The following is a 55889-nucleotide window of genomic DNA, read 5'->3' as shown; positions in this document are numbered from 1 at the left end:
ACGACGGATCTAATTCCGCTCGCGGTCCTGTCCCCAGGGGGCCGAGGACTGACCGGACGACTCCACCTGCGCGGTGGTGATGGGACGGTCGGTGTCGGCCGACTTCCAGCCACTGCAGGCGAGGGCGCTGGACGAGGCGAACAGGGCGGCGACAAAGGCAACGGTGGCGGTGCGGGTCATGGCGAACTCTCCTGACGTCGATCGATGGGAGGAGGGAGCCGGGGACTCGGCGCGATGGTCACCGAGCATGCCGTGCCGTCTTGATCGCGCAGTATGGGGTCGTTGCGACACCGGAAACAACCCCGCGAATCTCAGGGATGAATCGCCGCCACGCGGGCACCGCCCGGCGCGGGTCCGCGCCCCGGCCCGGGAGGGTCCCCGGCCACCCCGCGCGACGCTCGACGGCGCGACCCGACTTGCGGCACACTGCGGAGTGAAGGGGGCGGCGACGGGCGCCGATGGTCCGGCCCGCTCCACGAGAGGCCGCGCGCCCCTCTGTTTTCCTTGCCCCCTGCCCTCGCAACCCCTGGGTGACCATCATGGACTGGTCCCGGTTCGACCGAGAACGGTTCCGCAAGATCATGGCCGTCGCGCTGCGCGCCGACGGCGCGGAAGCGCTGACGGCGCTTGATCGCGCCCGCGCCCACCTGGACGGCGCCGGCGGGTCCATCGACGATGTGCTGGGCGGCACCGTCAGCGTGCAGATGCACGGCGCCCGCGAGGGCGACAAGGGGCGCGGCCCCAACGGCCACGACCGGTCGTCGTCGCGCCGCGACCTCCACGGCGGACGCCAGGGCGGAGACAGACCGGCGGACGACGACGATCCCTTGCGCCATGCCCTCTACGCCAGCCATATCGTCACCCAGTTGCGCACCGAGAACCGGCGCCTTAATGACCTGCTGGACCAGGCCACCCGCTACATTGCCGAACTGGAATCCGAGATGACCCGCGTCCAGGCGACCCAGGCCCCGCCCCCGGATGGTCACGATGACGGCTGACGGCGGTCCCCGCGAGCCTGGCGGCATCGCCGCCGTGGTCCAGGCCCTGGACGCGGCGCTGGAGGACGAGGCCGGCGAGCCGCGTCCGCTCGGCGATCCACGCGCCAAGGACACCATCCGCCACTGGGACCGCCTGGCCGAAGGCGTGGACGACGACGCCCTGGATTCCGTGCTGGGCGAGGCGGTGAGCCGCCTGGCGGCCGATCCGCCGGGGCGGGCGCGCCTTCTGGCGGCCGGGCTGATTCCAGAGATCCGCGTGCAGACGGCGCTGATCGCCGGCTATGTGCGCCTGTTTCGGCGCATGCGCCAGATCGCCCGGGATGGCGGGCTGGACGATGCCGCGCTGATGGCCGAGACCCGCGCCGACCTGCGCCGGCTCAACACGCGGCTGGCGGACGCGCTGACGGTGATCCACCAGCAGCGCCGGGAGCGCCTGGCCCTGGAGGCCATCCTGGAGCGCCGCGAGCGCCGGCTGGCGCGCGCCAACGTGGCCACGGCCAACGCCCGGGACGACCTGCGCGCCGCCCAGGCGGCGCTGGCCGAGGTCGAGTCCGAGCGGGACCTGGCCCGCCGCGCCGCCGCCGACCTGACCGCCGAGCGGGACGACCTGCGCCGCGACCTCACCCGCGCGCGCGCTGGCGTCGAGGACCTCAAGGCCCGGTATCTGGAGAAGTTCGCGCTGTCCCTGCACGACCTGAACCGGGCGCGCGAGACGCTCTACAACGACCCGGGCTCCACCCTGCCCGCCAACAAGGCCAGCGTCGCCCAGGGCTACTACATGATCCTGGAGGACATGGACGCCGCCGCCGAGGCCCAGAAGCTGATGGCCTCTATTCTCAAGGAGGGAATGTGAGGCGGGCTCGGGGCGGAGGGGGCTCCGCCGGCGCGGCCTACCCCACGGTGGCCTTCAGGCGGTCGATGATGTCCGGCACCGTCACCCCATCGGCGCGGGCGGCGAAGGTGGTGGCCATGCGGTGCACCAGCACCGGGCGGGCCAGGGCCAGTACATCGTCGATGGAGGGCGCCAGGCGCCCGTCGAGGATGGCGCGCGCCCGGCAGGCCAGCGCCAGCGCCTGGCTGGCGCGCGGCCCCGGCCCCCAGGCCACGTGGGCCTTCACCTCGGCCAAATCGGTGCTTTCCGGGCGGCCGTTGCGCACCAGGGTCAGGATGGCCTCCACCACGCTGTCTCCGGTGGGCACGCGGCGCACCAGGCGCTGCGCGGCACGCAGATCGTCGGCGGTCAGCACCGACTCGGGCTCCACGGTGCGCGCGGCCGTGGTGGACTCCAGCATCGCGCGCTCGGCGGCGCGATCCGGATAGCCGATATCCACCTGCATCAGGAAGCGGTCGAGCTGCGCCTCGGGCAGGGGATAGGTGCCCTCCTGCTCGATGGGGTTCTGGGTGGCCAGCACGTGGAACGGCGCCGGGAGGTCGTGATAGTGCCCCGCCACCGACACCTTGTGTTCCTGCATGGCCTGCAACAGCGCCGACTGTGTGCGCGGGCTGGCGCGGTTGATCTCGTCGGCCATCAGCAACTGGCAGAACACCGGCCCCGGGATGAAGCGAAAGGCGCGCCGCCCGCGCTCGTCCTGCTCCAGCACCTCGGAGCCCAGGATATCGGCCGGCATCAGGTCCGGCGTGAACTGCACCCGCTTGGCGTCCAGCCCCAGAACCACGCCCAGGGTCTGCACCAGGCGCGTCTTGGCCAGTCCGGGAACACCGATCAGCAGGCAGTGGCCGCCGGCCAGAAGGGTGACCAGGGCACCGTCGATGACCGCCTCCTGACCGAAGATGACGCGGGCGATGCCGGCGCGCGCCTCCTTGATTCGTGCTCCCAGTCTGTCTACGTCTTCGAGCAGGACCCGATCCTCCAACGTCTCCGCGACCGGCCCGGGCGACGCGGACGGATGGGCGGAGGTGGGCATGGACGTGCTGATCACGATGGGTCCTCCCAGAACAAACAACGATGAGGAACAGGATGGGTCCGAACGCACGGGGATCGGCGACAGCACGGTCCGACGCGTCGGTTGGCGCGCCCGAGGGCGTGCCGAGGGGACGACACGATCCCGGCGCGGATCCGGCGGCGCGCCGGTCCACCGCCGACGGGCCGCCCAGGCTGGCCGTGCTGGACACCCCCGGCGCGGGGGGCCGCGCGCGTCACTTCTGCGGCGACCTCGGTCTTTCCATAGATCGGGACGGCACCTGGCATTACCAAGGGTCTCCCATCGGCCGCAAGGAGATGGTGTGCCTGTTCGCCTCGGTCCTGCATCGGGCGGAGGACGGCAGCTACTGGATGGTCACCCCCGTGGAGGTGGGCCGCGTCGAGGTCGCCGATGTGCCCTTCCTGGCCGTGGAAATGTTCGTGGACGGCGGCTGCGGCCGGTCTCAGAGCATCAGCTTCCGCACCAATTGCGACGAAGTGGTGACGGTGGACCGGGACCATCCCCTGCGCCTGGAGCACGACCCGGTGACCCGCGAGCCACGCCCCTATGTGCGCGTGCGTGACGGACTGGATGCCCGCCTGACCCGATCGGTGTACTATGATCTGGTGGCGCGTGGCGTCGAAACCAACGAGGCGGGACGGACACTGTTCGGAGTATGGAGCCGATCTCTCTTCTTTTGCCTGGGCACGCTGGACGAGGCCGACTGGACCGCCCGGCCCTGACGCGTCTTCTGGACGCCGGGCGCGGACGCGGCCAGGGCTCGGACATGGCGATCGCCCGCCTTCTGGGGGGCGATGCCGCGCGCCAGTTCCGCGCGGAGCGGGCCCACCCCCGCGCCCGTCAGCGGCCGGCGGCGGTGCTGTTGCCCATCCTGGACCATGGCGACATCGGCCCCGGAGTGCTGTTCACCCGCCGGGCCAGCCATCTTGCCCACCACCCGGGTCAGATCTCGTTTCCCGGCGGTCGCCAGGAGCCGGGCGAGGTGGACCCCGTCGACACCGCCCTGCGCGAGGCCCGCGAAGAAGTGGCCCTGGACGCCGAGACCGTGGAGGTGCTCGGCCTGCTGGACGACTACGTCACCGTCACGGGTTTCCGGGTCACGCCGGTGGTCGGGGTGATCACCCCGCCAGTGGCCCTGGTCCCCGACCCGAGCGAGGTGGACACGGTGTTCGAGGTTCCGCTGGCCTTTCTGATGGATCCCGCCAATCATCGCCACGCGGTGCGCGACGCGGGCGGCGCCCGCCGTCCCCACTTCGCGATCCCGTACGGAGAGCACTATATCTGGGGCGCCACGGCCGGCATCCTGATGAACCTTTACGAGGTGCTGCGCGCGCCCCCACAAACGGCGGCGACCGGCGCGGAACCGCCCGTGTCGGAAGCGGGCTAGTGCAGCGGCGCGGGATAAGGCGACCGTCCGTGACGACATCAGTCGCGGCACGCTTTGTCTGATTCAGTGCACCCCATGTGACGACGGGAGACTCCCCATGCGTGTGTTCCTGACGGTGGTGCTGCCGCTGCTCACACCCAGCCTTCTCTACGTGATCTGGCTGGTGGTGCGCGCCCGCCTGGTGGCCTCGGCGCGCGGCGGCGCGGTGCCCGACGATGGGCCGGGTGCCGACGGGTCGGCCCCGGCGCCGCGGTTCGTCGGCGACACCGTTCCGTGGATGACGCTCACCCTCAGCGGCGCCGCGCTGACGGTAGCGGTCACCCTGGCCCTGTACACGACGCAGTCCGTGGGGACGCCGGACAGCATCTACATCCCCCCACGTTATGAGGACGGCCGGATCATCCCCAGCCAGAACGTGCCACGCGTGGACCCGACCCAGGACCAAGACGAGGATGAAGATGAGGACACGGGCGCGGCCGACGTCGACCCGACCCGCTAGAGCAAATCCCGAGCGATCCGAACCGGATCGCGACGACGATTTGCTTCAATATCAGAGTCTTATACCAACGGTCATTGAGAATGACCGTTGCAGTCGGGCCGGATCGAACCGGCGCCGGCGGGTCGGCTCCAACGCCGGAGGGCGGTGCTGACATGACCCGGAACTGGAGCCACCTCGCGGACGAGCGACGACCGGTCGGACAACTGTCGCCCGACCCCTGGCTGACCGCGCCGGCCACCCGGCGCCTGCTGGCGGCGCTGGAGGCCGAGGGCACGCGCGTCCGCTTCGTGGGTGGCTGCGTGCGCGACGGCCTGCTGCGTCGGCCCGTCAAGGACGTCGACGTGGCCACGCCCGACGAGCCGGAGACGGTCGTGGCGCTGCTGGAGGCGGCCGGCATCCGCACCGTGCCGTGGTCGCGCGGCCTGGCGCATGGCACCGTGCTCGCGGTGGTGGACGAAACGCCGTTCGAGGTCACCACCCTGCGCCACGACGTGGCCTGTGACGGCCGCCACGCCCAGGTGGCCTTTACCCGGGACTGGTTGGCCGACGCCACCCGCCGCGACTTCACCATCAACGCGCTGTCGGCCACGGCGGACGGCGCCGTTTATGACTATGTCGAGGGCATCGCCGACCTGGCCGCGGGCCGGGTGCGTTTCGTCGGTCGCGCCACCGCCCGCATCCATGAGGACGCGTTGCGCATCCTGCGCTTCTTCCGCTTTCATGCGCACTATGCCAGCACCGGGCCGGATGCCGACGCCTACGCCGCCTGCCAGTCCCTGGCCCCCCTGGTGCAGGGCGTATCGGCCGAGCGGACACGCACCGAGCTGCTCAAGACCCTGCTGGCGCCCGATCCGGCCGGCGCGCTGTTGCTGATGCGCGGCGCCCGGGTGCTGCCGCTGGTGCTGCCCGAGGCCGAGCACGTCGGACGGCTGCGCATGCTGGCCTTCCTGGAGACTCGCGGCGTCGTCGCGCCGGGGGTGGCGCCGGACGCCCTGCGCCGGCTGGCCGCCGTGGTCGGCATGCTGGAGACGGAGGACCAGGCCCTCGCCCTGGCCGAGCGGCTTCGGTTGTCCCGGGCCGAGGCCCGCCGCCTCACGGCCATGGTGACCACGCCGCCGGAGGCCCGCCCCGTCCCCGACCTGTCGCCCGCCGACCGCTACCGCCGCCTGGACCGCCTCGGCCCGGCGCTGTTCATCGACCTGGCGTTGCTCGACTGGGCCCGCGAGCGCCAGGGGGAGGGCCACACCGATTCCCGCCGCACGCGCGGCTGGATCGCCCAGATCGAGGCCGCCGGTGGATTCGACCCGCCCCCCTTTCCGTTGACCGGACGCGACCTGCTGGCCGCCGGCCTGCCCCGGGGACCGGCGGTGGGTACGGCGCTGGCGGCGCTGCGGGACTGGTGGCTCGCCGAGGGATGCCGGCCGGGGCGCGCCGACCTGTTGCACCGCCTGCACGAGACGCGCGCCGCCCACGCCCTCGCGCACACCGAAACCGTCGACCGGTAAGCATGTCGCCGTCTTCGGTGGCATCCCGGTCCCGTCCGGGACCAAGGGGCATGGGCCCCGGGACCCCGGGCAATCGTCCCTGGCGGGGCGTCCCGGTCGCTTCTATACTCCCGCGCCATGCGCCTGATCACCCGCTACATCCTGAACCAGCTGGTCATCGCGCTCGTGCTGGGAACGGCCGGGCTGACGGCGTTGCTCTGGCTGTTGAACTCGCTGCGCTTCTTTGACGCGTTCATCAACAAGGGCCTGTCGGTCGGCGTCTTCCTGGAGCTGACGCTGTTGCTGATGCCCGGGTTCCTGACCTTCTTCCTGCCCATTGCCCTGTTCGGCGTGATCCTGTTCGTCTACCACAAGCTGACCCTGGACCGGGAGTTGATGGTGCTCCAGTCCGCCGGGCTGGGGCGCTGGCAGTTGGCGCGTCCGGCGCTCGGGCTGGCCACGGTGCTGTGCGCGACGACCTTCGTGCTCACGCTCTGGATCGTCCCGCACCTGGAGCGCGCCTTCAACGAATTGCAGTTCCGCATTCGCCACGAGGTCTCGCGGCTGGCGCTGACCGAGGGGGCCTTCACCGAGGTCACGGACACCCTGACCATCTACGTGCGCGAGACCACGGACCGTGGCGACCTTCGGGGCCTGATCATCCACGACCGCGGCGACCCGGATCTGGACGTGGTCATCACCGCCACGCGGGGCGCCCTGCTGTACGAGAACGACGAGGCGCGGGTGCTGATGGTCGGTGGCGTCCGCCAGGAACGCGATCGAACCACGGGCCTGGTGGACTTCCTGTTCTTCGACAGTCACTCGGTCGGCGTGGCCGGCGGCGAAAAGAACCCGCTGGCCCGGGTCCCCAAGTCCCGGGAACGGCCGACGCTGGAACTGTTCACCCTGACCACCGAGGATCGCATGCTCGCGGACCTGCCGCTAACCTTCTCCGAGGCCGGCATTCGCCGCATGCGCATGGAGGGCCACCAGCGGATCGCCAAGCCGCTCGCCAACATCGCGTTCGCGCTGCTGGCGCTGGGCGCCCTCCTCAGCGGCGACTTCAACCGTCAGGGTCGCAACCGCCGCATCATCATCGCCGTGGCCGGCGTCGTGACGGCCCAGGCCAGCATGCTCGGCGCCGGACAGTTGGCCCGGACCGATCTGCTGTACCTGCCGTTGCTGTACCTGGGACCGATCGCGACGGCCGGGCTCGGCTGTGTGTGGCTCGCGCGCTACCCTCGTCCGGCGCGTCCCCGCGCCCTCCAGGCGGGAGCCGAAGCGGCGTGACGGCGGAAACGGGACCAGACGGCGCCGGGACGCAGAGCGGACGGGACACGACGGGGGCGGCACCCTGGCCGCTCCTGCTGCTGGGGCTGTGCCCGGTGGTGTTCGCGGTCGGCCCTAAGCTGTTCACCGGGGCCATCGTGGTGGGCGTGCTGGGGCTGGCGGGCGCCGGCCTGCTGACGCGGGGACGCCCGGCCCTGGCCCCACCGCTGACCTGGCCCCCGCCCGCGACCGGGCTCATCCTGGCGATGCTGGCCTGGAGCGCGGCATCCCCCTTGTGGAGCCTGCGTCCCGACCGGTCGCTGGAGCACCTGCCGGCGACGGCGGCGGTGTGCGTCATGGCCGTCATCGGCCTGACCGCCGCCGCCCGTCTGCCGGCGCGCGTGGACCGCGACCGCCCGTTTCGGGTGTTCGCCGGCCTGTACGTGACCCTGGTGGGCCTGTTCCTGGTCCAGATACTGTTCGACCTGCCGCTGCTGCGCGCCCTGCATGCCCTCGGCCTGATGGGCGACACGCCCACCCCGACCATGCTCAACCGGGGCCTCACCTTCCTGGTGCTGAGCGGCTGGCCGCTGCTGGCGGCGGCCGTGGCGCGGGGGTACGGGTGGGCGGCCGCGCCCGTCGCCGTGGCGCTGGCCGTCGTTCTGGCGCTGGGCGATTCGCTGGCGGCCGCCGTGGCCCTGGTGGCCGGCCTGGGCGCAGCGGGGCTGGCGCTGCGGGTCTCGGCCCGCGCCCTGGCGCGCGGCCTCGCCGGTCTGGTGCTGCTGGTGATGTTTGTCTCGCCCTGGCTGCTCTGCTTCGGGCCGATGGTGATCAAGCCGGGCCTGGGGGTGCTGCCCTTCACCGCCGTGGCCCGCCTGGAGATCCTGGCGCTGTTCGCCGCCCCCCTGGCGAGCCGGCCGATCCTGGGCTGGGGCCTGAACACGGCCACCAAGGTCCCGCACACCCCCCTGGACGTCGCCTTCTTCGACATCATCGACCCGCAGGCCATGTCGGTGCACCCGCACAACAACGTGGTGGAGATCTGGGTCGAACTGGGGCTGGTGGGCGTGGCCCTGGTCGCCGGCCTGGCCCTGTTGGCCGTGCGCTGGATCGTCCGCCGCGCCGACCCGGCCGGGCGGGCCGCCGGCACCGCCGCCCTGGCCTCGGTGATGGTGGTCGGGCTGAGCGCCTACGGTGTCTGGCAGGAAGACTGGCTGGCCCAGGTGCTGTTCACCGCCCTTTTGTTCCTGCTGTGGGCGCCGGGGCACCGGTCGCCGGCCGCGGCCTCGACGGCGGCCGGGGCGCCCGCCCCCGCCCCGCCGGCCGACCACCCCGTGGCGGTGCGCGCGGGACCGCTGCTGTGGCGCTTCGTGCGGCGCATGGGCCGGCGCGCCTGGCCCTGGATGGCGTTGGGCGTGCTGGCCATGGGCCTGGTGGCGGCGGCCAGCGCCATGACCGCCTGGCTGATGCAGCCCGCCGTCGACAAGGTGCTAGCCGAGGGCGACCGCACCATGATGTGGGTGGTGGGCCTGGGCCTGCCGGCCGCCTTCGCCCTCAAGGGCGTGGCCAACTACGGGCAGCGGGCGGCCATGATCCGCGCCGGGCTGGGCATGGTGGCCGTGGCCCGCAAGACGCTGTTCGCCCATCTGCTGACCCTGGATGCCGCGTTCTACCGCCGACACCCGGCGGGCGACCTGACCTCGCGGCTGATCGTCGATCTGGACACCCTGCGCACCGTCATCAGCTCCACGGTCACGGCCCTGGGGCGCGACGTGGCGACGCTGGTGGGCCTGCTGGTCACGCTGCTGGCCATGGACTGGACGCTGACGGTGGTCGGCGCCCTGGTGTTCCCGCTCCTGGTGCTGCCGGTGATTCGCCTGGGGCGGGCGGTGCGGGGGCACACCACCGGCCTTCAGGAGACCATGGGGCGCTACGACGCGGCCCTGCACCAGACCTTCGAGGGCGTGCGGGTGGTCAAGGTGTTCGGCGACCCGGCCCACGAGAGCGCCCGCATGCGGGGCCTGACCCGGCGCCTGTTCGAGACCATGAGCCGCACCGAGGCGGCCCGCGCCCGCATCGAGTTCCTGGTGGAAGCCACCACCGGACTGGCGGTGGTCGCGGTGGTGCTGTTCGGCGGTTATCGCGTGATCGCCGGGGAGTCGACGGCGGGAACCTTCTTCGCCTTCGTCACCGCGCTGATCCTGGCCTACCGGCCCATCAAGAAGCTGGGCCACCTGAACGCCACGCTGCAGGAGGGCGTGGCCGCCCTGGTGCGGCTGTTCGACGTGCTCGATACGCCGCCCGGCCTGACCGACCGGCCGGATGCCCCCGCCCTGCCCCCGGTGCGCGGCGCGATCCGCCTGGAGAACGTGCGTCTGTGCCATGACGAGGCCGCCGCGCCCGCCCTGGACGGCGTCACCCTGGACATCCCCGCCGGCCGAACCGTGGCCCTGGTGGGGCCGTCGGGCGCCGGCAAGTCCACGCTGCTGAACCTGATCGCCCGCCAGCTGGATCCGGACGCCGGCCGCGTGCTCGTTGACGGTATCGACATCCGCACGGTGACACGGCCGTCGCTGTGGCGGCAGATGGCCCTGGTCACCCAGGACGTGACCCTGTTCGAGGGCACGGTGCGCGAGAACATCCTCTATGGCGCGCCCGACGTGGACCCCGGCGAGACCGCCCCGGTCTGGCAGGCCCGCGTCGAGGCCGCCGCCCGCGCCGCCGAGGCGCACGCCTTCATCACCGCCCTGCCCCAGGGCTACGACACACCCGTGGGAGAGGCCGGCGGCCGGCTGTCGGGGGGGCAGCGCCAGCGCATCGCCATCGCCCGGGCGATGCTCAAGGACGCACCCATCCTGTTGCTGGACGAGGCCACGGCGGCCCTGGATCGGGAGACGGAGCAGCGCGTGCAGACGGCCCTGGACCGGCTGGGCACGGGGCGCACCACGGTGGTCGTCGCCCACCGCCTGGCCACGGTGCGCACGGCCGACCTGATCCACGTGATGGACCAGGGACGGGTGGTCGAGAGTGGTCCGCACGAGACGTTGCTGGCGACCGGCGGTCTGTACGCCGCGCTCTGGTCGTCGCAGGGCGAGCCGTCAAGCGGGTAACGGCACGCGACCGGCGACCAGGACGACGCCCGAGGGCGCCGTCCGGCGTGACGGTTCGTCCGGTCCGGTGTCTCGGCGCCCCTTAGCGCTTTTTCTGACCGGCGTAGCAGCCGTCGCGGGCGCACACCTTCAACTGGCCCTGGCGATGAATCCAAAGCGCCGTCACGCTGTCCAGCTGATGGCCTTCCATCGGCAGGACGCGCGCCGCCTTGCGGTCATCGCTCCAGATCCAGGCGTTGCAGACATTCCGCACGGCGATGGAATCGCAGGCTTCCTGCCCGGCGGCGATAAAATCGGCATCCGTACGGGCCCCCGGACAGACCATCAGGGCGATGGTTCCGTACACCCCCACCACGTTACAGGACTCGTTCCCCTGCGCGGCCACGGCCGTCGAGGACACGCACAACCCCGCCAGCAGGGCCACCCACTTCAGATTCCGCATCACGTGTTCACCTGTCGTCTTCGCGATTCAGAGTCGGAGTCACGCCCGACGCAGCGCCTCCTCCGCCCGCTCTTGTCCCATACGTCGCCCCACGAGGGCATCGCGGCAGCGGTTTCCTCGGCCGGGGCAGGTGAGGGTCGGGAGGAAGAGGCGGCACCCTAACAAAAAAAAAGGCCGCCGGACACCCCGTTTCGGCTTCGTTCCGGGACACCGGGCACACCCGATCCGCCGGACGGTCCGGGCGTCGCCGATCGGACAAACGTCCGGGGCGCACCCTGCTTGGTTCCGGGCGCGTCGTCAACCATGCGAAAAGGCAGGGTTCGATTTCGGGAGGAACGGACGATCACGGGTGAGCCCCGTGGTCACGGCGCCAGATCAAGCCGGTAGAGCACGGTTCCCGAGCAGGGTGCCTTGTCGGCGTGAGCGTTCTTGAAGGCCACATGCGCCTCGGCCCCCTGCGCCAACCGCAGGACGACGGGATGGCCGGCGGTGGGCATCTCGGGCGCCACGGGCGTCAGGGCCTTCCCCTGCCAGTGCCACTGCCCGAAGGTCAGCACCAGCGTATCGCCGCCCTCGATCCGGCCCCGATAGACGCTCGACCCCGACAGAGAGTATCCCGTGCCGGTGTGATCGTAACGGCCTGTCCCCGACACCGAACCGTCACCGGCCGGCAGCATGAGCGGCACCGTATCGACGCTGCGCATGGTGTCCGGAAACGCCGCATGCAGGCAGGTTTCGTTGCGCTCGATGGTCAGGGTGGCGGGACGGCTGCCCTGGGCCTGGGCGACCGACGCGACCACGGCCGCCACCACGCCCACGACTATCGGAAGACAGGCCCCCAGCCTCGGGTGGGCGGCGCGCGGCACAAGCCCCCGAAGGGCGTCAGTCGGATCAGGCATGAGCGTCCGTATCTCCACAAGGGGGACACGACACAGCCTCGACCATCCCGGGCTCGCCGTCCGTGACCGTCGACACAGCCTCACATCGACAGGCCGACCGCTCTGGGACACCCCCCACGAGTCCGTTGGACGCCGGGATCGCCCGGTCCCACGGTCCAGGCGACGAGACCCGGGCGCCCGCGCGGCGCCCGGGGTCGGACGGACTCAAAGATGGAGCGGCCGGTCGTGCACCGCCAGCGCGGCTTCCTTGATGGCCTCGCCCAGTTGCGGGTGGGCGTGGCTGGAGCGGAAGATGTCCTCCGCCGAGGCGCCGAACTCCATGCCGATCACCACCTCCTGGATCAGGTCGCCGGCGGCCGATCCAACGATGTGGCACCCCAGCACGCGGTCGGTGTGGGCATCAGCCAGGACCTTGACCAGGCCGTCGGTCTCGCCGATGGCCCGGGCGCGGCCGTTGGCGGTGAAGGGGAAGCGGCCGACCTTGTACTCGGTGCCGGCGGCCTTGAGCTGTTCCTCCGTCTTGCCCACGGCGGCGATCTCCGGCGCCGTATAGACCACGGCGGGGATGGCGTCGTAGTTCACGTGCGGGCTCTGGCCGGCCAGCATCTCGGCGAGCGCGACGCCCTCTTCCTCGGCCTTGTGGGCCAGCATGGCGCCGCCGATCACGTCGCCGATCGCATAGATGCCCTTGGCGGTGGTCTCGTAGCGGTCGTTGACCTTGATGAAGCCGCGCTCGGTCCGCTCGATGCCGTTCTTGTCCAGGCCCAGGCCCAGGCTATGCGGCGCGCGGCCGATGGCCACCAGCACCACGTCGGAGACCACCTGCTGGGTGTCGCCGCCGGCGGCCGGCAGCACCGAGAGCGTTACCCCCTTGGCTGTCTTCTTGGCGCCGGTGACCCGCTGGCCCAGCATGAAGGACAGGCCCTGCTTGGCGAGGATGCGCTGGACCTGCTTGCGGATCTCGCCATCCATGGTGGGCAGGATGTGGTCCAGGTACTCGACCACCGTCACCTCGGCGCCCAGGCGCCGCCACACCGAACCCAGTTCCAGGCCGATCACGCCCGCGCCGATCACCGTCAGGCGCTTGGGCACCTTGGACAGCGCCAGCGCCCCGGTGGAGTCCACGATCATGCGACCGTCCAGCTCCACACCCGGCAGCGCCGCCGACTCGGAACCGGTCGCCAGCACGATGGCGTCGGCGACCAGCGTCTTGTCGCCGCCGTCATGGAGCGCCACGCCCACCTCGCCCGCGTGGTCCACGCGGCCCATGCCGCCGATCCAGTCCACCTTATGCTTCTTGAACAGATAGGCGATGCCGTCGGTGTTGGCCTTCACCACGCCATCCTTGCGGGCCATCATGGTCGCCAGGTCCGGGCGCACGGTACCGCTGATCTTGATGCCGTGCCCGGCGGCGTCATGCTTGGCCTGCGCGAACAGGTGCGAGGAGTGCAGCAGCGCCTTGGAGGGGATGCAGCCCACGTTCAGACAGGTTCCCCCCAGGGTCTTGCGCATGTCCACGCACGCCACGCGCATGCCCAACTGCGCCGCCCGGATGGCGCAGACATACCCGCCGGGTCCACCACCGATCACGACCAGATCGTACGGATTCTCGCTCATCGGTCCCTATCCTTCCGTCTTGCTTTCGAGGCGTGGCCGGAGGGATCCGTCCGCCACGCCGTTCTTCCCCCGCATGGATCAGGGGTTTCGACTCAGGGGTCCACGCCCCTTAAACGGGAAGAGGCGCTCCGATGCCCGGAACGCCTCGCCGTCGGTATGCCTCAGGTGTCCAGCAGCAACCTCTGCGGATCCTCGATCCCCTCCTTGATCCGCACCAGACTGCTCACCGCTTCCTTGCCATCGACAAGTCGATGATCGTAGCTGAGCGCCAGGTACATCATCGGCCGCGCCTGGATGGAACCATCGGGCATGACCATCGGCCGCGGCATGGTCTTGTGCATGCCGAGGATGCCCGACTGCGGCGGATTGAGGATGGGCGTGGACATCAGGGATCCGTAGACCCCCCCGTTGGAGATGGTGAAGGTGCCGCCGGTCATCTCCTCCATGGTCAGCTTGCCGTCGCGCGCCTTGCGGCCGAAGCCGGCGATTTCCACCTCGATCTCGGCGAAGCTCTTGGTGTCGCAGTCGCGCACCACCGGCACCACCAGGCCCTGCGGCCCGCCCACCGCGACGCCGATGTCGTAGTAGTTCTTGTAGACGATGTCGGTGCCGTCGATCTCGGCGTTGACGGTCGGGAACTCCCGCAGCGCGGCGACGGCCGCCTTGACGAAGAACGACATGAAGCCCAGGCGCACGCCGTGCCGCTTCTCGAAAGCGTCGCGATAGCGGGCGCGCACGTCCAGGATGGCCGTCATGTCCACCTCGTTGAAGGTGGTGAGCATGGCGGCGTCGTCCTGGGCCTGCTTGAGACGCTCGGCGATGCGCCGGCGCAGGCGGCTCATGGGCACCCGTTCCTCGCGCGGATCATCCGCGCGGGACGCGGCCGGCGCGGCGGCGGTCGCCGGGGCGGCGGACGCGGCGCCGGCCTTGGCCCGCTGAAGATGGCCAAGCACGTCGTCCTTGGTCAGGCGGCCATCCTTGCCCGAAGCCGGGATGGTCGCCGGGTCCAGGCTGTTCTCGGCCACCAGCTTGCGCACCGCCGGGGACAGCGGCAGGTCGGGGTTGGCGGTTCCGGTGCCGGCCGGCGCCGGGGCGGCGGCGGGTTCCGGCGCGGAGGCCACCTCGGCCTTGGGCGCCGCCTCGGCCTTGGGGACGGGCGTCGCGGCCGTGGTGCCGGAGGCGCCGGCCTCCAGGCGTCCCAGAAGGGCGCCCACCGCCACCTCGCTGCCCTCGGCGGCGACGATCTCGGTCAGGGCGCCGGCGGTCGGGGCGTTGACCTCCACCGTGACCTTGTCGGTTTCCAGTTCCACCAGGGGCTCGTCGGCGGCGATCGCCTCTCCGACCTTCTTAAGCCACTTGGCCACGGTGGCCTCGCTGACGGATTCACCCAGGGCGGGCACGGTGATGTCGGTGGCCATCGGCGTTCCTTCCATCCTTTCCTGCTTGGGACGTCCGAGGAGACAGCGCTCGGGCCCCTGTCGTAAGTCGCGGCGCGGGACCGTCCCCCTCAGGCGGTGGACTCGGCCACCGACGCGTGGAGATGATCGACCAGCGCGGGGTCGAGGCGAAGCTGGGCCGCGAGCATGGCCAGATAGCCCCGTTCGGCCGGACCGTCGGGGTCGATGGCCAGCAACGACGCGGCATAGACCTCGGCGGCCATCTCGGGACCCGTGACGCTCCCGGTGACGGCGCCGATATCCATGGGCCGGCCCAGTTCGTCCATGACGAACGCCTTGGCGTCGGCATCGAGCCCCATGCTGTTCAGCTGCTCGAAAATGCGGCTGTACTCGTCGCCGTCAATGTGGCCGTCGGCCTTGGCGGCGGTGATCATGGCCCGCAACAGGGTCTGACTGTGATCCTGGATGGCATCCGGCCGATCGGGGGGCGGCAGGAAGGGACTGTCGGCCGGCGGCATGGGTGGTGCCTGAGGCGTTGCCTGTCCATGCGCCTGTCCCTGGCCCGGGGGCGGGGCCGCCCGGCCGGCCTGCCAGTCGCGCCAGGCCTTCCAGGCCAGGCCGCCGACCACCGCCATGCCCCCATAGGTGGCGACCGTGCCGGCGACCTTGCGCCCCTTCTTGGAGCCCAGCAGCACGCCGGCCAGCCCTCCGGCCAGGGCGCCGCCCGCGACACCGGACAGGGGATTGGCGCCCGAGGATCCGGACGGGCGCCCCGCCCCGGCGGGCGGCGTCCCCGAGGCGGACCCGCTCCCCAGGAACTGATCCAGCAACTTCTGTGCGTCGAATTTCACCGTGGCACCTGGATTGCGTGGGGTTTCAGGACAAGCACACCGGGCTTCGCACACCGGTCAAGGCACCGGACTCCTCGACCGGCGGAGCGCCGGTCAGGTCACCGCCGACAGGCCGGTGGCCCGGCTGAACGGACGCGGCAGGTCGTCCACGTCCCAGGTCAGGGCCTGGTCGACCAGGGTGTTCTGTTCCTGCTGGTGAACCCGGGCCGTGCCCGTCGCCGGCGAGGCCGACGCGCTGCGCCCGGCGTAGTGCGCCTGTCGCTCGGCGTGTTGCAGGTCCTCCAGGGCATAGTGCAGCCGCCGGTCCACGAACGTCCAGGCGCCCATGTTGGCCGGTTCCTCCTGGCACCAGATCACGGTGGCCCGCGGATAGCGTTTCAGTTCGCGCTGCACGCCGTCCCGAGGCCAGGGGTAAAGCTGTTCCACCCGCACCAGGGCGACGTCGCGGATGTTCCGCTCGCGGCGGGCCTGCAACAGGTCATAGTAGACCTTGCCGGTGCACAGCACCACGCGGCGCACCTCGTCATCGGGCACCAGATCGTCGGTTTCCCCCAGCACCCGGCGGAACCGGCTGCCGTCCTGGAAGTCGGCCACCGCGCTGACGCACAGCTTGTGGCGCAGCAGCGACTTGGGCGAGAACAGAACCATGGGCTTGCGGAAGTTGCGGCGAAGCTGGCGGCGCAGGGCATGGAAGTAGTTGGCCGGCGTGGTCAGGTTGCAGACCACCAGATTGTCCTCGGCGCACAATTGCAGGAAGCGTTCGGGCCGCGCCGACGAATGCTCCGGTCCCTGACCCTCGTAGCCGTGCGGCAGCAGCACCACAAGCCCGGACATGCGCAGCCATTTGTACTCGGACGCCGAGATGAACTGATCGAAGATCACCTGGGCGCCGTTGGCGAAGTCGCCGAACTGCGCCTCCCACAGCACCAGCGCCATGGGATCCTGGGCCGCGTAACCGTACTCGAAGCCCAGCACCGCGAACTCCGACAACGGACTGTCCAGCGCCTCGAACGTCGCCTGGCCGTCACGAATGTTGTTGAGCGGGCGATAGCGCGCCTCGCTGGTCTGGTCCACCAGCACCGCGTGGCGCTGGGAGAAGGTGCCGCGCCCGCAATCCTGGCCCGACAGCCGCACCGCGTGCCCGTCCAGCAGCAGGGTCCCGAAGGCCAGCGCCTCGGCGGTGGCCCAGTCGATGCCCTCGCCGCTTTCGTGCATCGCGGCCTTGGCCTTGAGCTGGCGGGCGATCTTGGGGTTGACGTCGAAGGTCTCGGGCGTGGTGGAGATGGCCTTGAACACCTCGGCCAGGGCATGCGGCTTGGCGGCGGTGGCGTACTGCTTGTACTCCTCCTCGCCGAAGGCCGCCTCCAGGCCCTCCCAGGTGCCCAGCAGCCAGTCGGCGCGGTTGGGGCGATAGCCGCCGCTGGCGGCGAAGGCCGCCTCCATGCGCGCCACCGTCGCGGCGTGCAGGTCGTCCAGCACCCGCTGCTCCATCAACCCATTGTCCACCAGATAGCGGCCGTAGGTTTCGACCGTGCTGGGGTGGCGGGCGATGTGGGCATACATGCGCGGCTGGGTAAAGGCGGGCTCGTCGGCCTCGTTGTGGCCCTGGCGCCGGTAGCAGACGATGTCCAGCACCACGTCGGTGCCGAACTCCTGGCGGAACTCCACGGCCACGCGCGCGGCGTGCACCACGGCCTCCGGGTTATCGCCGTTGACGTGCAGGATCGGCGCCTGGATCACCTTGGCGATGTCGGTGCAGTACTGGCCGGAGCGGCTGTACTGCGGGCTGGTGGTGAAGCCGATCTGATTGTTGATGACCAGATGAATGGTGCCGCCGGTGCGGTAGCCGGTCAGATGGGCCAGGGCGAAGCACTCGGCGACCACGCCCTGTCCGGCCATGGCGGCGTCGCCATGGATCAGCACGCCCAGGACCCGCCTGCGCTCGGTATCGCCGATCTGGGCCTGCTTGGCCCGCACCTTGCCCAGCACCACGGGGTTGACCGCCTCCAGGTGCGAGGGATTGGCGTTCAACGTGACGTGCACCGTCTTGCCGTCGAACTGTCGATCGGCCGAGGTGCCCAGGTGATACTTGACATCGCCGGAGCCCTGCACGTCCTCGGGATTGCTGGACTGGCCCTGAAACTCGCTGAAGATGGCCTCCAGCGGCTTGTGCATCACGTTGGACAGGACGTTGAGCCGGCCCCGGTGGGCCATGCCGAACACCACGCTGTCCAGGTCGAGCTGGCTGCCGCGCTTCAGGATCTGTTCAATGGCCGGGATGATGGACTCACCCCCCTCCAGGCCGAAGCGCTTGGTGCCCGGGTACTTCTTGTGCAGGAAGCGCTCGAAGGTCTCGGCCTCGATGATGCGCTCCATGATGGTGCGCCGACCCAGGTCGGTGAAGGCGGTGCGGTTCAACTCGCTCTCGACGCGCTTCTGAACCCAGGCCTTCTGGTCGGGGTACTGGATGTGCATGAACTCGACGCCGATGTGACCACAGTAGGTCTCGCGCACCACCTTGTTGATGTCGCGCAGCGTCGCCGTCTCCAGGCCCAGCACGTTGTCGATGAAGATCTCGCGGTCCAGGTCGGCCTCGGTGAAGCCGTACGACCGGTAGTCCAGCTCGGGGTGCGGTTCCGGCTCGGTCAGGCCGAGGGGATCCAGGTTGGCCTCCAGATGGCCCCGCACGCGGTAGGCGCGGATCATCATCAGCGCCCGGATGGAATCCAGCGTGCGCGCGCGCGCCGCGTCGTCGGACAGGGCCGCCGCGTCGCCGGCCTTCCCCTTCCCCTTATCCGGCGGGGGCGCGTCGGGGTCGGCGGCGCCGATCACCTGGCTGGTGTGGCGGGTCCAGGACGGTCCCTGACGCTCGGCGCGGACGGCCTCGGGGGCGTCGCGCAACTCCTCGAAGAAGGTCCGCCAGCCGGCGTCCACGCTGTCCGGATCGTCCAGATAGCGTTCGTACAGTTCCGCCAGGAAGGTGGCGTTGGCGCCGTTGAGCAGGGAGGTGCGCAGGGTCGACTCGAACAGACTGTCCATCGTGACGCGACTGACGCGGCCATGCCGCCGCGTTCCCTTCTTGTGGCGGCCCCCGGACGCGGAGGAGCCGGGGGACCGGAGCGCGGCGCGTCGGTTCTTCCAAAAGGCGCGAAAACCGCCCGGGGACAGCGTTCGCTGGCAACCGATCCGCCGCCGGGGAGCGGGCCGGAGTGCGACCGGCGGGCACGCCGCGCCGGTCACCGGAAAACACCAGACTATCCCCCCACACCCCGTTGTGCCACCGTCCGATGAACACCGAACCCAATTTTCGGTGGTGGAGCCCGGCGCGGGGGGGAAGCCTGGTCGGGCGGGATTAGCCCTTCATGGCCGTCAACATGGTCTCGCCCAGCGCGGCCGGGCTGTCGGCGACATGGATGCCGGCGGCGCGCATGGCCTCGATCTTGGCGTCCGCCGTGCCCTTGCCGCCGCTGATGATGGCGCCGGCATGGCCCATGCGCTTGCCCGGAGGGGCGGTGCGCCCGGCGATGAAGCCGACCGTGGGCTTCTTGACCTTCGACTGGGCCAGGAACTCGGCGGCCTCTTCCTCGGCCGAACCGCCGATCTCGCCGATCATGATGATGCCCTGGGTCTCGTCATCGCCCAGGAACAGGTCCAGGCAGTCGATGAAGTTGGTGCCGTTGACCGGATCGCCGCCGATGCCGATGCAGGTGGTCTGCCCCAGGCCGGCGGCCGTGGTCTGGGCCACCGCCTCGTAGGTCAGGGTGCCGGAGCGCGACACCACGCCGATCTTACCGCGCTTGTGGATGTGGCCCGGCATGATGCCGATCTTGCACTCGTCCGGGGTGATGACCCCCGGGCAGTTGGGACCGATCAGCCGGGTTCCGGAGTGGGCCAGGGCGCGCTTGACCTTGACCATGTCCATCACCGGAATGCCCTCGGTGATGCACACCACCAGTTCGATCCCGGCGTCCACCGCCTCCAGGATGGCGTCGGCGGCGAACGGCGGCGGCACGTAGATCACGGAGGCGTTGCAGTCCGTCTTCTCCCGGGCCTCGGCCACGGTGTCGAAGATGGGCAGGTCCAGGTGGGTGCCACCACCCTTGCCCGGGGTGACACCGCCGACCATCCTGGTGCCATAGGCGACCGCCTGCTCGGAATGGAAGGTGCCCTGGCTGCCGGTGAAGCCCTGACAGATGACGCGGGTGTCCTTATTGACCAGTACAGCCATGATTATTGCGCCTCCTTGACGGCCTCGACGACCTTCTGCGCGGCGTCGGCCAGGTTGTCGGCGGCGATGATGGGCAGGCCCGAGTCCGCCATGATCTTCTTGCCCAGGTCCACGTTGGTGCCCTCCAGGCGCACCACCAGCGGCACGTTCAGGCTGACCTCCTTGGCGGCGGCGACCACGCCCTCGGCGATCACGTCACAGCGCATGATGCCGCCGAAGATGTTGACCAGGATGCCCTCCACGTTGGGATCGGACAGGATGATCTTGAAGGCCGTGGTCACCCGCTCCTTGGTGGCGCCGCCGCCCACGTCCAGGAAGTTGGCCGGCTCGGCGCCATAGAGCTTGATGATGTCCATGGTGGCCATGGCCAGGCCGGCGCCGTTCACCATGCAGCCGATGGCGCCGTCGAGCTTGATGTAGTTGAGGTCGTGCTTGGTGGCTTCCAGTTCGGCCGGGTTTTCCTCGTCCTCGTCACGCATCTCCGAGATGTCGGGATGGCGATACAGGGCGTTGGAATCGAAGTTCATCTTGCAGTCGAGCGGCAACACCCCGCCGGCCCCGGTGACCACCAGCGGATTGATCTCCAGCATGGCCGCGTCGGTCTCGGTGAAGGCGCGATACAGCGCCATCAGCAGGCGCGTGCAGCTTTTCACCTGGTCGCCCTTGAGACCCAGGGAGAAGGCCACGTTGCGGCAATGGAACGGCTGGATGCCGGTGACCGGATCGATGGCCACGGTGAAGATCTTCTCGGGCGTCTTGGCGGCCACCTCCTCGATGTCCATGCCGCCCTCGGTGGAGGCCATGATGATGACCCGGCTGGTGGCCCTGTCGATCAGCATGGACAGGTACAGCTCGCGCTGAATGTCGCAGCCGTCTTCCACGTAGATGCGCTTGACCTGCTTGCCCTCGGGGCCGGACTGGTGGGTGACCAGGGTGTTGCCCAGCATCTGCGCGGCGTTCTCGCGCACGTCGTCCACCGACTTGGTCAGGCGCACGCCGCCCTTGTCGCCGGCCGCCGGCTCCTTGAAGCGTCCCTTGCCGCGTCCGCCGGCATGGATCTGGCTCTTGACCACGAACACCGGCCCGTCCAGGCCGCGCGCCACCTGCTCGGCTTCCTCGGGCGTGTAAGCCACACCGCCCTTCAGCACCGGCACTCCATACTTGGCCAGCACCTGCTTGGCCTGATACTCATGAATGTTCATCCCTGGGTTCCCCTGTCTCCCAGATCCGGTTGTCCCCGATCTTGGGTGTCCCGATTCATCGGTGCATCCGCCCGCGCGGCGACGCGCGATCGCGCCGCCGCCCCGGGACCACGGTCATGCCTTCGGCATCAACTCGCGGGAAGCCTCGACCAGACCGCGCACGGCCTTGACCGAGTTGTCGAACATGGCCTGTTCGTCGTCGTTCAACGTGATCTCGACAACCTTCTCGACGCCGCCGGCGCCCAGAACCACGGGCACACCGACGTAGAGGTCGTCCACGCCGAACGCGCCCCCGCACCAGGCGGCGCAGGGCAGCACGCGCTTCTTGTCCTTCAGGTAGGCCTCGGCCATCTGCACCGCCGCCGCCGCCGGGGCGTAGAAGGCGGATCCGGTCTTCAGCAGGCCGACGATCTCGGCGCCACCGTTGCGGGTGCGGGTGACGATCTCGTCCAGGCGCTCCTGGGTGAGCCAGCCCATGGCCACCAGGTCGGGCAGAGGGATACCGGCCACGGTGGAGTAGCGGGTCAGCGGCACCATGGTGTCGCCGTGGCCGCCGAGCACGAAGGCGCTCACGTCCTCGACCGAGACGTTCATCTCCTCGGCCAGGAAGTAGCGGAAGCGGGCGCTGTCCAGCACGCCGGCCATGCCCACCACCATGTTGTGGGGCAGGCCCGACAGTTCGCGCAGCACCCAGACCATGGCGTCCAGCGGGTTGGTGATGCAGATGACGAAAGCGCCGGGGCAGTGGGTCTTGATGCCGTCGGCCACCGCGCCCATCACCTTGGCGTTGATGCCGATCAGGTCGTCGCGCGACATGCCGGGCTTGCGGGGCACGCCGGCGGTCACGATGACCACGTCGGCGCCGGCGATCACGCTATAGTCGTTGCCCCCGGCGGAGGCGGCGTCACAGCCCTCGACGGGCGTGGACTGGGCGATGTCGAGCGCCTTGCCCTGAGGCAATCCCTCGGCGATATCGAACAGAACGACGTCGCCCAGTTCCTTGAGCCCGATCAGATGCGCAAGCGTGCCACCGATGTTGCCGGCGCCAACCAAAGCTATTTTCTTGCGTGCCATGGACGTCCTCTTCTCCATTGGATCGTGATGGGACCCGAGTTTGTTTTTTGTTTATCGCATCGGGCGTTGCAACGCTCAGGACGTGTGCTCCCCGGAAGATGTAGGGTGTCGTAACCCGATTCCCAGAAGGGGGCAAGGGGAACCCAGGCCGCCCGCTCCCGATTCGGGCGGCCGGCGCCGGTTGCCGGCGGCGACAAATCCATGACATTTGTCAATCACCGCGCCGGCGCACCTTGTCCGGGCCTGGATCCCGGGGAATGGTGACGCAGCCCCCGTGATCCGGGGATCCTGTCGCCGCCGGAGCCCGCACGCCATGCCCCGTCCCCCCGTCGTCGATTCCGTCCCCGCCGCCGCCCCCCCCGCCGACGCGGCGCCACCCCCCGGCGCGGACGCCTCCGCCTGGTCCGTCTTCTGGGTGTTCCTGCGCCTGGGGCTGACCAGCTTCGGCGGACCGATCGCCCACCTGGGGTATTTCCGCGCGGAGTTGGTGGAGCGGCGCAAGTGGCTGGGCGACGCCGCCTATGCGGACCTGGTGGCGCTGTGCCAGTTCCTGCCCGGCCCGGCCAGCAGCCAGGTCGGCCTCGGCCTCGGACTGCATCGGGCCGGCCTGCCCGGGGCGCTGGCCGCCTGGATCGGCTTCACCCTGCCCTCCGCCCTGCTGCTGGCGGCCGCCGCGCTGGGGCTGGCGGCGCTGGACCCGGCGGCGGACGCCGGCTGGTTGCGCGGACTGAAGATCGTGGCCGCCGCCGTGGTCGCCCAGGCGGTCTGGGGCATGGCCCGGACCCTGGCCCCGGACCGGCCGCGCGCCACCCTGGCGCTGGGATCGGCGGGGCTGGTGCTGCTGGCGCCGCTGTCCGGACTCCCGCCGGTTCTGGGACAGATCGCGGCCATCGCCCTCGGCGCGGTGGTGGGCTGGGCGGTGGTCCGCGACGCCCCCGTGCAGGCCCCCGGCGCCCTGACCGTGCGCCTGGGCCCGCGCGCGGCGCTGGTCTGCCTGGGCCTGCTGGTGGTGCTGCTGGCCGGACTGCCGATTCTGGCCACGATGACCGGGGCGACCGCCGTACACCTGGCCGACGGCCTGAGCCGCGCCGGCGCCCTGGTGTTCGGCGGCGGGCATGTCGTCTTGCCACTCTTGCAGGCGGAGGTGGTGCCCACCGGCCTGGTGGACCGCGAGACCTTCCTGGCCGGCTATGGCCTGGCCCAGGCGGTGCCCGGGCCGTTGTTCACGATCTCGGCGTGGCTGGGCGCCTCGGCCGGGGACGGCGTGGCCGCCGGCCTGGCGCTGGCGCTGCTGGGCACGATGGCGATCTTCCTGCCGGGCGCCCTGCTGCTGTTCGCCGCCCTGCCCTTCTGGGCGCGGCTCAGCGCCAACCCGGCCGCGCGCGCGGCCCTCGCCGGCGTCAACGCCGCCGTGGTCGGGCTGCTGCTGGCCGCCTTCTACGATCCCGTCCTGACCGGCGCGGTAACCGGCCCGGCCGACGTGGCCCTGGGGCTGGCCGCCTTCCTGGCCCTGCACATCTGGAAGGCGCCGCCCTGGCTGGTCGTGCTGGCCGCCGCAGGGGTGGGTTGGGCGGTGGGTCTGGGATAGGGGCCGTTACGATCGCGCCCACACCATGCCGATCACCCGGGGATCGGCCGCGAACGCGTCGCGGCCGAATGTCAGGCGTTGGGACGGCCATTCGCACACCGCCTGGACGCCAGCCGGGCCGGGCCGCAGGTACCACGTCTGCCATCCGATCGGGTCGGGTCGCGCGAAGACCGCGCAGGACAGCGCCGCCAGGGTGGCGCCCCGCTCGGGGTCGCGCACGGAGTCCGCTTTCAGCAAGGCGATGTTGGCCGCGCGCGCGGCCTCCGCCAGGGTCTGGCAGGGACCATGGTCGGTGGGATGGGTCCAGATCGCCCGATCCCTGTTCAGCGGCGGCGCGGTCAGGTCGAGCGCCCGCGTCGTCTCCAGCGCCACGGCGAACGCGGCATATGTCGCGGCGTTGGCGGGCCACGGCGTGCCCGGCGATTCGGCGAAGAACAGCAGGCGATAGAAGGCCATCTCGGCCACCGCCGTCTCCACGGCCTCGGCGGCATAGAACACGCCGGCTGTGCGGCCGGCCCGCCGAAATCGGGAGCCATGAGGATACGGGCCGTACCGAAACGGAGTGAACAGCAGATAGTGCACGTGCCGACACTCGGGCGGCACCGGCGGCTTGGTGTCTTCCAGGATTTCTTCGAGCAGGGTCTGTTCGTCGGCCGTGTCCACCAGTTTCTGGGTCGAGACCAGATGCTGGGCTTCCACCAGTCGCCAGCCGTCCCCGATGTACGCCCGCGCCTCAGAGGCAAGCGCGTCGGGCGTCCAGGTAGGCAAGGACATCCATCACCCCCGTGATCTCGGCCAGACGATGAACAGGCCGGCCACCGAGGGCATCGTTCTCCGCCCGCAACCACGCCCGGGCAACCCCCTCGTCACCGCCGACCAGGGCATCGAGAGAGCGGAACAGACGCACCAGCAGAACCCCCAACTCGTAAGGCTTGTCGCCTTCCCGCAGCAGGTAACCGCCGTGCATCAATCGTGACACCGTGGATTCGGATAGGCCAAGCATCACCGCCACCTCACGCTGACGCAACCCCAGCCTCCGGCAGGCCGCGCGCACAGCCTTGGTCACCACCCGGGCGCGGGCCTCATCGTCCCCCGAGGAAACAATGGGCTGACTCTGTGGTGTCATCTGTGATGCCGCCATGGCGTTTCCTCTCACATGAAAATATATGCGACACCTATTTCTGATGCAATCTCCAACGGTCCGACCATGCCCGTGCGGGACCGACCCCGCGTCGCCGGGCCGGCGCCCCCATCCTTGACGCCCCGCCGCGCGCGCCTTATGTCGGGGCTGTTCCTTGATCTTATCGTGCCCGGCCCGCCCATCGCGCCCATGCAGGGCGCGGAGTCCTTTGTCGAGGTTGCCATGGCCGTCTTGCCCATCGTCATCGCCCCCGATCCCCGCCTGAAGCAGGTGGCCAAGCCGGTGGGCACCGTGGACGCCGACGTCCGCCGTCTGATGGACGACATGTTGGACACCATGTACGCCGCCCCGGGGATCGGCCTGGCCGCGCCGCAGGTGGGCGTGCTGAAGCGGGTGATCGTGATCGACGTGGCCCGCGAGGGCGAGCCGCCACGGCCCGTTCGCATGGCCGACCCGGAGATCCTGTGGGTCTCGGACGACCTCAACGTGCACGAGGAAGGCTGCCTGTCCCTGCCCGAGGCCTACGAGGAGGTCACCCGCCCCGCCCGCGTGGGCGTGCGCTACCGCGACGAGACCGACACGGTGCGCGAGATCGAGGCCGAGGGCCTGCTGGCCATCTGCGTCCAGCACGAGATCGACCACCTCTCGGGCACGCTGTTCGTCGACCACCTGAGCAACCTTCGGCGCAACATGATCCTGCGCAAGCTTCAGAAACGGAAGAAGCAGGGCGTGGTGGCGGCGTGAGCGACGACGGGAAACAGAGCCCGAGAGACCCCGGACGCCTGCGCGTCGTCTTCATGGGGACCCCCGATTTCGCCGTGCCCACCCTGCGGGCCCTGGTGGGGGCGCACGAGGTCGTCTGCGTCTATTGCCAGCCGCCGCGTCCGGCCGGACGCGGCAAGGCGGAGCGGCCGTCCCCGGTCCAGAGGGTGGCCGAGAGCCTGGGCCTGCCGGTACGCCATCCCGCGCGCCTGAAGGATCCCGCCGACCAGGCCGCCTTCGCCGACCTCCAGGCCGACGTGGCGGTGGTGGTGGCCTACGGCCTGATCCTGCCACGCCCGATCCTGGAGGCGCCCCGCCTGGGGTGCCTCAACGTGCACGCCTCGCTGTTGCCGCGCTGGCGCGGCGCGGCCCCCATCCAGCGGGCCATCATGGCCGGGGATGCCGAGACCGGCGTGACCATCATGCGGATGGAGGCCGGCCTGGACACCGGACCGATGCTGCTGGCCGGATCCGTGCCCATCGGCGCGGACGCCAATGCGGGCACCCTCCATGACGCGCTGTCGGCGCTGGGCGCGCCGCTGCTGCTGCGGGCGCTGGCCGGATGGGCGACCGGCACGCTCCCGGCCACGCCCCAGCCGACCGAGGGCGTCACCTACGCCGCCAAGATCGACAAGGCCGAAAGCCGCCTCGACTGGTCTCGCGCGGCCCCGGACGTGGACCGCCACGTGCGCGGGATCACCCCCGCCCCGGGCGCGTTCTTCACCCACGGCGAAGACCGCATCAAGGTGCTGGCCTGCACCCCCGTGGTCGAGGGCCGCCCCGAGACCCCGCCCGGGACCGTGCTGGACACCGCGCCCACCGTCGCCTGCGGCGAGGGCACGGCGCTTCGCCTGCGCGTCCTGCAACGGGCCGGCAAGGCGCCCCTGGAGGCCGAGGCCTTCTTGCGCGGTCACCCCCTTCCCCCGGGGACGGTCCTCGGGTAGGAGACGGCGGGATCATGCCGCGCTACCGGCTCCTCATCGAATACGACGGCGCGCCGTTCGTCGGCTGGCAACGCCAGGTCAACGGCCCCTCGGTGCAACAGGCGCTGGAGGAGGCCGCCGAACGCCTGACCCCCAACCGGCCGGCGGATCAGCCCGTGCGCCTGCATGCCGCCGGGCGCACCGACGCCGGCGTGCACGCCCTGGGCATGGTGGCCCATATGGACCTGCCGCGCGTCCTGCCCGGCGGCAAGCTGGCCGACGCGCTCAATGCCCTGACACGGCCGGCGCCCATCGCCGTGCTGGAGGCGCGCGTGGTCGCCGACACGTTTCACGCCCGCTTCTCGTGCATCGAGCGCCGCTACCTGTACCGTCTCCTGACGCGGCGGGCCACGCCGGCCCTGGCGCGCGGCCGGGTGTGGTGGATCCCCCGGGACCTGGACGCCGAGGCCATGCGCCACGCGGCGCGGCGGCTGGTCGGCCATCACGACTTCAGCAGCTTCCGCGCCGCCGCGTGCCAGGCCGACAGCCCGGTGAAGACCCTGGACGCGCTGGACGTGGCCCGGGTGGGCGACGAGATCCACGTCACCGCCCGGGCGCGCTCCTTTCTGCATCACCAGGTGCGCAACCTGGTGGGCACCCTGGCGCTGGTGGGAGAGGGCAAGTGGTCGGATGACGACGTGGGCCGCGCGCTGGCCGCCCGCGACCGCGCCGCCGCCGGCCCGACCGCCCCGGCCGGCGGCCTGTACTTCCTGGCGGCGCGCTATCCCGACGACTGCACAGAGGTCTAACCCCATGATGCCCTGGATCTACATGCTCGGCGCCATCGTCCTGGAGGTGGCGGGGACGACCTCCATGAAGCTGGCCGAGGGGTTCACCCGGCCGCTGCCCTCCGTCGGCGTGTTCGCCTTCTACGGCGCCAGCCTGGGCTTGCTGACCCTGGCCCTGAAGACCTGGGACGTGTCGGTCGCCTATGCCCTGTGGTCGGGCCTGGGCACGGCGTTGATCGTGCTGATCGGGGTGGCATGGTTCGGCGAGGCCCTGACGGCGACGCGGATCGCCTGCATCGGCCTGATTCTCGTCGGCGTGGTGGGACTGAACCTGAGCGGCTCGTCCCACTGACCCCCCGCCACTGCCCACCGACGCGCGTCACGCTCCGGCGCGCACCATCCGCGCCAGCCCCACGAAGGCCGGAGTCGGGTGGGTGACCACCCGCGTGGGCACCGGCGCCACATAGTCCCGGAAGCGGCCCTTGGCCTCGAACCGCGCGCGGAAGGGCGAGGCGCGGAACAGGTCCAGGGTCGCCGGGACGATCCCCCCCAGGATGAACACCCCGCCCAGCGCCCCGGTGGACAGAACCAGGTTGCCGGCCACCGTGCCCAGCAAGGCATACATGCGATTCATCGCCGCCCGGGCCAGCGGGTCCGTCCCGCCCATGGCGGCGGCCGACACCGCCTCCGGCCGGTCGAACCGCGCCGCGACGCCCTCCAGCGCCGCCAAGGTCCGATACAGCAGCAGCAGGCCGTCGCCGCTGATCAGCCGTTCGGCCGACACATGGGGATGGGTCGGCCACAGATGGTCGAGCAGCCGCGCGTCCGCCGCGTCGGCGGGCGCCAGGGTGACATGGCCGCCCTCGGTGGCCTGGGCGCGCCAGCCCCCGGCGCCATCGGGTACCAGCAGCGCCACCCCCAGGCCGGTCCCCGGACCGATGGCCACCATCGGATGGTCGGCCGAGCCCGCGCCCCCCGGTCCGATGGCGACGCTGTCCTCCGGTCGCAGATCGGGGATGGCCAGGGCGTTGGCCACGAAGTCGTTGATCACCGTCAGCCGCGACAGCCCCAGCGCCTCGCGGGTCGCGTCGATGGAAAACGCCCAGGCGTGATTGGTCAGGTCGACGGCGTCGGCCAGCACCGGACAGGCCACCGCCCAGGCGCCGACCCCGGGCATGGGCAGGCCGGCGGCGGCGGCCTCCGCCAGCATCACGCGGGCGGCCGCGACCGGCCCCGGATGGTCGTCGGTGGACAGCGTGGCGGCCCGCAGCACCGCGCCCGTGAGCGTGTCCACCAGCGCGAACCGCGCGTTGGTGCCGCCGATGTCGGCGATCAGGCCGGTGGCGGGCGCGATCGTCGAAAAGGTGCTCATGGCCGCACCGGCCCTGTCATGGACATCCCCCTCACGCCGCGCCCTCACAGCACGGCGGCGGGCACGGACGCCTCGGCATCGGCGCCGGAGCGCACGGCCAGCGGCGTGGGCACCGCGCGCAACGCGGTCAGGAAGCGTTCCCGCCAGCGTTCCAGGGAGTTCTCGCGCACCCGCGCATACATGGCGTTCCAGCGCTCGCGGCGTTCATCCAGCGACATGATGAGCGCCTTGTTGAGCGCCGCCGCCACCCCGTCGTGGTCGAGGGGATTGACCAGCAGGGCCGCGTCCAGTTCCCGGGCCGCGCCGGCGAACCGCGACAGCACCAGCACGCCCGGATAGTTGGGGTCCTGGCTGGCCACGTATTCCTTGGCCACAAGGTTCATACCGTCGCGCAACGGCGTGACCACGCCCACGCGGGACAGGCGGAAGAAGCCCGCCAGGGTCTCGCGCTGGAAGTTCTTGGTCAGGTAGTGCAGCGGCATCCAGTCGAAATCGCCGTAGCGGCCGTTGATGTAGCCGGCCAGGCCCTCCAGGGTCTCGCGGATGGTCTTGTACTCCGGCACCTCGGAGCGCGACAGCGGCGCGATCTGCATCATCGACACCTGGCCGCGATGGTCCGGGTAGGTGTCCAGGAAGCGTTCGAAGGAGCGGAAGCGCTCCGGAATGCCCTTGGAGTAGTCCAGCCGGTCCACGCCGATCATCAGGGGCCGGGTGCCCAGGCTGCGGTCCAGCCGCCGCGCCGCGCCCAGTTCCATGGCCCGTTCAGCGGCGGCCTCCATCTGCCCGGCCTCGATACCGATGGGGAACACCTCGGCCCGCACCAGACGCCCGTGCGCCTGGAAGGTCCGGTCATCCAGCAGGTCTCCGCCCACCTCGTAATGGATGTAGTCGCGGAAGGCGCGCAGGTCGTTTTCTGTCTGGAAGCCGAGCACGTCGTAGGCGCACAGGGACTTGACCAGAAGCTCGTGGCTGGGCAGGGCGAGCAGCACCTCCATGGCCGGGAACGGCGTGTGCAGGTAGAAGCCCATCGGCTGCTCGACGCCGCGCGCGCGCAGCTCCAGGCCCAGGGGGATCAGGTGATAGTCGTGCACCCAGACGTGGTCATCGTCCTCAATCAGCGGGCGCAGCTTCTCGGCGAACAGGCTGTTGACCCGGCGGTACCCCTGGTAGTTCTCGTGGCTGAAGTCGGCCAGATCCAGGCGATAATGGAACAAAGGCCAGAGCGTGCGGTTGGCGAAGCCATTGTAGTATTCGTTGTAGTCCTTGCGCCCCAGGTCCACGGTCGCGTAGGTCACCGGCCCGACCTGCGCGATCGTCGGTTCGTCGGCCGTGTGGGCGGCGGTGCGCCCACTCCAGCCAAACCAGATCCCGCCGCAGCTTTGCAAGGCATCGCGCAGGGCCACCGCCAGGCCGCCGCTGGTCGCGGACTGAGCGTCCGGCACGGCGACCCGATTGGATACCACCACGAGACGCGACATTCGTTCCTCCTGTTGCTGATGGTCGGGGACCACCCCCATGCCCGCCGGTCATGGTCCCCGCTGGTCATAGGGGCCGCGCCGTGCGGGGCCGCCACCCGGCCACGGGCCTCGTCCCCCGCGGCGACCGGTGGCACACCCCCGGCGCGGTCCGGCTACTCGGCGGCCGAGCGTCCCACCTCCGTCGCCGCGCCCTTGGACAGGCGGAAGGTGATGGCCTCGCCCGGCGGCAGGTCCCGGGACTCGCCGCGCACGCAGATGCTCACCGGCCGGACCCAACCACTGTGCGCCGCCACGGTCATTTCCTCATCCTTCAGCACCACATGCAGCCAGCGGCCCAGGTAGCGCAGCTTGAGCTTGAGCGTGCCCATGCGATCGGCGAACACCGGATCGAAGTGCAGCACCCCGTCGCGCACGTCCAGGCCGGTGAAGCAGCGCTGCACCAGATCGACGGTGCCGGCCATGGCGCCGAGGTGGATGCCCTCCGGCGTGGTGCCCCCCTGGATGTCGTCGATATCCGAGTGCAGCGCCTGCTGGAACAGGTCCCAGGCCTTGTCCGGATGGCTGCGGGCCATGACGGCGGCGTGCACCATATAGGACAAGGTGGAGCCGTGCGAGGTGCGCGCCAGGTAGTAGTCGATGTTGCGCTGCCACTGGTCCTCGGTCAGCGGTTCATAGCCCAGGCGCTGCATGAGGTCGGACAGTTCCTCGCGCGAGAACAGGTAGAACAGCATCAGCACGTCGGCCTGCTTGGACAGCTTGTAACGGTCGGAGCTGTCGCCCTCGGCCTCCAGGATGCGGTCCAGGCGCTGGATATCGCCGTACTTCTTGCGGTAGCCGTCCCAGTCGAACTCCTTGAGATTCTCGTAGCCCTCGAACTGGCTGATGATGCCCTCGCCGTGGAAGCAGATGGTCATCTTGCGGCTCATCTCGTCCCACAGCGCCAGTTCCCGCTCGTCGAGCAGCAGCTTTTCCATCAGCTCCTGGCGGTGCGGGGCGTCCAGGCAGGCCAGCACCTGCATGGAGGCGCTGCACAGCCAGGCCACCAGCACGTTGGTGTAGGCGTTGTTGTTGAGCCCCGGCTCCTCGGTTTCCGGATAGGCCTCATGGTACTCGTCCGGCCCCATCACCCGGTGGATCTCGTAGCGCCCGGTCTGGCCGTTCAGGTGCGCGAGAGAGGCGAAGAAGCGGGTCACCTCCAGGATCAGTTCGGCGCCGCGCAACTCCAGGAAATGCTCGGATCCGGTGATCTGGAAATGACGCCAGGCATTGTAGGCGATGGCCAGGCTGACATGGCGCTGAATGCAGCTGTTGTCCGGCACCCACCGCCCGGAGCGGGGGTTGAGGTGCACCTTCTGGCTTTCCTCGCGTCCGTCGCTGCCCGACTGCCAGGGGAACATGGCGCCCTTCAGGCCCTCCTCGGCGGCGGCCTCGCGGGCCTTGGGCAGGCGCATGTGACGGTAGCGCAGGCAAGAGCGGCTGATGGCCGGCAGCCGGTAGTTCAGGAACGGCAGGATGAACAGTTCGTCCCAGAACACGTGGCCGCGATAGGCCTCGCCATGCCAGCCGCGCGCCGGCACGCCCACATCCAGGTTGATGGTGTTGGGCGACAGCGTCTGCAACAGATGGAAAATGTGCAGGCGCAGGATCATCTGCGTCTTGCTGTCGCCGTCCAGAACGATGTCGCAGCGGTCCCAGAGCTGGCGCCAGACCCGCTCGTGGTCCTGGCGCAGGCGGCCGAAGGCCGGGGCGTGCGCGGCCGCCTCGCGGGCGGCGATGCCGGGCTCCGAGATGGCCGTGTCACGCGAGGTGTAGAGCGCGGCCAGCTTCTCCACCACCAGGGTCTCGCCATGACCGACCGAGCAGTGGAGGTCCTGCTGGACGTAGCCTTCCTCGTGCACGCTCTCGGTCCGCGCCTCGAAGGCATGCGGGTTGGAGACGACGCGGGTGCGCGCGGCCTGGGCCACCCGCAGGCGCGACTGCTTGGTCTCCACCAGAAGCTGCAACAGCGCTTCGCCGCCGTCCCGCGCCTGATAGGTGCCGGCGATCAAGGGTGTCAGGTGCGAACTGTTGAGGTCGCGATAGCGTCGGACGCCGGCGTTGATGACCCGCCCGTCCAGGGCCGAGCGCACCTGCACCGGGCCGGACCAGTTGTGGGCGGTCAACGACAGTTCGATCCCCGCCAGGTGCATGTCGGCCATGCTGACCAGCCGCCGGGTGGACAGCGTGCTCTCGCGATTGGCCTTGTCGCGGAAGCGGACGGTCACTTCCAGAACGCCCCGGAACAGATCCAGCGTCTGCCGGAAGGACAGGATCTCCACGGCCTGGATGTTGAACCAGTCCCCTTCGGCGACGCGGAAGGTGAGCGCCGACCAGTTGGGCAGGTTGACCAGATCCTCGTTCTCGATCACCCGGCCGGCGACCTCGGTGGGCGCGCGGTTGTAGCCCCCCGATAGGTAGGTGGCCGGGTAATGGGTCTTGTCGGCCATCACCCAGCAGAAGGCGCCGCGACTGACATAATAGCCATTGCCGGTGGCGCACAGGGCTTCCCTCAAGCCCTGCCGGTCTGGGTCGAAGCGGTCGTAGACCAGAGACCAGTCGGTCATGGACGGCATTCCTTTCCTGGTTGGTGGGACTCGGGCGATAACGCCGAATGGTTGCCTGCGGCTTCTGGCCGATGGATGTGGGCCTGCGCGCGGACGGGCCACCGTCGGACTCTCCCCGTCCGCACTCCTCGTGAGCATGGGTGCCTGATGGGGTGACCGGCGCGGATCCCGCCTCGGCGGTCGCGCCGGGGAGCACGACCCGGACGCCTCCCCCCAGGACGAGGGGACAGGGGGGCGGTGCGCGCCCCCTGCCGCGTTCGGGCCCGTGCCCGTCCCCCATTCTCCAAATCGGAAGACAGCCTCCGGACGGCTCCCGCCGTGATCGGCGATCACCCATCCTTCGGCATCGGTATCAAACGGATCAAGACGGTTCATACGGATGCCCGCGCCCACCCTCGGGCACGGACCAATCGCCGCCGCCGGGCGGCGGTCTTCTAAGGTGTCAGGCGACGCAACAGCTCCAGCACCTGATCGGGATTGTCCACCCGGAAGTCGGCGGCCGACACCCGTCCGGCGTCGCCATCACTGGCCGGCGCCGCCAGGACACCCACGCCGCCCAGGCCCTGCAAGGCTCCGAAGGCGTCCTCGTCGGTGACGTCGTCGCCGAAGAACATGGGCCGGTGGCCGGCGTCGTCCAGCTTGAGCGTGGACAGCAGATGCTCCACCGCCTTGCCCTTGTCCCAGTCGATGGCCGGCTGGAACTCGAACACCTTCTTGCCGGTCTTCTCCTTGATCCCCGGCACCGTCTCCAGCAACCGGTCGAGCGCGGCCCGGAACGCCGGATAGTCGGCGTCGGACACCAGCCGGTAGTGGGCGGCGGCGGAGAAGCGCTTGCGCTCCACCAGGGCGCCGGCGATGGGGCCCAGGCCCTCGTTGAGGACGCGCTCCACATCGTTCATCAGCGCCGTGTAGTCGCCGATGCCCTCCAGGGACAGCACGCCCGCCTCGGGCGTGCGGATGTCGAAGCCGTGGCTGCCGGCGAAGGTCAGGCTGTCGATGCCCACCAGCGCCTCCACGTCGGGACGGTCCCGACCGCTGACCACGGCCACCGGCACCCGGCGGGCCAGCGCCCCCACCACGGCGCGGCCCTCGGCCGACAGGATGGCGTTCTCCGGGCGATCGACGATCGGCGTGAGCGTGCCGTCGTAGTCCAGGAAGATCGCCGGCACCGCCCCGTTCAGGGCGGCGCCGAGGGCCTCGAAAGCCTCCAGGGCATGGGGAAGGTCGCGCACGTTGCGCAAGCGGGGCTCAGTTGTCACGAAGCAGGTCTCCCAAGTCCTTGACGACAATATGGGCACCGTTGTCCCGCAGGGAGTCGGCGCCGGCGCCGCGATCGATGCCCACCACCACGCCGAAGCCACCGTCGCGGCCGGACTGCACGCCGACGATGGCGTCCTCGACCATCACCGCGCGCTCCGGCGCCACCTTAAGCAGGCGGGCGGCCTCCAGGTACGTATCGGGCGCGGGCTTGCCCGGCAGGCCGGCGGCGGCGGCGTACAGGCCGTCCACGCGCACCTCGAACAGGTCGGTGAGGCCGACGCGCTCCAGCACCGGCCCGCAGTTCTTGGACGACGACACCACGGCGGTCCGCCATCCGGCCTCGGCCAGGCCACGCACCAGGGCAACGGCGCCCTCGAACACGGTCACCCCATCGCGGTCGATCACGTCGTTGAAGGCCATGTTCTTGCGATTGCCGAGGCCGCAGACGGTCTCGGCGTCCGGGTCGTCGCCAGGATCGCCCTCGGGAAGGGTGATGCCGCGCGCCGCCAGGAAATCCCGCACCCCGTCGTAGCGGGGCTTGCCGTCCACGTGGTCCAGATAATCGGCCTCGGTGAAGGGCACGAACGGCGTGCCGTCCCGCGCCGCGCGGGTGCGCAGGTACTCGTCGAACAGGTCCTTCCAGGCGGTGGCGTGGACGGCGGCGGTGTCCGTGATCACGCCGTCCAGATCGCAGATGATGGCCGACAGATCCTCCCCGGACCAGGGCAAGGCCGACGGTGGCACACGAGTGGCGATGGGCATGTCCCCTCCTGCTGGCGGTGCCGGCCCCCTGAAGCAGGACGGGCCGGATCGATGCTGCGCGGCCGGGGCAAAAAAAGGCGCAAGCGACGAAGGTCCCCTGTCGGACCCATGACGGGTCCCCCGACGAAACGGATCTTATATGCGTCCGGTTTTCGCATCATAACGGCAAGGGACCACCGGGGTCACCCCCTTGTGGGGGGAATCTCCCCAGACTGTCATGGGATTGACGCGGCGCGGCAGGGCCTGGCGACGGCCCCCGGACCGGCACCGCGCAATTGTTCCTGGACAGAACCGTCCGGGTGGCGCACGGTGAGGACAGCCCCGGTTCGCGCATGCACGCAACCCGGCCAGCGTCCGGTCCCCGGCCGCGTCGCCGGGGTGGACCGCACCGGACACGCGGAGATCTGGCCCCATGTTCCCCGTTTTTCCGTTCTTCCCCTTCGCCTTCGTACCGCCGGTGCCGTTCATGGCCCCGTTCGCCGGTCCCTTCGCGGCCTTCTTTCCCTTCGCCCGAACCGGCCGCGAGTCGACCGGGGACACCGACGCGCCCGCCACGGCGCGCCCCGCCCAGGCCATGATGCACCAGGCCATGGCGTCCCTGGCCCTGATGCCGTTCACGGCCCCCATGACGGTGAGCACGCAGATGGCCCAGGCCTTCCGGGACGCCGGGCGGGTGGCCCGGGAGATGAAGGAGTCGCTGGAGCTCGACGAGGGACCGGTGCACGTGATGATCGGCGATCCCAACACGCCCAACGGCTTGGCCATCGGCATCACCGTGTACCGGGGCGGCGGAGCCCCGGCCATGCGCGACGTCCGCGACGTCGGCGCCCCCGCGCTGAACGGCCCCGCCCCGCGAGGTCCGGCCGACGCCGTGGACGTGACGCCGCACCGCCCCGCCTCGGTATAAGGTCCGCTTCGGCATAGAGGGGGGGAGCCGCCGGACGCCGTCCCGCCCCAGCCATCAGGGGGCCGGCCATCAGGGGGTGAGTCGGGCCAGCGCCTGCGCCGCGGTATCCACGAGGTCGTCCACGTCCTGGTCGATGGACAGGATGAGCACCGGTTCGTCCTCGGCCGGGTGTTCCAGGTCCGCGATCTGGCTGTCGAGCAGGCTGGGCGGCATGTAGTGGTCCCGGCGCGCCTGCATGCGCCGCAGCAGCAGGTCGCGGTCGCCATCCAGCAGGACGGAGACCAGGGGCAGACCGACGGCCTCGGCCAGATGCTGGCGATAGGCGCGCTTCAGCGCCGAACAGGCGGCGATCACGCCGCCCACCTGGTCGGCCTGCTCGCGCATGGCGCCCCCCAACGCCGTCAGCCAGGGCCAGCGGTCGGTGTCGGTCAACGGCACGCCGCGCGACATCTTGTCGACGTTGGCCGGCGGGTGGTAGTCGTCGGCGTCCAGGAACGGCAGACCCAGACGCAGGGCCAGGGCCGCGCCGATGGTGGACTTTCCCGACCCCGAAACCCCCATCACCACCACCACGGGCCGCTGCTGAAACCGAACGCGGGATGCCGCCGTCATCGTCATGCCTCCTCCTACCAAGGTTCGGGCGCTGATCGCCCGGACCGATCATGATCCGGGGATGCGACCGGCCGCAAGGGATCACCCTGCCGCCGGTCCGGTCTGCGCAGACCGCGCGCCCAAATCCCGGGGAATGGAGTATGGTGACCGCCGTGGCGGGGGCCGCGACGGGGGGCGCCGGGCACGGAAACGCCGCCGAACCGCCGACCACCACGGGCATACTCACGAGGATAAAGAGGATACGCGATGACCGGACGCGCGCGCATGGGACTCGTCGGCCTGGGGGTGATGGGCCGCAACCTGGCCCTGAACATGGCGGACAAGGGGGTCGGCGTCGCCGCCCACGATCCATGGCCGGAGGCGCGCACGCGTCTCACCGAAGCCCTGGCCGAGACACCCGGGCTCGACATCACCGTGACGGACGGCCCCGCCGATCTGGTGGCCTCGCTGCCGGCGCCGCGCGCGATCCTCATCATGGTCAAGGCCGGCGAGCCGGTGGACGCGGTGATCGCCAGCCTCACCCCGCTGCTGGCGGCGGGCGACACGCTGATCGACGGCGGGAACTCCCACTACCTCGACACCCAGCGCCGCGCCGCCGCGCTGGAGGCCATGGGGCTGCGCTTCATCGGCCTCGGGATCTCCGGTGGCGAGGAGGGCGCCCGCCACGGCCCGTCGCTGATGGCCGGCGGCGCGGCCGACGCCTATGAAACCTGCCGGCCCGTGCTGGAGGCCATCGCCGCGCGCTTCGACGGCCAGCCCTGTTGCGCCCGGGTGGGCGGCGACGGCGCCGGGCACTTCGTCAAGATGATCCACAACGGCATCGAGTACGGCATCATGCAGGCGATCGCCGAGGCGTTCGTGCTGCTGCGCGACCTGGGCGGCATGGACCACGCGGCGATGGCCGAGACCTTCCGCCAGTGGAACGACACCGCGCTCGCCTCCTACCTGATCGAGATCACCGCCGCCATCCTGGACCGGCGCGACGACCTGGGGACCGGCCCCCTGGTCGAGGCCATCCTGGACACCGCCGGCCAGAAGGGCACCGGGCGCTGGAGTTCGGAAGCCGCGCTGGCACTGGGCATCCCCACGCCGACCATCACCGAGGCGGTGTTCGCGCGCGCCCTGGCGGCCCTGCGGAACGACCGGGTGGCGACCGCCGCCGTCCTGCCCGCGCCGGCCGCGCCCGCCGGAACCGCCCGCTGGGAGGGCGCGGCCTCGGTGGAGGCCGTGCGCCAGGCGCTGCTGGGCGCCGTCATCGCCACCTTCGCCCAGGGGCTGGCGGTCATCCAGGCCGGCGTTCAGGAACACGGCTGGGACACCGACATGGCCAAGGTCGTCGAAATCTGGCGCAGCGGCTGCGTGATCCGCGCCCGCCTGCTGGACGACATCGCCCGGTCGTACCGGGGCACGGAGGCCCCGGGCTCGCTGCTGCGCGCGCCCACCGTGGTCGGCCTGCTGACGGAGGCCCAGGACGGCTGGCGCCGCGCCGTGGCCCTGGCGGTGACCCACGGGGTGCCGGTGCCGGCGCTGTCCTCGGCGCTGGCCTATGTCGACGGGGCCCGCAGCGACAAGCTCTGGGCCAACATGATCCAGGCACAGCGGGACTTCTTCGGCGCCCATACCTACGAACGCCTGGACCGGCCGGGATCGTTCCATACCGAATGGATCGCCCCCAAGGGAACCGCCTGAAACACCGCTGATCACGGACCGTGACGGGGCGTGACGCGGCGGCGCGCCCCGGTCCCGTGACGCCCTGCCTCCCGTCCCTCCCCCCTACTCCCCTCCAGAGGACCGCATGGACGTCTCGACACTTCTCGACGGGCTGGACCCCATCACGCAAGGGATCCTGGTCTTGTGCCTGGTGGCCGTGACCGGATTGTTCTTCGGGAGGGCGAGGCTGGGCACGGTCTCGCTGGGCATCGGCGGGGTGCTGTTCGCCGGCATCCTGTGGGGGCACCTCGGGTTGCAAGTGGACCCCGAGGTCGGCCACTTCCTGCGCGAGTTCGGACTGATCCTGTTCGTCTACACCATCGGCATCCAGGTGGGTCCCGGCTTCTTCTCGGCGCTCAAGCGCTCCGGACTGGCGCTCAACGGCATGGCGGCGGCGATGGTGGCGCTGTCGATGCTGGTGGCCGCCGCGCTGCACATGGCGCTGGACCTGCCGGTGCCGGTGATGCTGGGGCTGCTGTCGGGCGCCACCACCAACACGCCGTCGCTGGGCGCGGCGACGCAGATGCTGACCACCGTGGGCGCCGGCCCGGAAGCCCTGGGCACGCCCGGCCTGGGCTACGCCGTGGCCTACCCCTTCGGCATCGCCGGCATCCTGTTGACCATGCTGCTGGTGCGCGCCGTGCTACGCATCCGCGTCGACCGCGAGCAGGAGGCGTTCGAGGCCGAGCGGGCCGCCGCGCGCAAGGACCTGGACACCGTGACGCTGGAGATCGCCAACCCGAACATGGAGGGGCTGGCGCTGGGCGACCTGCCGGGGCTGAAGGCCATGGGCATCGTCGTCAGCCGGGTGATGCGCGACGGCGTGGTCCAGGTCGCCCAACCCGAGACGCCGGTGAAAATGGGCGACGTGCTGTTGCTGGTCGGCCGCCCCAGGAAGCTCCGCGACATGGTGCGCATCCTCGGCCACCGCGTGGACACCGACCTGAAGGCCGTGCCCTCGGAGGTCAAGTGGCGGCGCCTGGTGGTCACCCGCTCGTCGATCCTGGGCAAGACCATCGGCGATTTGGACGTGCTCCAGCGGTATGACGCCGTCATCAGCCGGGTGACCCGCGCCGGCATCGAGTTGACGCCCAGCGCCAAGTTGCGCCTGCAGTTCGGCGACATCTGCACGGTGATCGGCCAACCCGCCAACCTGGACGGCGTGGCGCGGGTCCTGGGAGACCGGGAACAGGCGCTGCTTCAGGCCCAGATCCTGCCGATCTTCCTGGGCATCGCGCTCGGCGTGCTGCTGGGGTCGATCCCGCTGATGGTGCCCGGCATGCCCGCGCCGGTGAAACTGGGCCTGGCCGGGGGACCGCTGCTGGCGGCGATCCTGCTGGCCCGCCTGGGCCACCTGGGCCCGTTTGTCTGGTTCATGCCCCCCAGCGCCAACCACATCCTGCGCGAGATCGGGATCGTGCTGTTCCTGGGCATCGTCGGCCTGAAGGCCGGAGAGAGCTTCGTCGCCATCCTCACCGAGGGCGACGGCCTGTCCTGGCTGCTGTACGGCGCGATCATCACCCTGGTGCCGCTGCTGATCGTCGGCTTTTTCGCCCGCCTGGTGATGCGCATGAACTACCTGACGCTCTGCGGCCTGCTGGCCGGCGGCATGACCGATCCGCCGGCCCTGGCCTTCGCCAACGCCATCCGCCCGTCGGAGGCCCCGGCGCTGGCCTACGCCACCGTCTACCCGCTGGTGATGGTGTTGCGCATCCTGGCGCCGCAGATCCTGGTGCTGCTCTTCTGGGTGTGAGGGTCGGGCCGCCGGCGACGCTCCGGCGGCCCGGACACACGCGAGCGCGTCGCATCATCGTTTGCTTGACTCTATCCCCTCCAGGGGGATAGGATCCCCCCATGATCCTAGCGTGAGGTTCGCCCGCATGACCGCCACTCCCGCCCCCTCCACGCCCGCCGAGGCGGGCCATGTCCACGCCACGCACGGCGACATCGTCAAGCGGCTGAAGCGCGCCGAAGGCCACCTGCGCAAGATCAGCAGCATGATCGAGGAGGGGCGCCCCTGCGTGGACGTGGCCCAGCAGATGGCGGCGGTGGAGGCGGCGGTCCGCCAGGCGAAGCAGGTGTTCATCCGCGACCACATCGACCATTGCATGGACGGCGTGATGGCCAACGGCCCCGAGGCCAAGACCGTGCTGGCCGAGTTCAAGGAAATCTCGCGGTACTTGTGAGGGACAGGAGGCCGTCATGGATCTCGCCACGGCCATCACCCAGGGCACCGGACAGCCGGTGCTGCTGGTCGGCATGGCCCTCGCGTTGGGCGCCCTGCACGGCCTGGAACCGGGGCATTCCAAGACCATGATGGCGGCCTTCATCATCGCCGCGCGCGGCACCGTGACGCAGGCGGTGGTCCTGGGCCTGTCGGCGGCCGTCTCGCACACCCTCATCGTCTGGATCCTGGCCCTTCTGGCGCTTCGGCTGGGCGAGGAGATGATCGGCGAGGACCTGGAGCCGTGGTTCATGATGGCCTCGGGCGCGATCATCGTCGTCATCGCCCTGTGGATGGCGATCCAGGCCCGCCGGGCGGCCCGCGCGGCGCCGGACCACGGCCACGACCACGACCACGACCACACCCATAGCCATGACCATGCGCGCCCGCAGCCGGCCGACGCGCACGCCCGCGCCCACGCCCGGGCGATCGAGGATCGCTTCGGCGCCGGCAACGGCCGGGCCACCATGACGCAGACGCTGCTGTTCGGCCTGACCGGCGGCCTGATCCCCTGTTCGGCGGCCATCACCGTGCTGATCCTGTGCCTGCATCTGGACCAGTTCTGGCTGGGCGTGGGGCTGGTGGGCGCCTTCAGTGGCGGGCTCGCCGTGACCCTGGTGGCGGCCGGCGTGATCGCCGCCTACGGGGTCCGCTACGTGGCCGCGCGCACCCGGCGGTTCGACCGCCTCCTTGCCGGCGCCCCCTATCTGTCCGCCGCGCTGATCGGCGTCATCGGCCTGGGCATGGTGGCCTTCGGCTGGAGTCATCTTCCCGCGCCGACCTGAGGTCCGGTTCCGTCTTGACCTCTTGGCAGGCTTTACGTTGCGATTAAGACCTATTTTCATTACTGTAGGCCGCGTGGGGGTATTGGGCAAGGGCGTGCCCGACAGCCACACCACCACCGGATCCCCCACTCACCTGATTCGAGGATTATCATGACGACGTCCCTGTTCCGCCGCCCCGCCGCACCCCTCGCCACCGTCGCGGGGGTCATCGGCCTGGCCCTGCTGGCCGGCGCCGCCCCCCGGGTGGCCCAGGCCCATACGCCACTGTGCGCCTGCTACGACAACGGCGACGGCACGGTGATGTGCGAGGGCGGCTTCTCCGACGGCTCCTCGGCCTCCGGCGTGCGCATCGCGGTGCGCGACGGGTCCGGTCACGTGCTCGTCGACGGCTCCATGGACGAGAACAGCGAGTTCATCTTCGACAAGCCCCGGGACGGCTTCTCGGTGATCTTCGATGCCGGCGCCGGTCACCAGATCGAGATCCGCGACGCGGACATCTACTGACGCCGGGCGCGGCCTGCGCCCGCCTGCTTCTCCCCATGAACCGGACACCCCCCATGACCCACGGCGCGGCCATCACGGTCGATGGCCTGATCCACCGCTACGGCCCGCGGACCATTCACGACGGCCTCGGCTTTCAGGTGCACGAGGGCCGCATTCTCGGCCTGCTGGGCAAGAACGGTGTTGGCAAGACCACCCTGATCAAGATCCTGATGGGCTTCCTGGCGCCCTCGGCCGGCACCTGCCGGGTGCTGGGCGAGCCCTCGCACGCGCTGTCGGCGGCCACCAAGCGGCGCATCGGTCTGGTGTTCGAGGGACACCTCGCCTACGACTTCATGAGCATCCGCGAGGTCGAGCGCTTCTTCTCCGCCTGGTACCCCAAGTGGCGCCGCGACGTGTTCCATGACCTGATCGACCGGCTCGGCCTGCCGCTCACCCACCGCATCCGCCACATGTCCGAGGGGCAGCGCTCCCAGGTGGTGCTGGGGGTGGTCATGGCGCAGGACCCGGACCTGCTGATCCTGGACGACTACACCATGGGCCTGGACGCCGGCTACCGGCGGCTGTTCCTGGATTACCTGATCCACTATGCCCGCGCGGGCCGCAAGACGGTCCTGGTCACCTCCCACGTGGTCCAGGACATGGAGCGGCTGGTAGACGACGTGATCTTCCTGCGGCGCGGCGGCCGGGTGCTGCACACCTCGCTGGCCGACTTCATGGCCACCTTCCGGCACTATCACCTGCCCCATGAGGCCGTCCCCCACGCCTTGCCCGACGCCGGCGAGACCCTGCATGCGGTGGAGCGCGAGGCCGACGGCGGCGTGTCGATCTTTGCCTTCCACGACCGGGCGACGGTGGACGCCGCGTTGCGACGGCAGGCCGTCGATCCCTCGGCGCTGGAGGAGCGAGCCATGACCCTTGAAGACGCCTTCGTCGGCTACACGGGACGATACTGATGCCTGCCTTGTTCTATAAGGAATGGTTGAAACTGCGGCCGGTCCTGGCGCTGCTGATCGCCGGCACTCTGGCGTTCTCCGTCTACCTGTTCCTGTCCGTGCGCCACCAGTTCCGGATCGAGCATGCCGAGATGCTCTACTACCAGGCTAACCACATCGGCCGCCTGTTCTACGAAGACCTGCGGTATGTCCCGTTGGTCACCGGCGTCATCCTGGCCGTGGCCCAGATCCTGCCCGAAGTCCAGCGCGGCCGCCTGCGCCTGTCGCTGCACCTGCCCATCGGCCTGGCGCCGCTGGTGCTGGCGCATCTGCTGATCGGCCTGGCCGCGCTGGGTGTGATCCTGGCCCTGGACCTGGCCGTCCTGGCGCTGACCATCGGCACCTTCTTCCCGGCCGCCTTCGTCGCCAGCGCGGTGACCACCGCGCTGCCGTGGATGCTGGCCGGCGTCGCCGCCTACCTGGGCGGCGCGCTGGCGCTGCTGGAGCCCGACCGGCGCGTCCAGGCCGCCAACCTGGTGGTCACGGCCGGGGTGGTGTGGCTGTGCCACCTGTCCCGCCAGTACGGCGCCTACGACCACGCCCTGTGGGGCCTGGCCGGGCTGGTGGCGCTGATGGCGCCGGCCGTCTTGCTGCCCGCCCACCGCTTCCGGGATGGAGGAGGCCGCTGATGCGCCCGCGATCCCCCCAGTTCCGCGCCCCCCAGTCTCGCGCCCCCCTGTCCCGCCCCTTGGGGTGGCTGACCCTGGCCCTGTTGCTGACCGGCGTGTCGGCGATCGCCCTGCCGCGCTTGTACGACCTGGCCTTCGCGGTGGACGTGGCCCCCACCCACCTGTTCTACAGCCCGGTGCGCGAGGCGTTCGTCTTCCGGGAGCACCGGGGCAACCACGCCTTCACCTACGCCGACGAGCACGGCGAAACCTTCGACCGCCAGACCTTCGAACAGCAGATTCCCTTCATCTACTACCGGAACATGGCGCTGTGGGGGCTGCTGCCGCTAACCCTGGAGGGCCGGACCTTCGACGCCGACACCATCCGCGACGCCCGCCAGGTGTTCGAGTTGAAGGCCCGCGAGATCGCCGACCGCCGCCCGTCCATCGCTGTCTACCCGCTGCTGGAGTCCAACCCGGGCCGGGCACGGCTGCGCTTCCCGGAGGACGTGTTCCGCATGACGGACAACCGGATGGAGTTCCTGAACGTCGACGTCAACCGGGTCGACGCGGCCCTGACGGCCCTGTTCACCGAGGCGCTGACGGCCGAGGGCTTCGCGTTCCCGGCCCGGCTGGTGGCCGGCAAGCCGACCATCCTCAAGCCCTTCGACGAAGGCTACCTGATCGTCGATGCCGAGGGCGTGGTGTTCCATGTCAAACGCACCGACGGCCAGCCCCGCGTGGTGCGCACGCCGATTCCCGCCGACCTGGGCCGCGCCATCCGCCACATCAAGGTGACCGAGAACGAGCGGCGGGAGATCCTCGGCCTCGTCCTGACCGACGACGACCGGCTGTTCCTGCTGCGGGCGGAGGACTACGGGCTGATCCCACTGCCCACCGACGGCTATGTCCCCGACCGCATGGACGCCAAGCTGCTGATCAACCCCCTGTATCCCACCGTGGTGTTCGGCGATGACGCCATGGTCCACGCGGTGGCCATGACCCCGGACTTCGACCCGGTGGCGTCCTATTCGCGGCCGGTGCCGGGTACCCGGGGCCTGCCCCACGACGTGGTGGCCGGGGCCCTGTTCCCCTTTACCCTGTCGCTGGACGATCACGGCGGCGCCTTCCTGACCTGGCGCCTGGACGGGCACGGTTGGGCCGGCCTGATCGGCATCGCGGGATCGCTTCTGCTGGTGCTGGGGATGGCCCGGGCGCGCCGCGCCCCCTGGCGGGCCGCCGCGCCAGTCGTGGCGCTGGTGGCCTTGACGGGTGTGTTCGGCCTGCTGGCCGCGCTGCTGGTCCCCTGGCCCCGGGACGATCGCGCGTCCCTTGCTCCGCGACCGGCGACATAGAGCCGATCGCGGGGCCGCGCCGGGCCCCGCTCACGTCGCCGGCGATGCCGCCACGCGGGCGCGGGCGGAGCCGTTCGGGGTCCGCCCCCCCGCCCGGGGCCGCGTGCCGATGCGGAAGGCCAGCGTGTACAGGACCGGCAGCACGATCAGGGTCAGCACCGTTCCGAACAGCAGCCCGCCCATGATCGACACCGCCATGGCCCGGAAGAAGGTATCGAACAGCAGCGGGATCAGGCCGAGCGCGGTGGTCAGCGCGCCGACGGTGATGGACACGAGGCGCCCGATCGACCCCGCGAGCACCGCGTCATAGGGGGCGAGGCCGTCGCGCATGCCGGTTTCGACCTGATCCACGAGGACGATGCCGTTCTTGATCAGCATGCCTTGCAGGCTGAGCACGCCCAGCAGCGCCATGAAGCCGAACGGCTCGCCGGTCAGCAGCAACCCGACGGTGACGCCGACGATGCACAGCGGCACCGTCAGGAAGATGATGACCGGCTGCCGCAGGCCGTTGAACAGCGCCACCAGGATGATCAGGGTGATGATCATCCCGATCGGCACCTGGGCGTTCACGTTGGCCTGCCCGTCCACCGAGCCCTCGTACTCCCCGCCCCATTCGAACATGTACCCCTCGGGCAGGGGAATGGCCTCGATCGCCGCCTGCACGCGGGCTTGCAGCTCGTAGGCCTCCATGCCCTGCGGATCGGCCTGCACCGTGATGGTGCGTTGTCGATCGCGCCGCCAGATCAGCGGCTGCTCCCAGACCATGTCGATGCCGGACACCACCTGTCCCAGCGGCACGCCCGCCCCGGCCGCCTGGGAATAAACCTGCACCTGTTCAAGGCGACCGGCATCGTGCCGTTCGGCGGCTGGCAAGCGCCAGACGATGGGCAGCCGGTCATCCCCCTCCCGATAGGCCCCCACCCGCGCCCCGTCGGTCACCCGCGCCAGGGCGAAGGCCACGTCCTCGCGGGTAACGCCGGCGCGCCGCGCGCGCGGCTGGTCGAACGCGGGGCGGATGGTCCGGGTCATCTGCCGCCAGTCGTGGCGCACGTACTTGGCGCCCGGCTCCGCCGCCAGGATGGCCATCGCCGCTTCGGCCAGACCCTGCAACACCACGGGATCGGGACCGCTGAAGCGGGCCTCGATCTTGAACGCCTCGGTGGTCGCCAGCGGAAACACGCGCATGCGCGGCTCCGCCTGGGGAAAGGTCTCGACCAGGTAGCGGTCGCCGTGGGCCACCATGGCCGGGACGTGGTCGGCGCTCTCCAGTTCGATGATCACCTGCCCGTAACTCTGGTACGGGATCTCGGGATTGAGCGAGATCTGAAACCGCACCGGGCCGGCGCCGACGAAGGTGGCGACGCTCACCACCGGGTCCAGACCGAGAAAATGCGCCTCGACCGCGCGCAGATCCTCGGAGACGTCGTCGATATGCGCGCCCTCGGGCAGCCAGTAGTCCAGCATGACCGCCGTGCGGTTCGAACTGGGGAAGAAGTTCTGGCTGACGAAGGTGAATCCGTAGCCGGACAGGCCGATCATGCCGGCCATCAGGCCGAGGATCAGCAGCCGATGGCGCAGCGAGAGGCGGAGCGCCCCCCGATAGGCCGCGAACACCGGCCCCGAGAAGGGATCCGCCGTCCCCGTGGCCGGTGCCCGCAGGAGCATGTGACACAGCACCGGCGTGACGGTGATCGCCAGCACCCAGCTGATGACCAGGGCGATGGCGATCACCGAGAACAGCGTGGCGACATACTCGCCAGTCTGGTCGGGCGACAGGAAGATGGGCAGGAAGGCCGCGATGGCCACCAGCGTGGCGCCCAGCAGGGGCCAGGACAGATCGCGGACGGCGCGGGCCGCGGCATCGACGCGGCCGTCGCCGCGCTTCATCCGCACCAGGATGTAGTCGGTGACGACGATCGCGTTGTCGACCAGGATGCCGAGCCCGACGATCATCGCGCCCACCGACATACGTTGCAGGTCGATACCGGCGATGCGCATGACCACCATCGTCGCCAGGATGGTCAGCACCAGCCCCAGGCCGACGATCAGGCCACCACGCAGGCCCATGAACAGCCAGACCACGCCCAGGACGATGGCGCAGGCCGCCACCAGGCTGACGACGAAGGAGGCGATCGCGCGATCGACGATGGCCGGCTGGTCGGAGATGATCCCGACCTCAAGGCCCACGGGCCGCTGGGCCTCCAAGGCGTCGAGACGCGCCCGCACCGCCTCGCCCATGCTGACGATGTTGGCACTGGCCACCGGCGACAGGCCGATCGCCATGGCGTCGTGGCCGTTGAACCGCATCAGCCGGGGCAGCGGGTCGGCCACGGCGCGCCGCACGTCGGCGATGTCCCGCACCAGGACCAGGCGATCGTCGGCGTCCCGCCCCACCACCAGGTCGCCCACATCCTCGACCGCGTCGAAGGTGCCCGGAACGTCCACGCGGAAGCGGTCGCGCCCCGACTCCAGCGCCCCCGCCGGCACCACCCTGTTCTGGGTGGACAGCGCGCGCAGCACCTCGTCCGCCGTCAGGCCGAGGTTGGCGAGACGGGCGCCGGACACCGTGATCTCGATGGTTTCCTGGCGCTCCCCCCAGAAGACGGCGCGTGACACGCCCTCGATCAGCAGAAGCTCGCGCTGCAACGCCTCGACGTAGTCCGAAAGCCGCGCGAACGGGACCCCGTCGCCATAGACCGCCAGCAGCACGCCATAGACATCGCCGTAGTCGTCGTTCACCTGGGATGGTCCCGCCCCCTCGGGCATCCCCCCCTGGACGTCGGCGACCTTGCGCCGGAGCAGGTCCCAGATCTGAGGCAGCGCCGAGGAGCGGTAGCGGTCGTCGATGTCCACGAACACGATGGACTCGCCGGCCCGCGACAGCGAGCGGACGTGGTCGAGTTCCGGGATCTCCTGCACCGCGCGTTCGATACGCTCGGTGACCTGGCGCTCGACCTCCAGCGGCGAGGCCCCGGGCCATGCCGTATAGACGGTCGCCGTCTTGATGCTGAACACCGGATCCTCCAGCCAGCCCAGGTTGGCGTAGGACTGGAGCCCCAGAATGGCCAGCAGCGCCACCACGAACAGGGTAAAGGCCTTGCGGCGGATGGCGAAGACGGCGGGGTTCACAGGCCCGCCCTCACCACCACCGGATCCGGCGCCTCCAGGGGCCGGACACGCTGGCCCTCCCGCAGGAAATGAACGCCGTAGGCGACGATGCGCTCGTCATCCACCAGACCGTCGGCGAGACACGCGCGATCCCCGGCGAGCCCCGTCACCGTGACCGGCCGCGCGGTGACCGTCGGCGGGTCGCCCGCGACCACCCACACGAAGTCCCCCCCGCCGCTCTCCCCGTCGTCCGCGCCGTCGCGCCGGGTGAACACGGCGCTGGACGGCACCAAGATCTGGCCCTCGGCGTCCGCCCCGGCGAAGCGGAGGGTGGCCGTCCCCGACACGCCGGCCAGCGGCGCCGGCCCGTCCAGGTCGGCGATGCGCAGGGCGGTCCGGTAGGCGCCGGTGTCGGCCGACAGGTCGGAGGCGATTTCGTGAATCGTGGCCGCGTGGCGCCGGTCCGGCCGGTCGGCCAGCGTGACGTCGATCCCCACCACGTCGGACAGCCGCGCGATGATGGTCTCGGGCAGATGCACGACGAGATCGATGGCGGCGGTGTCGTGGAAGGTCAGCACCGGCGCGCGGGCCGAAACATGGTCATGAGCCTCGACATGCAGGCGGGCGATCCGCCCGTCGAACGGCGCGACCAGGCGGGTATCGCCTCGCGCCGCCTCGGCGGTGGCCAGTTGCTCCATGAGAGACCCGACCTGGGCGAGCGTCCGGTCGCGTTCAGCGATGGCGGCGTCCAGGGCCGCGCGCGAGACCGCGCCGCGCCGGACAAGGTCGTCCTGGCGGCGATAACTGATCCGCGCCAGACGGCGCGCCGCCTCGGCCGCGTCCAGGCGCGCCCGCACGTCGGCGACGGCCAGATCGAAGTCGCGCGGGTCGATGGCCGCCAGCAGCGTTCCGGCCGCGACCTCCTGTCCCTCGCGCACCGGAAGGTCGATCAGGGGACCACCGACACGGAACGCCAGGCGCGGCGACCGGCCGGGCTGCACGGTGCCGGGAACGACGCGCCGCTCCAGGACCGGCCGGGTCGCGACGCCGATGATGGGCGCCGGGCGGACGATCTCGGCATGCGGCCCCAGGGTCGCCTGGGCATCGCGCGCGAAGACCGCGCCACCCGTCAGGTCCTGGCGCCAATCGCCGCCGATCCCGGTGACCATCACGGCCGCCACGCCCGCCGCCACGGCAACGGCCAGGATCGCCACCCGCATGACACGGCGCCGCCCGGCCTTCGGTGTCCCGTCGAGGCGCCCCATCGCGGCCCCCTTAGAGTAAACAAAACTGTTTCGTTTACACGATGGACACGACCGACTACGCTGTCAACATCAATTCAGACGTTGAGGATCGCGCCCCATGTCAGACCGAGCCTCCCGCCAGGCCCCACGCCCCAGCCAGTTGCGGGCCGACAAACGGCGGGCGATCCTCGACGCCGCCGCCCGAACCTTCATGCGCGACGGCTTCGGCCTGGCCGGCGTCGACCGCATCGTGGAGGAGTCCGGCGTCTCCAAACGCACCCTCTATGCGCATTTCCCCAGCAAGGAAGCCCTGTTCGGCGCGATCATCCACGAGTACTGCGACGTCATCCTGACGCCGTTGCGTCAGGCCGACCTCGGCGACCGGGACCCGCGCGAGACCCTGATCGCGCTGGGCCGCACGTTCTGGGACGTGCTGCTCTCGCCGGAGGGCCTCAGCCTCTACCGCGTCGTGGTCGCCGAGGCCGGACGGTTTCCCGACCTCGGGCGGGTCTTCTACGAGTCCGGGCACGAGCCGGCGGCCCGCCTGCTGACCGCCTACATCCAGGCGCAGGTGGACGACGGCGTCTTTCGCGACGTCGACAGCCGCCGGGCGGCCGAGGGCTTCTTCGGGCTGGTGCGGGGCTATGTGCATGAGCGGGCGCTCTTCCACCTGACCACGGAGGTCGACCCGGACGCCCTGGAAGCGTCCCTGCGGTTCGCGGCCGACGTGTTCCTGCACGGCCTGCGCCGACGGGACGCCGAGGATCATCCGTCCCCGCACCCCGCCGGCACGTGAGACAGGCTCAATCCTTCAGACACCGCTTCACGACGGCCGAGCAGGTCTTGATGCTGCCGAAGCCCCAGCCGGCGCGGTTGTCACTGCGCACCGCGACGATCTGCTGATCCTGGACGGTGATATCGAACACGCAGGCCGATCTGTGGTCGACCGCGTCCGGTCCCGGCGTCGCCAGCAACAGGCCGTCCGCGCCCCGGGCCTGGGCGGAGGAATAGACGTGGGTGGCCCGCGCCGCGCCCTCGACCGGGCGGACGGCCATGGGCTCGCCGATGCAGCGCGACAGTACCGCCGCGTCCTGGCCGACGAGGTCTCGTTTCGCGTCCTGGACGGTCTCCAGGTGGGGCGCGCCGCAGCCGGCAAGCATCCCCGTCATGGGCATGCCCAGCAGAACGACCAGAAGCGGTGCTTTCACGATGGACGACATGGGACCCCTCCTCTCCTCACGGTGGCCGGCTCAGGCGGAGCGCGGACGCAGGCGGCCGGTCATGCGCAAGCCGTCGCGCATGTTCAGGCCCAGCAAGGCGATGTTGACGGCCCCGGCGACCAGTTCGATCGCCTGCACCGCGTAGAAGGTGACATCGAACGCCCCGGCCCGCGCCTTGACGGCCAGGACCAGACATGCCGGAACCAGGACCAGAAGACCGATCGCGGCAATGAACGGCATCCGCTTGCGCTTGGCGTCGACGGCACCCTGGATGCTCTGGGCGCTCTCGCCCTTCGACAAGGCGAAGCCGGAGCCGCCGGCCACCATGAGGGCGGGGATCAGCAGGATCAGCCCCCAGGGAATCAGGGTCTTGACGGTGACCACGGCCGTCGCCGGACCCAGCAGTTCGGACAGCACGGTGGCGGTCCAGAACGTCAGAATCGTCAGCAGCGCCAGCGCGCCGGCGATGGGATGAAGGGCTTTGGGCATGGTTGCGTCTCCGTCCGAAGCCATCAAGATAGCACGCTATATAACAGGCCCGATCACGTCCTTCAAGCGCGGAACGGCGGCGCGACACCCCAACCGGGTGACACGCCCGTTCCAACCATGGCGCGATATGCGGCGTCGCCCATGAGAACGCCCGCTCTGGTGGTTTTTCGGCGATCAGCGGCGCGCGTCGCCGCGCGGCCCCCACGACAGGTCGCGCTCGCCCTCCGCCGATCGGCTCCAGGCGCCGCTCCCGGGGATCGTGACGCGATCGAGTCGGTGGTCCAGCGCCTTGAGCACCTCTAGCGCGTGATCCAGATGACGCGCGTTGAGATCCTCGACCAAGGTCCTGGCCCAACGCGCATGCAGGGCCATCGCCTTTTCGAACGCCAGGGATCCACGCTCGGTCAGGACATAGAGCGGCGAGCGCTCGTGACGCGGATTGGGCCGTTGCTGGAAATAGCCCTCGCCCACCATCTTGTTGAGGCGCTTTTGCGTCCCCTGGCGCGTGAGCCCCATCGTTTCCGCGATCATGGGCGTCGTCATGGGTTGACCGGCGAGCGCGACCGCGCCCAGGAGCTGCCAGTCGGTGCTCGTCAGGCGCAAGGGCCGGACGAGTTCATCGCCCTTGTCGAGCAACTTTCTCCGCAACCGGAAAATCTCAAGAATGATACCGGTCAAGATCAAGTCATCGCCTGTTTTAATCTCTTGCACGTGACTCTACGCTCTATGGTTTTAAAGAGCCGTGGGCAAACTTTCTTTTTGCGTTTTATAAAATTCTGCCTCACCGATACAGTGTAGTGACGAAAGGCAAGGATAGTCAATAATCATAAAAGTACGCGTGAAGTGTGGACATGCCACCGCCAGGGCAAGCGTCGTCTCCCGCCAAGGCGCCAGATGACGGACCCAGCAGGTCCGACCATGCGCCACGACCCGTCGAAAGGACGACGCCCGCGCCCCCGCGCCCCCGTCCGGCCGGGGCGGGTCGGCGGGCAGGGACAGGGAGTCCAGGCCCTCGGCCAGGCCCCGCCCCAGCAGCTTGACGAGGGCCTCCTTGGCGGTCCAGCAGCGCAGGAAGTCGCGCGGACTCGGGTCCGCGAGACGCTCGTCGGGCGCGACAATCCATGCATAGAGGTCGCGCCAGCGCGTAGGATGGCGCAGGATCTCGACGTCGACCCCAAGATCGACCGCCCCCAGGGCGATCACCAACGCCGGCCCGCTGTGGCTGATGCTCACATGCAGCGGGCGTCCCGGGACGAACGGCTTTCCGAATCGATCCTTCTCGATGCACAGGGCCGGGTCGCCGGTCGCGGCCCGCAGGACGGCATGCGCCGCCTCCCGGCTGCGCGGGCGCCAGTCCCCGCGCTGGCGGTCATGCAGCATGAACACGCTGATGCCGCCGCCGGCGGCATGCGCGGCGGCCAGGTCGCGCAGGCGCACCGGCGTCCAGGAGGTGGCGCGCACCCCGGCACGTTGCCTCATGGAGCGGCGCTCACCCCTGCGCCCGGGGTCCCTCTGTCGCCGGCTTGCAGCCGATGGTGAGATGCTCGACCACCGCCGCCGGGGACAGGGACATCACGAAGTCGATCGCCCGGCTGATGTCGGCCGGCGCGATCATGTCCTCGGGCGGCAGGCCGGACCCGGCCCCCATGTCCGTGTCCACCACATCCGGACACAGGGTGGTGACCTTGACGCCGTTGGGAAGCTGCTCGCGCGCGAGCGACCGCCCGTATCCCACCAGGGCGTGCTTGCTGGCCGCATAGCCGCCGACCGGCGCGAACGGCTCGACGCCGGCGATCGACGAGATGTTGAAGATGCGCCCGTCCTCGGCCTGCCTCAGATGATCGAGACAGGCCGCGCACAGATTGTGGATGGCCAGCACGTTGGTCCGCAGCATGGCGTCCAGGTCGTCGACACTCGCGACGCTGGTCCCGAAGCGGAAGATCCCCGCCGCGTTCACCAGCACGTCCAGGCGGCCCCCGCGGTCGACGGCGTCGAGCACCGCGCGCGCGGCGTCGGCAAGGGCACAGACATCGACGGCCACGGACTCAACGGCGATCCCGTGGTCCGCGCGCAGGGTCTCGGCGGCCGCCGCGAGCCTGGACTCGTCCCGGGCCACCAGAACAAGGTCGTATCCCCGGCTCGCGAAATGCCGGGCAACCTCGCGCCCGATGCCTCGGCTGGCGCCGGTGACGACGGCAACGTGTCGCGACATGGTGCTTTCCTCTCGGATTGTATGAACGGGCAAGGGCCGAGCCGGGACGCGGGCCGGACGGCCGCCGACGGCACGCGCGTCCCGGCGCGGGGATCAGGCGACCACCGACTCCGCCGGCACGGACGGCACCGGAACGGGCGCCGCCGATGCCTCGCCGAGGTCGAAGACACGCCGGCACAGCGATGGATGCAGCTTGTAGGACAGGGACCGCTCGCGATGCCGGTCATAGGCCCGGTCCGCCAGCGCCTGCTTGAACGACGCCGCATCCCGCCATTGCGAGACGTTGAGCAGGCCGTGCTTGGCGGCCGGCGAGCGGGCCCGGAACAGGCGCGCGTTCATGAAGCCGGGGTGGGCAAGCATGTGGTCCTTGGCCCGGTCCCACATGGCGAGCGCGCCCTCGATCTCGGCGCCCGCGATCTCGAAGGGATTGACCAGCCAGACATGCCCCGGTCCGGTCGGGGCAAGGTCGCCGAGCTGGGTCCGCATCCGGATCACGATCCTCTCGACGGCCCGGCCGGAAAAACCGTGGTCCAGCGCCCCGAGGGCCATGGCTTCCTGGAAGTCCTCCTCGTGCGTCCAGCCGCGCACGGAGATGTAGGCGTAGGTGGCGTCGCGGATGTCCTCGACGCGTTCGAAAAGCTCCGCATCGACCAGACCGTGCCGGTCCCGCAGAACACGGGTCTCATCCAGCCAGGAGGCCCAGGCCTCGCGGTCCGGCTCGCCCGAGACGATTTCAGCCATGTGCATCATGCCGCGTCTCCCGTCAGCAGCGAGGTGGCGTTCGGTCCGCGATGCAGCACGCGCCGCGTCAGCAGCAGCGAGAAGTCCTCCTTGAAGGACTCAACGATCTCGGCGAAGCGCGCGGTGTGCACCGCGTCGAAGAACAGGTCCGTCGTCTCCCACTCGGCGATGTTGACGAAGGCGATCGCGTCATCGGCCGCGCGGCTGCGGTGCAGGCTGGCGTTCACGAAGCCGGGACGCGCGCCCATGTAGGCGTTCGCCTCGTGCCACATGGCGGCGTAGTCCTCGGCCTGGCCGGGCGCCAGGTAGACGATGTCGAACAGCACCATGTGCGGGGACTCGCCCCGGAACGTGAAGGCACGCCCGTCGACGAGGTCGGCCTTCAGGCTGGTGAAGCGGGTGCCGGAGGCGCCGAGGATCGCAAGCACCTTGGGGTCGCTCCTGGCGGCGGCGCGGGCCTGGTCCCAGTCCGCCGCGCTGTCCCAGCGGGTCGCGCTGGCCAGGGGATAGCCGACCCGGGGCTGGACGGTGTCGAAGGTCTCCAGCAACTGGCCGTCCTGGAACCCGGCGCATCGAGAGAGGACCCCGCTCACCGCCCACCAGGTCTCCCTGGCGCGTTGCAGATCCGATGCCTCCAGGAAATCGATGACCATGATCATGACGTCACCTGTTCGGTTGCGATGGAAGGGGAAGGCTGCCGAAGGGCCGCGACGGGCATCCCGGCCGTTACCGCGTCCTCGACATGCGAGAAGCAGATCTGGAAGGTGCCTTCGAAGGGGGCGACCAGTGCCTTATAGTCCTTGCCGGCGAACTGCTTCATGAAGAACGCCTCGGTCTCCCAGCGGGCCCGGCTGACGAAGTAGTATTCGTCGGTCTCCGGGTGGAAGGTCTGGAACAACTCGGCATCGAGAAAGCCCTCGCGGCTTTCCATCATCGTCTTGGTCGCGCTCCACATCCGCGCGTTCTCGCCCGCCGACTGCCGGTCGATCCGGTAGGGATTGGTGATGATGAGGTGACCGTCCTCGACGGGACGGGGATTGGCGGCGCTGGCGTCCACCGGCGCGTAGAGATGGATCCCGGGCCGGGTCCAGGCGCCGAAGGGCGGGCGCGCCGAGGCCAGATCGGACTCGTGATACGCGGCCAGGCTGTCCCAGCGGGCCATGCTGACCAGGGCATAGCCCTCGCGGTTCAGGCGCCGGTAGACCCGGTACAGCCGGGCGCCGCCGAAGCCCGGCATCGGCGCCGCCTCCCGCAGCGCCGTCGACCAGACCCGCGCCACGGGGCCGGGATCGGGGGTGTCGAGAAGATCGATGCGGACGATCATTGCGCGGCCTCCAGAACCGGGGCGGACGGAAGAGGCGCGACCAGGATCCGACTGCGCGTCTCGAAGCCGCCGACGATGATGCGTTTGAACGCGTCGCTGGAGAACGCGTCGACGAAGGCGGCGACGGTCGTCCAGGCGGCGACGTTGACGAAGGCGGCGCGGGCCCGGGAGGACCGCTCGCGATAGAGACGCGCGCTCCGGAAGCCCGGCCGGCGGGCCATGAAGGCGCTCGCCGCCGTGAACTGCGCGAGGAAGGCGGGCGCGTCGGTTTCGGCGAGGTCGCACAGGGTGAACAGGACCACGCCGGTGGCCGGGCCGCCCCCGGTCCCCCTGACCCGCATCACACAGGCGGTGTCGAGGGTCAAGCTGGCGCCCGCCCGTTCCGGCGCCGCGATCGGGTCCACGCCCTCGCGCAGGGTCTCCATCACGACCGCCCCGTACCGCGACCCGCCATAACCCTGACGGTCGAAGGTCTCGGCGTCGTCGCGGGCCAGCGGAAAGGTCAGCACCGCGCCGCGTCCACCGACGCGCCGGACGCGCGGGTGGCGCGACAGGCCGTCCGGGGGAGTCTCATGGAATGCAAAGGTGGTGATCATGGTCGCCTCCCACACGGACCCGCGCCGTCGGCGGACGGCCCCCCGACGGACTCCCGTGACGAGAGCCCGGGGCGAGACCGTCCGGACTCGCGCCCGAAGGCTCGTATCGCGGCCCAAAAAAAACGGTGGCATGACGGCCCGTCGACCGGAGGGCCGGCCGGGCGGCCAGCCGGACGGAGGG

The 55889-nt window shown here is 70.4% G+C and carries 53 protein-coding genes; 23 read left to right on the top strand and 30 right to left on the bottom strand.

The genetic code is table 11. From position 1 onward, the window contains the following. Positions 1–9 precede the first annotated feature (9 nt). On the bottom strand, positions 10–180 hold the full coding sequence (locus GGD89_RS10885; protein WP_184045105.1) for a hypothetical protein: 171 nt from the start codon (positions 178–180) through the stop codon (positions 10–12). A gap of 359 nt (positions 181–539) precedes the next feature. Here GGD89_RS10885 and GGD89_RS10880 point away from each other — a divergent pair, with 359 nt between their 5' ends. Together GGD89_RS10880 and GGD89_RS10875 are read left to right on the top strand one after the other, a co-directional pair. Continuing rightward, a complete protein-coding gene (locus tag GGD89_RS10880) occupies positions 540–998 on the top strand; it encodes a hypothetical protein (RefSeq protein WP_184045103.1) in 459 nt (152 codons plus the stop codon). Further along, positions 988–1851 carry a coiled-coil domain-containing protein gene (locus GGD89_RS10875; RefSeq protein ID WP_184045101.1) on the top strand — a complete coding sequence of 288 codons (864 nt, stop codon included), beginning with the start codon at positions 988–990 and terminating at the stop codon, positions 1849–1851. The genes GGD89_RS10880 and GGD89_RS10875 overlap by 11 nt, the downstream gene beginning before the upstream one ends. Before the next feature lie 37 nt (positions 1852–1888). Here GGD89_RS10875 and GGD89_RS10870 read toward each other — a convergent pair whose 3' ends face one another. Next, on the bottom strand, positions 1889–2935 hold the full coding sequence (locus GGD89_RS10870; RefSeq protein ID WP_425503033.1) for an AAA family ATPase: 1047 nt from the start codon (positions 2933–2935) through the stop codon (positions 1889–1891). 41 nt (positions 2936–2976) lie between these two features. Here GGD89_RS10870 and GGD89_RS10865 point away from each other — a divergent pair, with 41 nt between their 5' ends. The 6 genes from GGD89_RS10865 (at position 2977) to GGD89_RS20540 (ending at position 10690) form a co-directional block, all read left to right on the top strand. After that, the gene (locus GGD89_RS10865) at positions 2977–3663 is read left to right on the top strand and encodes a DUF1285 domain-containing protein (protein ID WP_184045099.1); all 687 of its coding nucleotides are present in this window, start codon (positions 2977–2979) and stop codon (positions 3661–3663) included. Positions 3664–3707: 44 nt separating this feature from the next. Continuing rightward, complete coding sequence (locus tag GGD89_RS10860; protein ID WP_246423038.1) at positions 3708–4328, top strand: CoA pyrophosphatase; 621 nt, start codon at positions 3708–3710, stop codon at positions 4326–4328. Between the two features lie 97 nt (positions 4329–4425). Beyond that, a complete protein-coding gene (locus GGD89_RS10855; protein WP_184045095.1) occupies positions 4426–4827 on the top strand; it encodes a hypothetical protein in 402 nt (133 codons plus the stop codon). Positions 4828–4979: 152 nt separating this feature from the next. Next, on the top strand, positions 4980–6332 hold the full coding sequence (locus GGD89_RS10850) for a CCA tRNA nucleotidyltransferase (protein WP_184045093.1): 1353 nt from the start codon (positions 4980–4982) through the stop codon (positions 6330–6332). A 117-nt stretch (positions 6333–6449) separates the two neighbouring features. Continuing rightward, positions 6450–7601, top strand: a complete 1152-nt coding sequence (locus tag GGD89_RS10845; protein ID WP_184045091.1) for an LptF/LptG family permease — start codon at positions 6450–6452, stop codon at positions 7599–7601. Then, on the top strand, positions 7598–10690 hold the full coding sequence (locus GGD89_RS20540) for an ABC transporter ATP-binding protein (protein WP_343058581.1): 3093 nt from the start codon (positions 7598–7600) through the stop codon (positions 10688–10690). Before GGD89_RS10845 ends, GGD89_RS20540 begins: the two co-directional genes overlap by 4 nt. 82 nt (positions 10691–10772) lie before the next feature. On the opposite strand, the gene GGD89_RS10835 is transcribed toward GGD89_RS20540, so the two are convergent. The 9 genes from GGD89_RS10835 to mdh all read right to left on the bottom strand — a co-directional run bounded on the left by GGD89_RS10835 (position 10773) and on the right by mdh (position 22400). Continuing rightward, positions 10773–11132 (bottom strand): hypothetical protein, encoded by a 360-nt coding sequence (locus tag GGD89_RS10835; protein WP_184045089.1) that lies wholly within the window; start codon positions 11130–11132, stop codon positions 10773–10775. A gap of 362 nt (positions 11133–11494) precedes the next feature. Next, on the bottom strand, positions 11495–12031 hold the full coding sequence (locus GGD89_RS10830; protein WP_184045086.1) for a hypothetical protein: 537 nt from the start codon (positions 12029–12031) through the stop codon (positions 11495–11497). A 204-nt stretch (positions 12032–12235) separates the two neighbouring features. Continuing rightward, positions 12236–13648: a dihydrolipoyl dehydrogenase gene (gene lpdA, locus GGD89_RS10825; RefSeq protein ID WP_184045084.1), complete on the bottom strand. Its 1413-nt coding sequence runs from the start codon at positions 13646–13648 to the stop codon at positions 12236–12238. Between the two features lie 161 nt (positions 13649–13809). Beyond that, complete coding sequence (odhB, locus tag GGD89_RS10820; RefSeq protein ID WP_184045156.1) at positions 13810–15066, bottom strand: 2-oxoglutarate dehydrogenase complex dihydrolipoyllysine-residue succinyltransferase; 1257 nt, start codon at positions 15064–15066, stop codon at positions 13810–13812. Between the two features lie 89 nt (positions 15067–15155). After that, the gene (locus tag GGD89_RS10815; protein ID WP_184045082.1) at positions 15156–15896 is read right to left on the bottom strand and encodes a DUF533 domain-containing protein; all 741 of its coding nucleotides are present in this window, start codon (positions 15894–15896) and stop codon (positions 15156–15158) included. A 93-nt stretch (positions 15897–15989) separates the two neighbouring features. Then, complete coding sequence (locus GGD89_RS10810; protein WP_184045080.1) at positions 15990–18935, bottom strand: 2-oxoglutarate dehydrogenase E1 component; 2946 nt, start codon at positions 18933–18935, stop codon at positions 15990–15992. A gap of 313 nt (positions 18936–19248) precedes the next feature. Continuing rightward, a complete protein-coding gene (gene sucD / locus GGD89_RS10805; RefSeq protein WP_184045078.1) occupies positions 19249–20124 on the bottom strand; it encodes a succinate--CoA ligase subunit alpha in 876 nt (291 codons plus the stop codon). Between the two features lie 2 nt (positions 20125–20126). Beyond that, a complete protein-coding gene (sucC, locus tag GGD89_RS10800; RefSeq protein WP_184045076.1) occupies positions 20127–21326 on the bottom strand; it encodes an ADP-forming succinate--CoA ligase subunit beta in 1200 nt (399 codons plus the stop codon). A 114-nt stretch (positions 21327–21440) separates the two neighbouring features. Further along, entirely contained in the window at positions 21441–22400 is a 960-nt protein-coding gene (gene mdh, locus GGD89_RS10795; protein WP_184045074.1) for a malate dehydrogenase, read from the bottom strand. A gap of 313 nt (positions 22401–22713) precedes the next feature. On the opposite strand from mdh, the gene chrA reads away from it, so the two are divergent. Further along, on the top strand, positions 22714–23988 hold the full coding sequence (gene chrA / locus GGD89_RS10790; protein ID WP_184045072.1) for a chromate efflux transporter: 1275 nt from the start codon (positions 22714–22716) through the stop codon (positions 23986–23988). A gap of 6 nt (positions 23989–23994) precedes the next feature. Here the strand turns inward: chrA and GGD89_RS10785 are convergent, their stop codons facing one another. Then, the gene (locus GGD89_RS10785) at positions 23995–24762 is read right to left on the bottom strand and encodes an RES domain-containing protein (RefSeq protein WP_184045070.1); all 768 of its coding nucleotides are present in this window, start codon (positions 24760–24762) and stop codon (positions 23995–23997) included. Then, positions 24722–25129 carry an antitoxin Xre/MbcA/ParS toxin-binding domain-containing protein gene (locus GGD89_RS10780; RefSeq protein WP_221238419.1) on the bottom strand — a complete coding sequence of 136 codons (408 nt, stop codon included), beginning with the start codon at positions 25127–25129 and terminating at the stop codon, positions 24722–24724. Before GGD89_RS10780 ends, GGD89_RS10785 begins: the two co-directional genes overlap by 41 nt. 222 nt (positions 25130–25351) lie before the next feature. Here GGD89_RS10780 and def point away from each other — a divergent pair, with 222 nt between their 5' ends. Genes def through GGD89_RS10760 form a run of 4 tightly spaced genes read left to right on the top strand, consistent with a single transcriptional unit; the run spans position 25352 to position 27954 of the window. Then, positions 25352–25873, top strand: a complete 522-nt coding sequence (gene def / locus GGD89_RS10775) for a peptide deformylase (RefSeq protein WP_184045154.1) — start codon at positions 25352–25354, stop codon at positions 25871–25873. Between the two features lie 53 nt (positions 25874–25926). Further along, the gene (gene fmt, locus GGD89_RS10770) at positions 25927–26835 is read left to right on the top strand and encodes a methionyl-tRNA formyltransferase (RefSeq protein ID WP_221238420.1); all 909 of its coding nucleotides are present in this window, start codon (positions 25927–25929) and stop codon (positions 26833–26835) included. A gap of 14 nt (positions 26836–26849) precedes the next feature. After that, entirely contained in the window at positions 26850–27623 is a 774-nt protein-coding gene (gene truA, locus GGD89_RS10765; RefSeq protein ID WP_184045066.1) for a tRNA pseudouridine(38-40) synthase TruA, read from the top strand. A 4-nt stretch (positions 27624–27627) separates the two neighbouring features. After that, a complete protein-coding gene (locus tag GGD89_RS10760; protein WP_246423037.1) occupies positions 27628–27954 on the top strand; it encodes a DMT family transporter in 327 nt (108 codons plus the stop codon). A 27-nt stretch (positions 27955–27981) separates the two neighbouring features. Here GGD89_RS10760 and glk read toward each other — a convergent pair whose 3' ends face one another. The 5 genes from glk to GGD89_RS10735 form a co-directional block, all read right to left on the bottom strand. Continuing rightward, a complete protein-coding gene (gene glk, locus GGD89_RS10755) occupies positions 27982–28974 on the bottom strand; it encodes a glucokinase (RefSeq protein WP_184045064.1) in 993 nt (330 codons plus the stop codon). A gap of 44 nt (positions 28975–29018) precedes the next feature. Continuing rightward, positions 29019–30452: an alpha,alpha-trehalose-phosphate synthase (UDP-forming) gene (gene otsA / locus GGD89_RS10750; protein ID WP_184045062.1), complete on the bottom strand. Its 1434-nt coding sequence runs from the start codon at positions 30450–30452 to the stop codon at positions 29019–29021. Between the two features lie 152 nt (positions 30453–30604). Further along, positions 30605–33055 (bottom strand): glycoside hydrolase family 65 protein, encoded by a 2451-nt coding sequence (locus tag GGD89_RS10745; RefSeq protein ID WP_184045060.1) that lies wholly within the window; start codon positions 33053–33055, stop codon positions 30605–30607. Positions 33056–33489: 434 nt separating this feature from the next. Further along, positions 33490–34314, bottom strand: coding sequence for a trehalose-phosphatase (gene otsB, locus GGD89_RS10740; RefSeq protein WP_221238418.1), 825 nt, complete (start codon positions 34312–34314; stop codon positions 33490–33492). Next, a complete protein-coding gene (locus GGD89_RS10735; RefSeq protein WP_184045058.1) occupies positions 34304–35077 on the bottom strand; it encodes an HAD family hydrolase in 774 nt (257 codons plus the stop codon). Before GGD89_RS10735 ends, otsB begins: the two co-directional genes overlap by 11 nt. 412 nt (positions 35078–35489) lie before the next feature. On the opposite strand from GGD89_RS10735, the gene GGD89_RS10730 reads away from it, so the two are divergent. Then, on the top strand, positions 35490–35984 hold the full coding sequence (locus GGD89_RS10730; RefSeq protein ID WP_184045056.1) for a hypothetical protein: 495 nt from the start codon (positions 35490–35492) through the stop codon (positions 35982–35984). A gap of 69 nt (positions 35985–36053) precedes the next feature. Here GGD89_RS10730 and GGD89_RS10725 read toward each other — a convergent pair whose 3' ends face one another. Beyond that, positions 36054–36596 carry a gluconokinase gene (locus GGD89_RS10725; protein WP_184045053.1) on the bottom strand — a complete coding sequence of 181 codons (543 nt, stop codon included), beginning with the start codon at positions 36594–36596 and terminating at the stop codon, positions 36054–36056. A 246-nt stretch (positions 36597–36842) separates the two neighbouring features. On the opposite strand from GGD89_RS10725, the gene gndA reads away from it, so the two are divergent. From gndA to GGD89_RS10685, 8 genes are all read left to right on the top strand, one after another. Continuing rightward, positions 36843–38285, top strand: coding sequence for an NADP-dependent phosphogluconate dehydrogenase (gndA, locus tag GGD89_RS10720; protein ID WP_184045051.1), 1443 nt, complete (start codon positions 36843–36845; stop codon positions 38283–38285). 106 nt (positions 38286–38391) lie between these two features. After that, positions 38392–40059 carry a putative transporter gene (locus GGD89_RS10715; RefSeq protein WP_184045049.1) on the top strand — a complete coding sequence of 556 codons (1668 nt, stop codon included), beginning with the start codon at positions 38392–38394 and terminating at the stop codon, positions 40057–40059. A gap of 127 nt (positions 40060–40186) precedes the next feature. Continuing rightward, positions 40187–40492 carry a metal-sensing transcriptional repressor gene (locus tag GGD89_RS10710; protein ID WP_184045047.1) on the top strand — a complete coding sequence of 102 codons (306 nt, stop codon included), beginning with the start codon at positions 40187–40189 and terminating at the stop codon, positions 40490–40492. Between the two features lie 16 nt (positions 40493–40508). Then, positions 40509–41315: a nickel/cobalt efflux transporter gene (locus GGD89_RS10705; RefSeq protein ID WP_184045045.1), complete on the top strand. Its 807-nt coding sequence runs from the start codon at positions 40509–40511 to the stop codon at positions 41313–41315. A 150-nt stretch (positions 41316–41465) separates the two neighbouring features. Further along, entirely contained in the window at positions 41466–41819 is a 354-nt protein-coding gene (locus GGD89_RS10700; RefSeq protein ID WP_221238417.1) for a hypothetical protein, read from the top strand. A gap of 53 nt (positions 41820–41872) precedes the next feature. Continuing rightward, entirely contained in the window at positions 41873–42772 is a 900-nt protein-coding gene (locus GGD89_RS10695) for an ABC transporter ATP-binding protein (protein ID WP_184045043.1), read from the top strand. After that, positions 42772–43440 carry a hypothetical protein gene (locus tag GGD89_RS10690; protein WP_184045041.1) on the top strand — a complete coding sequence of 223 codons (669 nt, stop codon included), beginning with the start codon at positions 42772–42774 and terminating at the stop codon, positions 43438–43440. Before GGD89_RS10695 ends, GGD89_RS10690 begins: the two co-directional genes overlap by 1 nt. Continuing rightward, entirely contained in the window at positions 43440–44774 is a 1335-nt protein-coding gene (locus GGD89_RS10685) for a DUF4857 domain-containing protein (protein WP_184045039.1), read from the top strand. The genes GGD89_RS10690 and GGD89_RS10685 overlap by 1 nt, the downstream gene beginning before the upstream one ends. Positions 44775–44804: 30 nt before the next feature. Here the strand turns inward: GGD89_RS10685 and GGD89_RS10680 are convergent, their stop codons facing one another. Further along, entirely contained in the window at positions 44805–47903 is a 3099-nt protein-coding gene (locus GGD89_RS10680; protein ID WP_184045036.1) for an efflux RND transporter permease subunit, read from the bottom strand. Beyond that, positions 47900–49147, bottom strand: a complete 1248-nt coding sequence (locus GGD89_RS10675; RefSeq protein ID WP_184045034.1) for an efflux RND transporter periplasmic adaptor subunit — start codon at positions 49145–49147, stop codon at positions 47900–47902. The genes GGD89_RS10680 and GGD89_RS10675 overlap by 4 nt, the downstream gene beginning before the upstream one ends. Positions 49148–49244: 97 nt before the next feature. Here GGD89_RS10675 and GGD89_RS10670 point away from each other — a divergent pair, with 97 nt between their 5' ends. Then, the gene (locus tag GGD89_RS10670) at positions 49245–49922 is read left to right on the top strand and encodes a TetR/AcrR family transcriptional regulator C-terminal domain-containing protein (RefSeq protein WP_184045032.1); all 678 of its coding nucleotides are present in this window, start codon (positions 49245–49247) and stop codon (positions 49920–49922) included. Positions 49923–49929: 7 nt separating this feature from the next. Here the strand turns inward: GGD89_RS10670 and GGD89_RS10665 are convergent, their stop codons facing one another. The 9 genes from GGD89_RS10665 to GGD89_RS10625 form a co-directional block, all read right to left on the bottom strand. Then, complete coding sequence (locus GGD89_RS10665; protein WP_221238416.1) at positions 49930–50346, bottom strand: hypothetical protein; 417 nt, start codon at positions 50344–50346, stop codon at positions 49930–49932. Between the two features lie 30 nt (positions 50347–50376). Further along, positions 50377–50835 carry a hypothetical protein gene (locus GGD89_RS10660; RefSeq protein WP_184045030.1) on the bottom strand — a complete coding sequence of 153 codons (459 nt, stop codon included), beginning with the start codon at positions 50833–50835 and terminating at the stop codon, positions 50377–50379. Between the two features lie 174 nt (positions 50836–51009). Then, positions 51010–51546 carry a MarR family transcriptional regulator gene (locus tag GGD89_RS10655; RefSeq protein WP_184045028.1) on the bottom strand — a complete coding sequence of 179 codons (537 nt, stop codon included), beginning with the start codon at positions 51544–51546 and terminating at the stop codon, positions 51010–51012. Between the two features lie 21 nt (positions 51547–51567). After that, a complete protein-coding gene (locus GGD89_RS10650; protein WP_184045026.1) occupies positions 51568–52314 on the bottom strand; it encodes a 4'-phosphopantetheinyl transferase family protein in 747 nt (248 codons plus the stop codon). Positions 52315–52324: 10 nt separating this feature from the next. Next, positions 52325–53047, bottom strand: a complete 723-nt coding sequence (locus GGD89_RS10645; RefSeq protein WP_184045024.1) for an SDR family NAD(P)-dependent oxidoreductase — start codon at positions 53045–53047, stop codon at positions 52325–52327. Between the two features lie 93 nt (positions 53048–53140). Next, complete coding sequence (locus GGD89_RS10640) at positions 53141–53797, bottom strand: antibiotic biosynthesis monooxygenase family protein (protein WP_184045022.1); 657 nt, start codon at positions 53795–53797, stop codon at positions 53141–53143. After that, the gene (locus GGD89_RS10635) at positions 53794–54447 is read right to left on the bottom strand and encodes an antibiotic biosynthesis monooxygenase family protein (protein ID WP_184045020.1); all 654 of its coding nucleotides are present in this window, start codon (positions 54445–54447) and stop codon (positions 53794–53796) included. Before GGD89_RS10635 ends, GGD89_RS10640 begins: the two co-directional genes overlap by 4 nt. Then, the gene (locus GGD89_RS10630) at positions 54444–55112 is read right to left on the bottom strand and encodes an antibiotic biosynthesis monooxygenase family protein (RefSeq protein ID WP_184045018.1); all 669 of its coding nucleotides are present in this window, start codon (positions 55110–55112) and stop codon (positions 54444–54446) included. Before GGD89_RS10630 ends, GGD89_RS10635 begins: the two co-directional genes overlap by 4 nt. Continuing rightward, entirely contained in the window at positions 55109–55708 is a 600-nt protein-coding gene (locus tag GGD89_RS10625) for an antibiotic biosynthesis monooxygenase family protein (protein WP_184045016.1), read from the bottom strand. The genes GGD89_RS10630 and GGD89_RS10625 overlap by 4 nt, the downstream gene beginning before the upstream one ends. Positions 55709–55889: the final 181 nt, after the last annotated feature.

This window comes from Roseospira visakhapatnamensis, from assembly GCF_014197915.1.
Classification (GTDB): Bacteria; Pseudomonadota; Alphaproteobacteria; order Rhodospirillales; family Rhodospirillaceae; genus Rhodospira; species Rhodospira visakhapatnamensis.
Note: the sequence above shows the minus strand (reverse complement) of the source record. Positions and strands in the feature narration are given on the sequence as shown.

Excerpts from the sequence above, each read along its gene's own strand:
- GGD89_RS10885 (WP_184045105.1), bottom strand. The coding sequence starts at position 180 with ATGACCCGCACCGCCACCGTTGCCTTTGTCGCCGCCCTGTTCGCCTCG.
- GGD89_RS10880 (WP_184045103.1), top strand. The coding sequence starts at position 540 with ATGGACTGGTCCCGGTTCGACCGAGAACGGTTCCGCAAGATCATGGCC.
- GGD89_RS10875 (WP_184045101.1), top strand. The coding sequence starts at position 988 with ATGACGGCTGACGGCGGTCCCCGCGAGCCTGGCGGCATCGCCGCCGTG.
- GGD89_RS10865 (WP_184045099.1), top strand. The coding sequence starts at position 2,977 with ATGGGTCCGAACGCACGGGGATCGGCGACAGCACGGTCCGACGCGTCG.
- GGD89_RS10860 (WP_246423038.1), top strand. The coding sequence starts at position 3,708 with ATGGCGATCGCCCGCCTTCTGGGGGGCGATGCCGCGCGCCAGTTCCGC.
- GGD89_RS10855 (WP_184045095.1), top strand. The coding sequence starts at position 4,426 with ATGCGTGTGTTCCTGACGGTGGTGCTGCCGCTGCTCACACCCAGCCTT.
- GGD89_RS10850 (WP_184045093.1), top strand. The coding sequence starts at position 4,980 with ATGACCCGGAACTGGAGCCACCTCGCGGACGAGCGACGACCGGTCGGA.
- GGD89_RS10845 (WP_184045091.1), top strand. The coding sequence starts at position 6,450 with ATGCGCCTGATCACCCGCTACATCCTGAACCAGCTGGTCATCGCGCTC.
- GGD89_RS10835 (WP_184045089.1), bottom strand. The coding sequence starts at position 11,132 with ATGCGGAATCTGAAGTGGGTGGCCCTGCTGGCGGGGTTGTGCGTGTCC.
- GGD89_RS10830 (WP_184045086.1), bottom strand. The coding sequence starts at position 12,031 with ATGCCTGATCCGACTGACGCCCTTCGGGGGCTTGTGCCGCGCGCCGCC.
- lpdA (WP_184045084.1), bottom strand. The coding sequence starts at position 13,648 with ATGAGCGAGAATCCGTACGATCTGGTCGTGATCGGTGGTGGACCCGGC.
- odhB (WP_184045156.1), bottom strand. The coding sequence starts at position 15,066 with ATGGCCACCGACATCACCGTGCCCGCCCTGGGTGAATCCGTCAGCGAG.
- GGD89_RS10810 (WP_184045080.1), bottom strand. The coding sequence starts at position 18,935 with ATGGACAGTCTGTTCGAGTCGACCCTGCGCACCTCCCTGCTCAACGGC.
- sucD (WP_184045078.1), bottom strand. The coding sequence starts at position 20,124 with ATGGCTGTACTGGTCAATAAGGACACCCGCGTCATCTGTCAGGGCTTC.
- sucC (WP_184045076.1), bottom strand. The coding sequence starts at position 21,326 with ATGAACATTCATGAGTATCAGGCCAAGCAGGTGCTGGCCAAGTATGGA.
- mdh (WP_184045074.1), bottom strand. The coding sequence starts at position 22,400 with ATGGCACGCAAGAAAATAGCTTTGGTTGGCGCCGGCAACATCGGTGGC.
- chrA (WP_184045072.1), top strand. The coding sequence starts at position 22,714 with ATGCCCCGTCCCCCCGTCGTCGATTCCGTCCCCGCCGCCGCCCCCCCC.
- GGD89_RS10785 (WP_184045070.1), bottom strand. The coding sequence starts at position 24,762 with ATGTCCTTGCCTACCTGGACGCCCGACGCGCTTGCCTCTGAGGCGCGG.
- GGD89_RS10780 (WP_221238419.1), bottom strand. The coding sequence starts at position 25,129 with ATGGCGGCATCACAGATGACACCACAGAGTCAGCCCATTGTTTCCTCG.
- def (WP_184045154.1), top strand. The coding sequence starts at position 25,352 with ATGGCCGTCTTGCCCATCGTCATCGCCCCCGATCCCCGCCTGAAGCAG.
- fmt (WP_221238420.1), top strand. The coding sequence starts at position 25,927 with ATGGGGACCCCCGATTTCGCCGTGCCCACCCTGCGGGCCCTGGTGGGG.
- truA (WP_184045066.1), top strand. The coding sequence starts at position 26,850 with ATGCCGCGCTACCGGCTCCTCATCGAATACGACGGCGCGCCGTTCGTC.
- GGD89_RS10760 (WP_246423037.1), top strand. The coding sequence starts at position 27,628 with ATGATGCCCTGGATCTACATGCTCGGCGCCATCGTCCTGGAGGTGGCG.
- glk (WP_184045064.1), bottom strand. The coding sequence starts at position 28,974 with ATGAGCACCTTTTCGACGATCGCGCCCGCCACCGGCCTGATCGCCGAC.
- otsA (WP_184045062.1), bottom strand. The coding sequence starts at position 30,452 with ATGTCGCGTCTCGTGGTGGTATCCAATCGGGTCGCCGTGCCGGACGCT.
- GGD89_RS10745 (WP_184045060.1), bottom strand. The coding sequence starts at position 33,055 with ATGACCGACTGGTCTCTGGTCTACGACCGCTTCGACCCAGACCGGCAG.
- GGD89_RS10735 (WP_184045058.1), bottom strand. The coding sequence starts at position 35,077 with ATGCCCATCGCCACTCGTGTGCCACCGTCGGCCTTGCCCTGGTCCGGG.
- GGD89_RS10730 (WP_184045056.1), top strand. The coding sequence starts at position 35,490 with ATGTTCCCCGTTTTTCCGTTCTTCCCCTTCGCCTTCGTACCGCCGGTG.
- GGD89_RS10725 (WP_184045053.1), bottom strand. The coding sequence starts at position 36,596 with ATGACGGCGGCATCCCGCGTTCGGTTTCAGCAGCGGCCCGTGGTGGTG.
- gndA (WP_184045051.1), top strand. The coding sequence starts at position 36,843 with ATGACCGGACGCGCGCGCATGGGACTCGTCGGCCTGGGGGTGATGGGC.
- GGD89_RS10715 (WP_184045049.1), top strand. The coding sequence starts at position 38,392 with ATGGACGTCTCGACACTTCTCGACGGGCTGGACCCCATCACGCAAGGG.
- GGD89_RS10710 (WP_184045047.1), top strand. The coding sequence starts at position 40,187 with ATGACCGCCACTCCCGCCCCCTCCACGCCCGCCGAGGCGGGCCATGTC.
- GGD89_RS10705 (WP_184045045.1), top strand. The coding sequence starts at position 40,509 with ATGGATCTCGCCACGGCCATCACCCAGGGCACCGGACAGCCGGTGCTG.
- GGD89_RS10700 (WP_221238417.1), top strand. The coding sequence starts at position 41,466 with ATGACGACGTCCCTGTTCCGCCGCCCCGCCGCACCCCTCGCCACCGTC.
- GGD89_RS10695 (WP_184045043.1), top strand. The coding sequence starts at position 41,873 with ATGACCCACGGCGCGGCCATCACGGTCGATGGCCTGATCCACCGCTAC.
- GGD89_RS10690 (WP_184045041.1), top strand. The coding sequence starts at position 42,772 with ATGCCTGCCTTGTTCTATAAGGAATGGTTGAAACTGCGGCCGGTCCTG.
- GGD89_RS10685 (WP_184045039.1), top strand. The coding sequence starts at position 43,440 with ATGCGCCCGCGATCCCCCCAGTTCCGCGCCCCCCAGTCTCGCGCCCCC.
- GGD89_RS10675 (WP_184045034.1), bottom strand. The coding sequence starts at position 49,147 with ATGGGGCGCCTCGACGGGACACCGAAGGCCGGGCGGCGCCGTGTCATG.
- GGD89_RS10670 (WP_184045032.1), top strand. The coding sequence starts at position 49,245 with ATGTCAGACCGAGCCTCCCGCCAGGCCCCACGCCCCAGCCAGTTGCGG.
- GGD89_RS10665 (WP_221238416.1), bottom strand. The coding sequence starts at position 50,346 with ATGTCGTCCATCGTGAAAGCACCGCTTCTGGTCGTTCTGCTGGGCATG.
- GGD89_RS10660 (WP_184045030.1), bottom strand. The coding sequence starts at position 50,835 with ATGCCCAAAGCCCTTCATCCCATCGCCGGCGCGCTGGCGCTGCTGACG.
- GGD89_RS10650 (WP_184045026.1), bottom strand. The coding sequence starts at position 52,314 with ATGAGGCAACGTGCCGGGGTGCGCGCCACCTCCTGGACGCCGGTGCGC.
- GGD89_RS10645 (WP_184045024.1), bottom strand. The coding sequence starts at position 53,047 with ATGTCGCGACACGTTGCCGTCGTCACCGGCGCCAGCCGAGGCATCGGG.
- GGD89_RS10640 (WP_184045022.1), bottom strand. The coding sequence starts at position 53,797 with ATGATGCACATGGCTGAAATCGTCTCGGGCGAGCCGGACCGCGAGGCC.
- GGD89_RS10635 (WP_184045020.1), bottom strand. The coding sequence starts at position 54,447 with ATGATCATGGTCATCGATTTCCTGGAGGCATCGGATCTGCAACGCGCC.
- GGD89_RS10630 (WP_184045018.1), bottom strand. The coding sequence starts at position 55,112 with ATGATCGTCCGCATCGATCTTCTCGACACCCCCGATCCCGGCCCCGTG.
- GGD89_RS10625 (WP_184045016.1), bottom strand. The coding sequence starts at position 55,708 with ATGATCACCACCTTTGCATTCCATGAGACTCCCCCGGACGGCCTGTCG.